A 56,415-nucleotide genomic window follows, 5' to 3' on the forward strand; every position below is an offset into this window, starting at 1 on the left:
GGTGGCCACCTTGCATGAAGATGCGCAGCGGCTTGCGGGGGGCGTGGGAGATGAGGTGGGGGTAGGGATTGCCGTCCGGCATCTGCGCGAAGCTGGACAGGTATCCGATGACGCGGCGGAACTTGTCCGGACGCAGCCACGCGGCGGTAAAGGCGCAGTTGCCGCCGCTGCTCCCCCCGCAGATGCCCCACTGTTCGGGCGACTGGGCGATGGCATAGCGCTCTGCGACCTGCGGGATGATCTCGGTGAGGAGGAAGGTGACGTATTGGTCGTCGAAGGCGTCGTACTCGTTGTTGCGGTTCTTGGGGTTCTCCGCATCGGGGAAGACCCCGGGATCGACGAACACGCCGATGGTGGCAGGGATGTCGCCGTGGTGAATGAGGTTGTCCAGGACGATCGCGCCGCGTACCTCCCCTGTGGGGTCCAGGTACCACCATCCGTCCTGGAACACCATCAAGGATGCCGGTTCCGCTGGGTCGTACTGTGCAGGGACGTGTACCCAGAACTTCCGGAAGGTTCCCGGGTAGACCTCGCTGTCCCTCCACTCGAACTCGAGTGTCTCGCCAGCGGGCACGCCCGGTTGGAGAGCGGAATCGGGTCCGTGGAGGTAGCGCACGTCGGACTGGTCGATCGGGAGTGGCTGGTAGGGCATCTCCATGGTCACGGGGAGCAACCGTAGGGCGATCAACCCCCTTGGCCGCAAGGCAATTTCGTCCAGACGCTCGACCTCGCAGCTTCAGCGCGAGGTTGGAAAAGACTCAGTAACAGGACCAGCACCCCCGAGTAATTCGAACGCATGATCTAGTTTTGGGAACCCCCTGCGCCGTAAGCGGTCGATGGTGAAAATATGCCCATGGACTGGGACGAGCCGACCTACTTCGATCGTCGCCCTGCCTCGTCAGGGCAAGTGTCATTTTCCGACCCTCTGACGCTTAGGGATAACCGTGCAGTCTGCATTAAGGCTTTGCCGTACTTCATACCTCACAACTCGTCCCCGTCAGAACTTGCCATAAAAATTGTTCGCGAGGATAAGCGGAGCGGCGAGGTCCGCGAAATTTCTCTCGAAGAGGAGGAGTTGCGCGCACTAAAGAGGCACATAGCCCAGTGCCTGTCCGTAACAGAACAAGACGATGACGGTCAGTACCTGGTTCTACGAACCGACAACTTGTCTGGGCAAGTAGACGTGAGCGACGATGCAGCGCGCGCACTGGGTAACGCCCTCGATAGCCGCACATTCTCCCGAAGGCTGGCTCAATACGTCGACCCCGAATCTCTTGCACGCGCATTTTCTGCGAGTGTCCGGATCGGGGAGTTGCGCTCCGCACTAACAGAGTTGAAGCAAAACTTGGACGAAGGCAAGACGAGGGAATCCATCTATCAAGACTGGTGCGAACGCCATTCGTGGGCATTCGGCAATACGTATGTCGCTCGCGACGACCAGCGTGTGATCGGCATCGGAGATCACGTTGACGTGATGATGAAATCGGCTGCAAATGGATTGAGGGACATCTTCGAACTGAAGAGACCCGACATGGACGTCTTGCTTTTCGATGATACTCACAAGAACTGGTACTGGTCTTCTGCCGCCGCCAAGGCGATAGGCCAGTGCCATAGATATCTCGACACCCTCCATCGCGTAGGCCCAAACGGCTTCCAGCCTGATCAGCCAGAGTTCGTGGCCTACCATCCGCGCGCCGTCGTCGTGATCGGCCGATCACACGGATGGGGCGATGCACAGTTGCGCGCACTGCACGGCCTCAACAGCAGGATGCACGGCATAAGCGTGATGACCTATGATCAACTGCTTGCACAGTGCGAGGCTCTGTTGAGCCAGATAAGCCTCACAGCGGAGCAGCAGAGTGGTCCTGAGAGTATTCCGGCCTGATGCCCCTTGTCCGGAATCACGGCAGTTGACTTGCAGGTGAATCCTAGCGAGTCTAAGGACATGGATCAGGGACTTTCCGCCGTACTCGGGGCACTCGTAGGCGCATCCAGCGCTCTCGGAGCAGCCTGGGTAACCGCACGCACTCAAATGAACTCCGCAAGAATTGCCGCGAAGGCAGAGCATCAGAGACAGCGCCGAGAGTCACGCCTTTCAGCGTACAAGGAGTTCATCAACGCCTACGACGAGTTTCAGCAGACCACTATCCCTGTGTTATTTATGAGCGGCCCGAGTCGTGAGTTCTTCAATAGAGCGCTCGAAAATTCGGTCGGAGAGTCCTTGCTCCGGATCAAAGCGGCCTGGCTGGACGTCGCTTTGGCGGGCCCAAAGGAGGTCTCGCGTAAGGCAGATGCTCTCTTGTCGGTAGCACGCGTAGCGCTAGCACGGGTCCATGAGATCTGCGCGATCTACAGTGAGGATCCCGATTACGACGAAGGCGCCCTGCAAGGCTTTTGGGAATCGCTGAGCGAGATTTACAACACAGGATCAATACGAGACTTCACCGTCGCTGCTCAAGCCGTCTTGGATGACGACGGCTCACAGCTACCCGGGCACCGATCCAGCTGAGCAGCAGAGCTTCGCCCTCTTGTGCATGAGGGGAGATCTGCGCAGGTCCGAAGCCTGCCTCGGGGGAGGGACTCAACCCTATCGGGAGGGCACAACGAGGGCACAACGGCTTCGCGCGGCCTCAACGTCAACCAACGCCAACCAACGCCGTTTCGCCTGGTCAGCGACGTAGCTTGACAGTCTCGGCAGATGATGCACCAAGGGGCGGCACCCCCGCACAGGGTGCCGCCCCTCTTCTTGCGTGCCGGGGCCGCCGTCCATCGGTCTTGAGGGTCGGGGACGGACGGCGGACCCGGGGTTCGCGGGAGGCCCGAGAGGGCCTCAGCGGTGGTCGCTGCCCGCCGACTGGGTTGCCGCGCGGCCCGCTTCGAGGCGGGCCACCGGGATGCGGAACGGGCTGCAGGAGACGTAGTCCAGGCCCACCTCGTGGAAGAAGTGGACGGACTCCGGGTCGCCGCCGTGCTCGCCGCAGACGCCGAGTTTCAGGTCGGGGCGGGTGGCGCGGCCGGCCTTCGCCGCGGCTGCGACCAGGGAGCCGACGCCGTCGCGGTCGATCGTCTCGAAGGGGGAGACGCCGAAGATGCCCTTCTCCAGGTAGGCGGTGAAGAAGGAGGCCTCGACGTCGTCGCGGCTGAAGCCCCAGACCGTCTGGGTCAGGTCGTTCGTGCCGAAGGAGAAGAACTCCGCGGCCTCCGCGATCTGCGCCGCCGTCAGGGCGGCCCGCGGGAGTTCGATCATCGTGCCGATGGACAGCTTCAGGTTCGTGCCCGTCGCCGCCTCCACCTCCGCGATGACCTGGTCGGCCTCCTCGCGGACGATCTCCAGCTCCTGGACCGTGCCGACGAGGGGGATCATGATCTCGGCGCGCGGGTCGCCCTTGGCGTTCTTGCGTTCGGCGGCCGCTTCGGCGATCGCCCGGACCTGCATCGTGAACAGGCCGGGGATGACCAGGCCGAGGCGTACGCCGCGCAGGCCGAGCATCGGGTTCTGCTCGTGCAGGCGGTGCACCGCCTGGAGGAGGCGGAGTTCGTTCTCGTGCGGCTCCTGGCGGGACTCGGCCAGGGCCACGCGGACCGAGAGCTCCGTGATGTCGGGGAGGAACTCGTGCAGCGGCGGGTCGAGGAGGCGGACCGTCACCGGGAGGCCGTCCATCGCCGAGAAGAGCTCGACGAAGTCCTTCTTCTGGAGGGGGAGGAGGGCGCTGAGGGCCTCCTCGCGGTCCTCTTCCGTGTCCGCCAGGATCAGGCGTTCCACCAGTTCGCGGCGGTCGCCGAGGAACATGTGCTCGGTGCGGCACAGGCCGATGCCCTGGGCGCCGAAGCGGCGGGCGCGCAGGGCGTCCTCGGCGTTGTCGGCATTCGCGCGCACCCGCAGCCGGCGCTTGCGGTCGGCGAAGGCCATGATGCGGTGGACGGCCTCGACGAGTTCGTCGGCATCCTGGGCGCCCGCGTGCATCCGGCCCTCGAAGTACTCGACGACCGGGGAGGGGACCACCGGGACCTCGCCCAGGTAGACCTTGCCGGAGGAGCCGTCGATGGAGATGACGTCGCCCTCCTCGACCACGTGGCCGCCGGGGACCGTCATGCGGCGGCGCTTGGTGTCGACCTCCAGCTCCTCCGCGCCGCAGACGCAGGTCTTGCCCATGCCGCGGGCGACGACGGCCGCGTGGGAGGTCTTGCCGCCCCGGGAGGTCAGGATGCCTTCGGCGGCGATCATGCCATCCAGGTCGTCGGGGTTGGTCTCGCGGCGGACCAGGATGACCTTCTCGCCCGAGCGGGACCACTTGACGGCGGTGTAGGAGTCGAAGACCGCCTTGCCCACCGCGGCGCCGGGCGAGGCGGCGATGCCGCGGCCGACCTGCTGGGTCTTCGCCTGCTCGTCGAAGCGCGGGAACATCAGCTGGGCGAGCTGGGCGCCGGTGACGCGCTGGAGGGCCTCGGTCTCGTCGATCAGGCCCTGGTCGACCAGCTGGGTCGCGATGCGGAAGGCGGCGCCCGCGGTGCGCTTGCCGACGCGGGTCTGGAGCATCCACAGCTGCCCGCGCTCGATCGTGAACTCGATGTCGCAGAGGTCCTTGTAGTGGTTCTCCAGCGTCTCCATGATCTGCATCAGCTGGTCGTACGACTTCTTGTCGATGTTCTCCAGCTCGGCCAGCGGGACCGTGTTGCGGATGCCCGCGACCACGTCCTCGCCCTGGGCGTTCTGCAGGTAGTCGCCGTAGACGCCCTGGTGGCCGGAGGCCGGGTCGCGGGTGAAGGCGACGCCGGTGCCGGAGTCCGGGCCGAGGTTGCCGAAGACCATCGAGCAGACGTTGACGGCCGTGCCGAGGTCGCCGGGGATGCGCTCCTGGCGGCGGTAGAGCTTGGCGCGGTCGGTGTTCCAGGAGTCGAAGACCGCGCGGATCGCGAGGTCCATCTGCTCGCGCGGGTCCTGCGGGAAGTCCCGGCCGGCCTCCGCCTTGACGATCTTCTTGAACCGGGTGACGAGCTTCTTGAGGTCGGCCGCCTCCAGCTCCGTGTCGACGGTGACCTGCTTGGCCTCCTTCGCCGCGTCCAGCGCCTCCTCGAAGAGTTCGCCGTCGACGCCGAGGACCGTCTTGCCGAACATCTGGATGAGGCGGCGGTAGGAGTCCCACGCGAAGCGCTCGTCGCCGGCCTGCTTGGCGAGGCCCTGCACGGACTTGTCGGAGAGGCCGATGTTCAGGACCGTGTCCATCATGCCGGGCATGGAGAACTTGGCGCCGGAGCGGACCGAGACCAGCAGCGGGTTGTCGGCCTGGCCGAGCTTCTTGCCCATCCGCTCTTCGAGGGCTCCGAGGTGCGCACTCACCTCGTCACGCAGTGCCGCCGGCTCCTCGCCGCTGTTCAGGTAGACCTTGCAGGCGTCCGTCGTGATGGTGAAACCGGGGGGAACGGGGAGCCCCAGGTTGGTCATCTCGGCGAGGTTCGCGCCCTTGCCACCCAGGAGGTCCTTGAGGTCCTTGTTTCCCTCGGTGAAGTCGTAAACGAACTTCACACCGTGGGGTTCTTTGTTTTCCGACACGGGTCTCGACTCCCTGGAAGACTCGGTGGCTGCCCTGACGGCCAGGAACATACCCAGATCGAAGGCGCCTGGGTACGTCTACTTGCGTGTCATGCGCCCGTAACCAGTCGTCCGCCACCGGATCGAAAGTCAAAGCTTGGCAAGCGGAGACCGACTCGTGTTTTCACTTCTTGAACACAAGACCGCTCAGCACCGCACCTTTCCGCTCACCTGAGCGACTATACCGCACATCTGATTTCGATCGATGAACGATCAGGGGGTGGCACCCAGTGCCACCCCTTGGAGAAGTGCAGTCGCCCATGATCCGCTCATCTGAGCGCAACCCTTATCAAGGGTGGCGAGAATCACGCTGCCACAGACCGCCGGAGTTCACCATGCGGACGCGGGTGCGGACACCAGAACCCGCAGGAAACGCGCCGGTCACACGGCCCGGCGGCCAGTACGCCGGTCACACGCCCAGCGCCAGCAACCGCTCCTCGACCCGCTCCGGCGCGTACAGGTGCTCCACGACCAGCGCCCCGGCCCCGACCAGCCCGGCCCGCTCGCCCAGCCGCGACGTCACGACGTCCAGATGAGCGGTGGAGCGGGGCAGCGCCCGCTGGTAGAGCAGCTCGCGGACGCCGGTGAGGAACGCAGTGCCCGCCAGGTCGCCCGCGATCATCAGGACGCCCGGGTTGAGCAGGGTGACGACGGTCGCCAGCACGTCCCCGACCAGGCGGCCGGCCTCCCGGGCCAGCGAGGCCGCCTCCGGGTGGCCCGAGGCGAGCAGGTCGCGCACGTCCGAGCCGGAGGCCGCCGGGACGCCCGCCTCCGCCAGCCGCCGGGCCACGGCACCACCGCTGGCGACCGCGGCGAGGCAGCCGTACGAACCGCACCGGCACTGCGCCTCCGCGCCCACCCGGATGTGGCCGATGTCCCCGGCGCCGCCGTCGACGCCCCGGTAGATCGAGCCGTCCACCACGACCCCGGCGCCGATACCCGTCGAGACCTTGACCAGGACGAACGCCGAGCAGTCCGGGTGTCCGGTGCGCTGCTCCCCGTACGCCATCAGGTTCGCGTCGTTGTCGACCAGGACCGGGACGGCCGACGCTCCCGTGTGCTCCGAGAACGCTCTGGCCAGGCGGCCTCTTATGTCGTAGCCGTCCCAGCCCGGCATGATCGGCGGCTGGACCACCCGGCCGGTGTCCGTGTCGACCGGGCCCGGTACCGCGAGGCCGATCCCGCACACCTCCGTCGCACGGTGGCCGGCCTTCTCCAGCAACTCGGCGAACCAGTGACCGAGTTCGCCGAGCACGGCCTCCGGGCCGTCCTGGATGACCAGGGTGCCGGAGTGCTCGGCGAGGAGTTCGCCGGTCAGCGTGAGGACGGCGGCGCGGGCGTGGCGGGTCTCCAGGTCGGCGGCGAGGACCACCGCGTGGGAGTCGTCGAACTCGAGGGTGATGGAGGGGCGTCCGCCCAGCGGGGAGTCGACCGGGCCACCGGCGCCCTCGCGCAGCCAGCCCGCACGGAACAGGCGGTCCAGGCGGTGGCCGACGGTCGCACGGGAGAGGCCGGTGGCCTGCTGGAGCGCGCCGCGCGTCACGGCCCGCCCGTTGCGCACCAGTTCGAGCAGGTCTCCGGCGCTCGCCTGTCCGCCGCCCTTGCCGGTCCTGCCGGGACGTCCGGTCATGCGCACCCCCTTGTGTTTCTCAAGCTTGCATTACATATTGAGTTTTGCGTGTTAAATAGACGTAACCCTACGGTAGCCACTGCCAAACCCGGCCGGCCGGACGTCTTCGGGGAGTCCCGAGTGGATCGCACTGCCCAGCTCACCACCCATGCGCTCGACCGCGGCATTGCATACGATCCGCCGCCCGCCCGCGCCGCCACCGGCACCGGCGCACGACGGTCGCTGCACGTCAGAGCCGCACAGGTGCTCGAAGAGAACTGGACCGGCGGTTCGACCGTGCCCTCCCGGAACCTGTATCCGCACCAGTGGTCGTGGGACTCGGCGTTCATCGCGATCGGCCTCAGGCACCTCTCGCCGCTGCGGGCACAGACGGAGCTGGAGACGCTGCTGGCCGCCCAGTGGGGCGACGGGCGGATCCCGCACATCGTGTTCAACCCCTCCGTGCCCCTCGACGCGTACTTCCCGAGCCCCGACTTCTGGCGCTCCTCGACCGCGGGGCGCGCTGCGGGCGCCCCGCGCACCGTACAGACCTCCGGGATCGTGCAGCCACCGGTGCACGCGCTGGCGGCCTGGCTGGTGCACCTCGCCGACCCGGGCCTGTCGCGGGCACGGGGCTTCCTGGCCGGCGTCTACCCGCGGCTCGCCGCCTGGCACCGCTATCTGCTGCACCGGCGCGACCTGGGCGGCGGCGGGCTGGCCTCCGTCGTGCACCCCTGGGAACAGGGTATGGACAACAGCCCCTGCTGGGACGCCCCGCTCGCCCGGGTCACCCCGGCCCCGGCGCGCTCCTTCCGGCGCGCCGACCTGGACCACGGCGCGGCCGAGGACCGGCCGACGGACCTGGACTACGGGCGGTACGTGCGGCTGGCAGCCGACTACCGCGACTCCGGATACACCGACCGGACCAGGGACTTCGCCGTCGAGGACCCCGCCTTCAACGCGCTGCTCATCGCATCCGAGCACGCCCTCGCCCGCATCGCGCGGGAGCTGGGCGCGCCCGGCACGGCCCGGCACGCGCGGGCGGAACGGCTGACGGCGGCGCTGGTGGACCGGCTGTGGGACCCGGAGAAGGAGATCTTCCTGTGCCGGGACCTGCGGGGCGGCACGGACCGGAGCGACGGCACGGACGGGAGGGACAGCGCGGACGGCACGGACGGCGCGCTGATCCCCGAGCGCGGGGTCTCCGGGCTGGTCCCACTGCTCCTGCCCGGCCTGCCCCGGGAGATCGCCGCCGCGCTGGTGCGCACCCTGGACGGGCCGCACTTCGGCACCGGGTCCGGCCTGGTGCCCAGCTACGACCTGCTCGGCGAGGCCTTCGACCCGCACCGCTACTGGCGCGGGCCCGCCTGGTTCAACACCGGCTGGCTGCTGGAGCGGGGGCTGCGCGAGCACGGCGAGCGGGAGCGGGCGGACGCGCTCGCCGAGGCGGCGGTACGGACGGCCGACGCGAGCGGGTTCGCCGAGTACGTCGACCCGTACACCGGCGAGGCGTGCGGCGCGACCGGGTTCAGCTGGACCGCGGCGCTCGCGCTGGACCTGCACCACCGGCGGCACGCGGCCCCGCACGACGTGCCGCGCGACGCGCCGCACGGCACGTCGCACGAAGAGCCACATAACGAACGTCAAAACCTGCACAAGAGCTGACAAAACGGGGTGTCCTCGGCGGACACCGCACGTTCGACCAGAGGGACCAAGGAGGGGACCGGGGATGACGGACCGGCATCATCTGCTCGTGCACGGCACGACGTTCGCGGCTGTGGACGACCGCGGTGACATCAGCGGCGTGCGGGGCGGCGGCTCCCCGGACGGGTTATTCGTACGGGACGCCCGGCACCTCAGCCGCTGGCAGCTGACGGTCGACGGGGCGCTGCCCGAGGTACTCACCCCGGTCGCCGACGGGGACGGCACGCGCTGTGTCCTGGTCCCGCGCGGCGGCCGCCAGGAACCGCCCGCGCACACGCTCTTCCGGGAACAGGCGGTCGGCGACGGCTCGTTCGTCGAGTCCCTGCGGGTCACCAGCAACCGTCCGGTGCCGACCACGATCCGGCTCGCGATCACCGCCGACGCCGACTTCACCGACCAGTTCGAACTCCGCGCCGACCACCGCACCTACACCAAGGCCGGCGCCGTCCGCTCCCGCCACGTCCTCGACGACGGGCTGGAGTTCGGCTACCGCCGGGGCGAGTGGCGGTCCTGTACGGCCATCACCGCCGAGCCGGCCCCGGACGGCGTGGAGGAGACCGGGACCGGCGCCCGTCGGATGGTGTGGACGCTGGAGCTGGCACCGCACGGCACCACCGAGCTGCTGGTCCGGGTGATGGCGCGCCCGCACGGCGACAAACGGGCGCTGCGGGTGCCCCGCGACCCGGCCGCGCTGAACGAACAACTCCTCGCGTTGGAAGGCGAGTTCGTGGAGGGCGTCGCCTTCCCGACCGGCTGGCCCGAGCTGGCGGCGGCCTGCGCCCGCGGCCTCTCCGACCTCGCCGCGCTCCAGGTGCCGGCCACCGGGCCGGACGGCGAGGAGCTCAGGGTCCCGGCGGCCGGGGCCCCCTGGTTCCTCACCCTGCTCGGCCGCGACGCCCTCCTCACCTCCCTCTTCGCCCTCCCCTACCGCCCCCGCCTGGCCGCCGCCACCCTGCCCGCCCTCGCCGCCACCCAGGCCACCGAGACCGGCGCGCACTCCGTGGCCCAGCCGGGGAAGATCGTCCACGAGGTGCGCCACGGCGAACTGGCCCACTTCGGACAGGTTCCGTACGGGCGCTACTACGGCTCGGTCGACGCGACACCGCTGTTCCTGATCCTGCTCGGCGCGTACGTCGAGCAGACCGGGGACGTCGGCATGGCCCGGCGGCTCGAACGGCACGCCCGCGCGGCCGTCGGGTGGATGCTCGACCACGGCGGGCTGACCTCGCGCGGCTACCTGGTCTACCGCGCGGACAAGGGCGGCCTCGCCAACCAGAACTGGAAGGACTCCCCCGGCGCGATCTGCTCCGCCGACGGCAGCCGGCCGATGGGGACCGTGATGGCGGCGGGGGCACAGGGATACGCGTACGACGCGCTGCGCCGGACGGCGTGGCTGGCGCGGACGGTGTGGGCCGACGAGACGTACGCGGCGCTCCTGGAGCAGGCCGCCGGCGATCTGCGGGACCGGTTCCAGCAGGACTTCTGGATGCGGGATGCCGCCTTCCCCGCGCTGGCCCTCGACGGGGAGGGCCGGCCGGTCGACGCGCTCGCCTCGGACGCCGGGCATCTGCTGTGGTCCGGGCTGCTGGACAAGGAGTACGGGGAGGTGGTCGGACGGCGGCTGCTGGAGCCGGACTTCTTCTCGGGGTGGGGGGTGCGGACGCTGGCCGCGGGGCAGGCGGCGTACCACCCGCTGTCCTACCACCGCGGGTCGGTGTGGCCGCACGACAACGCGCTGATCGCGCTGGGACTGGCCCGGTACGGGCTGCACGACGAGGCACGGGCCGTGGCGCACGGGCTGGTGGACGCGGCGACGGCGGGCGGGCACCGGTTGCCGGAGGTCCTGGCCGGGTACGGGAGGGACTCGCATCCGGAGCCGGTGCCGTATCCGCACGCGTGCGTGCGGGAGTCCCGGTCGGCGGCGGCTCCGCTGGCGCTGCTCACTGCCGTGGGCGGGGCGTAGGGGGTCGTCGGTCGGGTGCGGGGACGGGTGCGGGTGCGTGGGGGCTGGTCGCGCAGTGCCTGCCCCGGCCTTCGGGCGGGGGTGCCCCCGGTTCCCCTGACGGGGCGCTTCCCGCGGCCGTACTGCCGAAACGGCCTTGCCTCTGACGGGGTGCTGTGTTTGCCCGGTGTTTGCCGAATGGCCTGAACACGGGCCTAATGAGGGCCGTACGGACATGTGGCGGGTTCGGCCTCGGAGCGTCGGCCCCGCTTCCGTTCTCACGGGTCTCGCACGGAAGGACCTCCGGGTTGTCTCAGCACACGAGCATTCGCCAGCCATCGGACACGCCGTCCGGGCCGTCCGAACGCGAAACCCCACCGGAGGAACCCGAGGCCCCCGAGTCCGAGACGGCGGCGGCCCCCGAGGCGTCCGGCACCCCTGAGCCCACCGCCGAGCAGCCCCGGAAGGCCGATCCGGCGACCACGGACGAGTCCGAGCCCGCCGCCGAGCCGAACGACACCGCGCCCGAAGCGACCACCGAGGCCGACACCGGGGCCGAGACCGAGGCTGAAGCGACCACCGAGGCGGAGACCCAGGCCGAAGCGACCGCCGAGACCGCACCCGGCCCCGAGCCGGAAGTCGCCGACAGGACCGAACCCGAGCCCGCAGCCGCCGAGGCCGCCCAAGCCGCCGACGCCGACGCCGAAGCCGCCGTCGACACCGACGCCGACGCCGGTTCCGAGACCGTCCCCGCCCCGGAGGGCGGCGGCCTGCGCCCCCGTCGTCGCGGTTGGGCCGCCTGGAGCGGGTGGGTCCGGGAGCGGCGGCAGGCCTGGCGGGACGCGCATCCCACCGCTTCCTCCGCGCTGTCCATCGGCATCTCCGCGCTCTGCGCGGCGCTCGTGATCGCGGCGCTGGTGATGCCGAACTCCCTCGTCGGGTTCGGGCCGGCGAAGTTCCTGCGGATACCGTCCGAGGGGGTCATCGCCGCCGCCGTCGCGCTGGTGCTGCCCCGGCGGCCCCGGACCGTGCTGGCCGTGGTGTTCGGTGTCGTGCTCGGCGCACTGACCCTGATCAACTTCATGGACATGGGGTTCTACGAATACCTCGGCCGGAACTTCAACCCCGTCCTGGACTGGAGCCTGCTCAGCGACGCCGAGTCGTACCTGGAGGACACGCTGGGGCGGACCGCCACCGTCGCCGTCAGCGTCAGTGCCGTCGTCCTCCTGCTGCTGCTGTTCGTGCTGCTCGCCCTGGCGACGGTACGGCTGAGCAATCTGCTCGCCCGGCATCCGGGGCGGGCCACCCGGGGCACGCTGATCGCGGGCGTCGTCTGGATCACCTGCTCCTCCTTCGGCCTCCAGGGCTTCAACGGGGTGCCGCTGGCGTCCGACCGCACCGCCATCGCGCTGCAGGTCAGGTCGCAGCAGGTGCGGGACACCCTGCACGACGAGTCGGAGTTCCGGAAGGTCGCCAAGGTGGACGCCTTCGGGAACACCCCGCCCGACCAGCTGCTGACCAGCCTGCGCGGCAAGGACGTCGTCTTCACGTTCATCGAGAGCTACGGCCGCAGCGCCATCGAGGACCCGATCGAGGCACCCGGCGTCGACAGCACGCTCGCCGTCCGGACCCAGGCCCTCGCGAAGGCCGGCTACCACGCGAAGAGCGGCTGGCTGACGTCGGCGACCTACGGCGGCAGCAGCTGGCTCGGGCACTCCACCACCATGTCGGGCCTGTGGGTCAGCAACCAGCAGCGCTACCGGACCGTCATGGCCAGCGACCACCTGAGCATCACCAAGGCGTTCCAGAAGACCGGTGACTTCGACACGGTCGGCGTGATGCCCGGTATCCAGAAGGGCTGGCCGGAGCAGAGCTACTACGGCCTCGACAAGGTCTACAACGCCTTCCAGCTCGGCTACCAGGGACCGAAGTTCAGCTGGTCGACGATGCCCGACCAGTACGCGCTCCAGCAGTTCCAGGACCGGGTGCACAGCAAGAAGCCGGCCGACGGCAAGTCCCGGATGTCGTTCCTGATCCTGACCTCCAGCCACCAGCCGTGGGCGCCGATCCCGAAGATGGTGCCGTGGGACCAGCTGGGCGACGGCTCGATCTTCAACGCCATCCAGAAGGCCGGCAACAAGGCGTCCGACGTCATCGCCGACACCACCAAGTCCCGCCAGGAGTACGGCAAGTCGATCCAGTACTCGGTGACCGCGCTCACCGAGTGGCTGGAGCGCTACGGCAACGACAACACGGTGCTCGTCTTCCTCGGCGACCACCAGCCGATCGCCCGGGTCAGCGGCAACCACGCCAGCCGTGACGTGCCGATCTCGATCGTCGCCAAGGACCCGAAGGTGCTGGACGCGATCGACTCCTGGAACTGGACCGACGGCCTGCAGCCGGCGCACAACGCCCCGGTGTGGAAGATGAGCGCGTTCCGCGACAAGTTCCTGGCGGCGTACGGGTCGACTCCGCACCCGAAGACGAACTAGGGCTCCGCCGGAAGCGCCGCGATCAGCCCGGCTGAGCGCGCCCCCCGTCAGGGGCGCGCTCAGCCGCCGGACGTGTCCAGTTCCGCTTCCTCGGCGATGCCCGCGCAGTCGTAGGGGTCCTTCAGCCAGCCGTCCGGCAGGACCACGCGGTTGTTGCCGGACGTGCGGCCGCGGGGACCGTCGGCGCCGGTGGGCCAGGGCTGGTCGAGGTCCAGTTCGTCGAGGCCGGCGCGGAGGTCGGCCAGCGAGGACGTGACGGCGAGCTTCTTGCGCATCTCGCTGCCGACCGCGAAGCCCTTGAGGTACCAGGCGACGTGCTTGCGGAAGTCGACGACGCCCTTGGACTCGTCGCCGAGCCACTCGCCGAGCAGGGTCGCGTGCCGGACCATGACGTCGGCGACCTCGCGGAGGGACGGCTTGAGGACGTCCTCCGGGCGCCCCTCGAAGGCGGCGACGAGGTCCGCGAAGAGCCACGGCCGACCCAGGCAGCCGCGGCCGACCACGACTCCGTCGCAGCCCGTCTCGCGGACCATCCTGAGCGCGTCCTGCGCCGACCAGATGTCGCCGTTGCCGAGCACGGGGATCTCCGGGACGTGCTCCTTCAGGCGGGCGACGGCCTCCCAGTCGGCGGTGCCGCCGTAGTGCTGGGCGGCGGTGCGGCCGTGCAGGGCGATGGAGGTGACGCCCTCCTCGACGGCGATCCGGCCGGCGTCGAGGTAGGTGATGTGGTCGTCGTCGATGCCCTTGCGCATCTTCATGGTGACGGGCAGGTCTCCGGCGCCGGAGACGGCCTCGCGGAGGATGGCGCGGAGCAGGTTCCGCTTGTAGGGGAGGGCGGAGCCGCCGCCCTTCCTGGTGACCTTCGGGACCGGGCAGCCGAAGTTCAGGTCGATGTGGTCGGCCAGGCCCTCCTCCGCGATCATGCGGACGGCCTTGCCCACGGTGGCCGGGTCGACGCCGTACAGCTGGATGGACCGGGGCTTCTCGGTCTCGTCGAAGCGGATCAGCTGCATGGTCTTCTCGTTGCGCTCGACCAGCGCCCGGGTGGTGATCATCTCGCTGACGAACAGCCCCTTGCCGCCGCTGAACTCCCTGCACAGGGTGCGGAAGGGCGCGTTGGTGATCCCCGCCATGGGGGCGAGGACGACCGGCGGCCGAACGGTGTGCGGGCCGACCTGGAGGGGGGACGTGGGCTCGGGCATTCCCCCATTGTCCCGTACGCCGGACGGTGCTCGTCGGGCCCTGTGGACAACCGCCTCGCCCGCACCCCCGGCCACGATCATGTAGCACTCATTAGTTAGACGCACTATCGAAATGGGCGTACGATGGCAACCATGCCCGAGCTCAGCCCCCGCCGCCGCATGCTCGTCCTCGCGATCTGCTGTATGAGCCTGCTGATCGTCAGTCTCGACACCACCGCGCTCAACGTCGGCCTGCCGTCCATGCAGCGCGAGCTGCACGCCTCGACGGCCGGCCTGCAGTGGACGATCGACGCGTACACCCTGGTCCTCGCCTCGCTGCTGATGCTCGCCGGTTCCACGGGCGACCGGGTCGGCCGCAAGAAGGTCTTCATGACCGGCCTGGTCGTCTTCTCGATCGGCTCCCTGCTCTGCTCCCTCGCGCCGAACCTCGACTCGCTGATCGCGTTCCGCATGATCCAGGCGGTGGGCGGCTCGATGCTCAACCCGGTCGCGATGTCGATCATCACCAACACCTTCACCGACCCGCGCGAGCGGGCCCGCGCGATCGGCGTGTGGGGTGCGGTGGTCGGCATATCCATGGCCGCCGGACCACTGGTCGGCGGCCTGCTCGTGGAGTCGGTCGGCTGGCGGGCGATCTTCTGGGTCAACCTCCCGGTGGGCCTGGCGGCCGTCCTGCTGACGCTGCGTTTCGTGCCCGCGTCCCGGGCCCCGAAGGCCCGCCGCCCCGACCCGGTCGGCCAGGTGCTGGTCATCGCCCTGTTCGGCTCGCTGACGTACGCGATCATCGAGGCGCCGACGGCGGGCACGGCCACGGTCCTGCCCTTCGCCGCGGTGGCCCTCGCCGCCCTGCTGGGTCTCCTCTGGTACGAGCCGCGCCGCGACGAGCCCCTGATCGACCTGCGGTTCTTCCGCTCGGCACCGTTCAGCGGCGCGACCGTGATCGCGATCAGCGCGTTCGCGTCCCTGGGCGGCTTCCTGTTCCTGTCCACGCTGTACCTGCAGAACGTGCGCGGCCTGGACGCCCTGCACGCGGGCCTGTGGATGCTGCCGATGGCGGTCCCGATGTTCCTGTGCGCCCCGCTCGCCGGCCGTCTCGTCGGCAGCCGGGGCCCGCGGCTGCCGCTGGTGATCGCCGGTGTCGCGATGACCGCGAGCGGGGTCCTGTTCGCCGCGTTCGAGGCGGAGACCTCGGACACCACCCTCTTCGTCGGCTACGTCCTGTTCGGCATCGGCTTCGGCTTCGTGAACGCCCCGATCACCAACACCGCGGTCTCCGGCATGCCGAGGTCCCAGGCGGGCGTCGCGGCCGCGGTCGCCTCCACCAGCCGGCAGCTGGGCCAGACCCTGGGCGTCGCGGTGATCGGCGCGGTGCTGGCCTCCGGGATCGGTTCGTCGTCGTACGCCGACAGGTTCGTGGGCGCCGCCCGCCCCGGCTGGTGGATCCTGGCCGGCTGCGGCCTCGCGGTCCTGCTCCTGGGCGCCGTGACGAACGGCGGCTGGGCCCGCGCCACGGCGGAGCGGGCCGCGGAGCGGCTGGCGGCCCCGGAGATCCGCGCCGCCGTGGGGAGCGCGGAGCGCGTCTAGACGTCGTCCGGACGGAGACCGTCGCCCGGGAGAGCTCGTGCGCTACGACGCACTCGGTTCCGCCGTCGGGCCGAAGCCGCGCAGTTGCCGGATCGTGCCGCCGAGCCGGTCGCGGAACCCGTCCAGCAGCTGCGGCTGGGCGCTGACGATCCACCGGGTGCCGACCAGGTACTCGCCGCCGTACCCGGAGGCGGAGTCCAGCCAGGTCTCCTTGAGTTCGTCGGTGGGGAAGGTGGTGATGAGGTAGTCGGCCTTCTCCGTGTGGCACAGGCCCTGGCGCAGTTCCGTGGCGTTGATGCGGATCCTGGGCCTGCAGCCGGTCAGACCGGCGATCACCTCGACCTTGGCCGGAGCCACCACCCCCTTCACGGGGGCGTCCGACACGGAGACCCTCGCCCGCCTGCGCTCCGTGTCGGCGGCGTCGTCACCGCCGCCGCAGGCCGCGGTCAGAGGAGCGATCGCCAGGGTCGCGGCCAGGGTCGCGCCGCGCATCAGGCGGCCGGGGTGCTGGGCTCGTGGCTGCTGCGGCACGTTGCCTCTCCGTCTCCGGGTGGTCCTGTCCGCGGCCGGCGGCCAGGCGTACGACAGGGGGTACGGACGAACATCGGCGGCTGTTCACCCCGTACCCGGCGTCCCGTCGGACGTCCGCGTCACGAACAGCTGATCTCCGAGCGCCGGTGCCGGGCCAGGACGGCCTGTCGCAGGGCGCCCAGGGCCAGGGACTGCAGCAGCGCGGAGACGACGACGGTGCCGACGAAGAACCAGTTCGGGGTGTCCGTGCGCCAGGCCGTCCTGCCGAGCGCCGCGAGCAGCGGGAAGACCGGGAACGTGACCAGGGGCGGCCAGAGCCAGGCGTAGTCGGAGCCGTGCTCGTCCGCGTGGGCGGAGTCGACGACGGCCTTGGCGATGACGACGGCGACCAGGACCAGGTAGGCCACCGACAGGCGGTTGGTGAGCATCAGCCGGACAACGGTGCGGGCCGGGCCGGATTCCATCGTCTTCTCCCCCGTGGCCGGTCGTCGGTACGTCGTTTCGCCGTCTCGCCGTTTCGCTGTCTCGCCGTTCCCCGTTCTCTCTCCCCTCCTGCATGGTCGGGGGCGGACGGCGCCCCGGTCCTGAGTACGCGTACTCAGTTGTGCGAACGAATTCCCGCACTCCGGTCAGGAGTTCGACTTCGCCGTCCCCGCCCGCGCCAGGTCGTGCAGCCGCTCCAGGCGCTCCCGGGTGTCCGCGTCGGCCGGGACGTAGGTGACCATCCGCGCCCCGGAGCCCGGGTTCAGGAACAGGTCCGTGTGTTCCAGGGTGAGGTGGCCGACGTACGGGTTGAGGAAGTGCTTGGTCCTGGAGCGCAGGTCCACCACCTCGTAGCGCTCCCAGTTCTCGCGGAACTCCGCGGACTCCGCGGCCAGCCGCTTGACCAGCATCTTCCAGGCCGGCTCGGCGAGATGGCCGGCCATCGACGCGCGGAGTTTCGCGGCCATCAGGCGGCGGGTCTCCTCCAGGTGCACGATCGAGCGGCACCACTCGGGGTTGGTGTGGACGAGGATCATGCAGTTGCGGTCCTCGGGCGGGACCGCGTCGAGGTCGCACAGCAGGCGGGCGTAGGTGCGGTTGTAGGCGAGGATGTCGTAGCGGCTGTTCTGCACGGAGGCCGGCAGGGGTTCCAGGGCCCGGAGCATCTCCTGCAGGGCCGGGGTGACGCCCGTGCAGCTCGCGGCCGGGGTCGGGTCGACGGCCTCGGCCAGCTGGAAGAGGTGGGCGCGCTCGGTGGCGTCGAGCCGCAGGGTGCGGGCGAGGGCGTCCAGGACCTGGACGGAGACCTGGATGTCGCGGGCCTGTTCGAGCCAGGTGTACCAGGTGACACCGACCGCGGAGAGCTGGGCGACCTCCTCGCGGCGCAGGCCGGGCGTGCGGCGGCGGGTGCCACGCGGCAGGCCCACCTCCTCCGGGGTGATCCGCTCCCGCCGGTTGCGCAGGAACGCGGCCAGTTCGTGCCGCCGGATGTCCGCACCCCGGCCCTGGGCGGCGGCCGCCGTCTGCCGCGGGGCCGTCTTCTCCTGTGCCGTCGTCGTCATGCCTCCAGCCTGCCCCGCCGCCGATCCTGTTGCCAGGTACTTCTACTACCAGGACAAGGAGACTCTGGTACCAGTCTGGAACCGGCCGCAGGCTCGGGTGCATGACCGAAACCGTCACCACCGCGCCCGTACGGTCCCCGTCCGCGCCACCGGCCCTCGGTGGCCCGGGGCTGTTCACCGTCCTGCTGGCCGCCGCGCTTCCGCTCATCGACTTCTTCATCGTCAACGTCGCCCTGCCCACCATCGGAGCCGACCTGCACGCGGGCGAGGCGGTCCTGGAACTCGTCGTCGCCGGGTACGGCGTCGCCTACGCCGTACTGCTGGTGCTCGGCGGGCGGCTCGGCGACCTGTTCGGGCGCCGCCGGCTCTTCCTCGGCGGCATGGCCGCGTTCGGCCTGACCTCGCTGGCCTGCGGACTCGCGCCCGGCGCCTGGACGCTGGTGGCCGCCCGGGTCGCCCAGGGCGCCGCGTCCGCCGCGATGCTCCCGCAGGTCCTCGCCACCATCCAGGCCGCCACCCGCGGCGGCCGCCGGGCCCGTGCCATGAGCCTGTACGGCGCCACCGCCGGCCTCTCCATGGTGGCCGGGCAGATCCTCGGCGGGGTGCTGGTCGCCGCCGACATCGCGGGGACGGGATGGCGGTCGGTGTTCCTGGTCAACGTGCCGGTCGTGGTCGTCGGGCTGGTGCTCGGCGCCCGGTTCGTGCCGGAGACCCGGTCGCAGAAGCCCGAGCCGGTCGACGGGCCCGGGACCGTGCTGCTCGCCGTCTCCCTGCTCACCCTCCTCGCCCCGCTCACCGAGGGCCGCGCGGCGGGCTGGCCGCTGTGGACGTGGCTGTCGCTGGCCGCGTTCCCGGGCGTGGCCGTCGCCTTCTACGCCGTGGAGCGCCGCGCCGACCGGGCGGGCCGTACGCCGCTGGTCCCGCCGAGCCTGTTCGAACTCGCCTCGCTGCGCCGGGGGCTGGTGCTGATGCTGCCGTTCTCGATCGGGTTCAGCGGCTTCATGTTCGTGATCGCCGTGGCCCTGCAGAGCGGGGAGCACCTGGGTCCGGTCGCGGCCGGGATGGCGCTCGCCCCGATGGCCGTCGCCTTCCTGTTCGTCTCGCTCGCCGGGCCGCGGCTGATCGCCCGGTACGGCAGCCGGGTGGTGACCGCCGGGTCGGTGATCCAGATGGCCGGCATCGTCCTCATCGTGCTCGCCGCCCGGCGGGACTGGCCGCACCTGGACTTCACCGGGCTGCTGCCCGGGGTCGCGGTGGCCGGTGCCGGTCAGGCCCTGCAACTGCCCAACGTGCTGCGGCTCGTGATGTCGGAGGTGCCGCCGGCGCGGGCCGGGGTGGGCAGCGGCGTGATGGTCACCACCCAGCAGTCCGCGCTCGCCCTCGGCGTGGCCACCCTGGGCACCCTGTTCCTCTCCCTGGCCCCGCACCAGGGCATGCGGGACGCCCTGGTCACCACGCTGCTGGTCCAGCTGGGCCTGGCGCTGGTGACCGGCCTGCTCAGCCTGCGGTTGCCTCGAACGGTGGGCTGACCGGCGCTCCCTGCCAGCGCCCTGTAACCAGCGCCCCGAGGGGGCGCTGGGGGTACCCCCGGCCGAAGGCTGGGGGAGGAACTGCGCGACCAGCCACGACGGCGCCGCAGACGAACAACAACCCCCCGTCCCGGCGCTGCCGGCAACGCGCTCAGCCACCCAGCTCGAACCACACGATCTTGCCGGTGCCCAACCGCGTCGTCCCCCACCGCCGGGCCAGCCGGTGCACCAGGTACAGGCCCCGGCCGTGCTCGTCCGTCGCCTTGGCCTGCCGCAGCCTCGGCAGCTGCGGCACGTCGTCGCCGACCTCGCAGCGCAGCACGTCCGTACGCAGCAGCCGCAGGCTGATCGGCCGGGAGGCGTGCCGTACGGCGTTGGTGACGATCTCGCTGACCAGCAGCTCGGCGGTGTCGGTGAGGTCCTCCAGGCCCCAGCCGGCCAGGGCCTGCCGGGTGAGCCGGCGGGCCCGGCCGGGCGCGCCGACCTCCGGTTCCAGGGTCCAGTACGCCACGTCGCTGGGCGCGATGCCGTCGAAGCGGGCGGCGAGCAGCGCGATGTCGTCGTCCCGGTCGCCCGGACCGAGCATGTCGAGCACCTCGTCGCACAGGGCTTCGAGGGGCGGCGGCCGGTCGGGCCCGGTCAGCTGGGCGGTGGCGGCGAGCTTCTCGCGCAGCTGCTCGATCCCGGTCCACACGTCGCGCAGCCGGGACTCGACCAGACCGTCGGTGTAGAGGAGCAGGGTGGCCCCGGTGGGGGCGTCCAGCTCGACCGCCTCGAAGTCGATGCCGCCGACGCCGATCGGGGCGCCCGGCGGCACCGTGAGGACCTCCGCCTTGCCGCCCGGGTGCAGCAGGATCGGCGGCGGATGACCGGCGTTGGCGACGGTGATGCGGTGCGAGACGGGGTCGTACACGATGTACAGGCAGGTGGCCATGCGGTCGGTGCCGAGCCGCTGGGCCTGTTCGTCGAGGTGGTGCAGGACCTCCTGCGGGGGCAGGTCGAGGCCGGCCAGGGTCAGCGCGGTGGTGCGCAGCTGGCCCATGACCGCCGCCGAGGTCATGGAGTGGCCCATGACGTCGCCGACGACCAGCGCCACCCGGCTGCCGGGCAGCGGGATCGCGTCGTACCAGTCGCCGCCGACCCGCGCGGTCTCGGCGGCCGGCAGGTAGCGGGAGGCGAGCCGGACGCCGGTGGGCCGGGGCAGCGTCTGCGGGAGCATGGCGCGCTGCAGCCGGTCGGCGATGAACGCCTCCCTGCTGTACAGGACGGCCTTGTCGACGCCGAGCGCGGTGTGGGTGGCGAGCTGGGCGGCGACCAGCAGGTCGGCGGGCTCGAACGCCGGGCGCTCGGGCCGGCGCAGGAAGACGACGGCGCCGGTGACCCGGCGGCGGCCGCGCAGCGGGGCGAGGATCGCGTGCGAGCCGACCCAGTCGTTCAGCGCGCTGTCCGCGCCGACGAGTTCGCCGAGCGCGTCGCGGGTCGGCGGGGTGTCGGCGAACACCGGCCGGACCCCGCGCAGCACCTCGGCGAGGGCGCCGCCGGGCACCACCTCGCTCCAGTCGGAGGCGTCCAGGTCGTCCTGCCCGTCGTCCACCGTCTCCGCGGGCCAGACCAGCTCGGCACCGGGGCCCTTGAGCCGGTCGGTACGGCGCAGCCGCAGCACGGCGGGCCCGTTGGGGCGTTCGTCGCCGACCGGCAGCGGGTCGCGCAGGTAGACGAGGGCCGCGTCGGAGTAGGTCGGCACGGCGGCCCGGCACAGGCCGAGCACGATCTCGTCGGTGTCGAAGCCGCGGGCGATCCGGCGGGTGGCGGCGCCGACGTAGCGCAGGCGGTCCTCGTCCGGGGCCTTCGGCGCGGCGGGCGGGGCGGCGGCGAGGGAGTCCTCGCGCACGGCGAGCGCGGTCTGCGCCGACAGCGCGTCGGCCAGGGCGATGTCGTCGTCCACGAAGTCCTCCCGGTCCGGGCGCCGCAGGAACACCGCGACGCCCACCACGGCGTCGGGCGCGCGCAGCGGGGCGAGCAGGACCCGGTTGCCCTGCGGGAGCCGGGGTTCCGTGCCCAGGAGTTCACGGAGGGCGTCGTCCACGTCGTCCTGCCCGCGGCCGCGTGCCCTGCCGCAGCGCAACAGGGCGGCGAGCGCGCCGTCGGGCGCCACCGGTCTCGACCGAGGAGGCGATCCGCCCATGGCGCCGCCGAGTTCGGCGGGCACCCCGTCCAACTCCAGGCGCTCCGGCTCCGGCCCGTCCGGCGGGCGGTCGCCGAGGTAGACGAACATCCCGTCCGCCAGGTCCGGGACCATCACCCGGTACAGCTCACGGACGGCCTGGGCCGCGCCCTCGGCACGCGCGATCCGGCGGCCGGCAACGGCCAGGAAACGTTGAGGATCCGGCAGCATCGCCTCTCCGTGCCGGTGGCCGCTTCACAAGGTCGCTTTCATCTTGAGCCTTGGTCAATTCCCTGTCCAGGGTTTCCGCCGGTACACCAAGTCCGGCTCTTGATCCGGAGGTTGGGACGGGGACGTCCGCGAGGGCACCTCCCGGACCGCGCTGACCTCCTGCTCGTCCCGCCCGGCCGGTCCTGCGGCGCCGTGTGAACTCCGGGGACATCCTCGACAAAACCCGGTGAAGAAATCCCCGTTGATGTTGGTCTTGCTGCACACTCCTTGCCGTCGACGGCCGTCGACACGTACCGGACAGCAGACCGGGCACGGACTCCGGAGGCGTCAATGTCGCAGATCGACGAGAGCAAGGTCAGCCGCTGGGACCAGCACGGCCGGGAGCACGTGGTCCGGGTGCAGCGCACGGGGGTGCAGCGCACGATCAAATGCGACACCTGCGGCTGGCAGAAGGGCGCCCAGTTCCTGCCCTGGCTGAAGGCTGAGGAGCATCTGGCCGAGGCCCACCAGGCCACCGTGGACCCCGCGGGCACCCAGCCCTCGCGATGACTTTCCGCGGGCGCGGGAGTCGTACCGTCCGACACCGCGCCCACCGGAAGGACGACCGATGACCGTCTCCCCGCTGCACGCCACCCTGCGCCGCCACGTCGAGGCAGGCACCGTCCCCGGAGCCGTGGGGCTCGTGGCCCGCGGCGACGACGTCGAGGTGGTGGCCGTCGGGCACGCCGACGTCGAGGGGTCCGCCCCGATGGCCCGGGACTCGGTGTTCCGCATCGCGTCGGTCACCAAGCCGATCACCGCCGCCGCGGTGCTGATGCTGGTGGACGAGGGCCGGATCGGGCTCGGCGACCCGGTGGCCGACTGGCTCCCGGAGCTGGCGAAGCCGATGGTGGTCCGTACGCCCGCGAGCCCCGTCGACGACGTGGTGCCGGCGGTCCGCCAGGTCACCGTCGAGGACCTGCTGAGCTTCCGCACCGGCTGGGGTCTGCCCGACGACTTCTCGCTGCCCGCCGCGCAGGCCCTGTTCGCGGTGCAGGACCACGGCATCCCGTTCCGGGACTGGCCGGACCCGGACACCTGGCTGGGCCTGCTCGCCCAGGTGCCGATGCTGCACCAGCCGGGCGAGTCCTGGCTGTACGGCACCTCGTCCGCCCTCCAGGGCATCCTGGTCGCCCGGGTGTCGGGCCGCACCCTGCCCGATTTCCTGGCGGAGCGGATCTTCGAGCCGCTGGGCATGCGGGACACGGCGTTCGAGGTGCCCGCGTCGAAACGGCACCGCTTCACCTCGTCCTACGCGCCCGCCGCGGACGGCACCCTGCGCCTGACGGACACCCCGGACGGCGCGTACAGCAGCCTGCCGCGCTTCCCGTCGGGCGGCGGCGGCCTCGTCTCCACGGCCGACGACTGGCTGGCCTTCGCCCGGCTGCTGCTGAACGCCGGCGCCGCCCCGGACGGCCGCCGTCTGCTGACCGCCACCTCGGTGAGCCGGATGACCACCAACCACCTGACGGCCGCCCAGCGCGAGCGCGCCGCCCTCTTCCTGGAGGGCCAGGGCTGGGGGTACGGCGGCGCGGTGGACGTCGCCCCGGCCGACCCCTGGTCGGTGCCGGGCCGCTACGGCTGGGTCGGCGGCACCGGTACCGCCGCGCACCTCGTCCCGGCCACCGGCACGGTCACGGTCCTGTTGACACAGACGGCGATGACGGGTCCGACGACGACCTCCCTCATGCGGGACTTCTGGCAGGCCACCGCCTAGCTCGCGCGTTACGCCGTTCGGGTGAGCTCCCGGGCAGGAATCACGAGGTCAGGACACCCGTTGCCACCTGCGGTCTTTACCGAATCCGAGGGCGGTGCGCACCGCTTCCGGGACCGCCCGGGTCGCCGCCCGGCGCGACCCGGCCAAGCCTTGAGAGGTCCCCCCGTCCCTCGACAGGAGTACATCCATGCACACCACCCAGCGCCAGATCTCCCGGGCCCTCGCCGCCGGTGCGCTCTCCGTGGCCCTGCTGTCGGCCGGTTCCGCCGGTGCGTTCGCCACCGGGGCCAGGCCGACCCCGTCGCCCACCATGAGCGCCAAGCCGAAGCCGAAGCCGACCCCCTCGCCCACCATGAGCGGCCGGCCGAAGCCGAAGCCGAGCCCGACCACCATGGCCTCGATCTCGGCCAGGGCGAACACCACCTCGGTCAGGCCCGGTGACTCGGTGACGGTGACCGGCCGCACCTCCGGCCTGAAGGTCGGCTGGCCGCTGGTGCTGGAGCACCAGAAGGGCGGCAAGTGGATCCCGCTCAAGGCGACCGCGAAGGTGAAGAACGGCAGCTCCTACTCGCTTACCGCGAAGCTCGGCAACCCGGGCACCGAGCACCTGCGGGTCTCGGCGGTCGGCAAGAAGGTCCACTCCCCGACCGTGACGGTCAAGGTGAGCTGAGGCCCCGCACCAGCAGCTCCACCAGCGACCCGAAGTCGTGCTCGGCCTCCGGCCGCACCCACTCCCGCGCGTAGCCCGGGTCGTGGAAGCGGCCGGTGGCCTGGAAGACGGTCCGGGCCGCGGCGGCGGGGTCGGGCACGGTGAAGACACCGCTCCCGGCCCCGTCCGCGATGATCGCGGTCAGCTGGCCGGTCAGGTCGGCGATGTGCTCGGTGACCGCCGGGCCGTTCTCGTCGGCGAGCACCATGTAGGTGGCGAACAGCTCCGGGTCGGCGCCCGCCTTGCGGCGCTTCGCGTCGAACAGGGCCCGCAGCCAGTCGCGCAGCCGGACCTCCGGGTCGCGGTCGCCGGCCGCGATGCCGGACAGCTGCTCCGAGGTCCGGTCCAGCCACCGCTTCGTCACCGCTTCGCGCAGCGCCGCCTTGGTCCGGAAGTGCCGGTAGACACTGCCGTGGCTGACGCCGAGCGCGCGGGCCACGTCCACCACGGTGGCCTTGGCCGGGCCGTGTCGGCGCAGCACCTCCTCGGTCGCTTCGAGGATGCGTTCGGCGGTCAGGGCCGGGGTCGGGGTCGGGGACGTCGCTGCCATGGCCTAGACGGTACCTGGCGCCGCGGTCAGTGCTCGGTGCCGAGATGGCTCATCTGCGCGGCCGGGTAGCGGGTGCCCGCCGCCGCGTCCGCCGGTACGGCCTCCTCGATCGCCGCCAGGTCGGCCGCGTCCAGGGTGACGTCCAGCGCGCCCAGCGACTCGGTGAGCCGCTCGCGGGTGCGGGCGCCGACGAGCGGCACGATGTCCTCGCCGCGGGACAGCACCCAGGCGATGGCGATCTGCGCGACGGTCACGCCCTTCTCGTCGGCGATCTTGCGCAGCGCCTCGACGAGGTCGAGGTTGTGCTGGAGGTTGTCGCCCTGGAAGCGCGGCGAGAAGGCCCGGAAGTCGCCCGCGCCGAACTGCCGGTCCCGGGTGAAGTGGCCGGAGATCAGGCCCCGGGAGAGCACGCCGTACGCGGTGATGCCGATGCCCAGCTCACGGGTGGTCGGCAGGATCTCCCGCTCGATGTCGCGGGTGATGATCGCGTACTCGATCTGGAGGTCCGAGATGGGCGCGGTGGCGGCGGCCCGCCGGATGTTCGCCGCGCTCGCCTCGCTGAGGCCGATGTGCCGGACGTGCCCCTTCTCGACCAGTTCGGCGATGGCGCCGACCGTCTCCTCGATCGGCACGTCCGGGTCGACGCGGGCGATCCGGTAGACGTCGATGTGGTCGACGCCGAGGCGCTGCAGGGAGTAGGCGGCGAAGTTCTTCACGGCGGCCGGGCGGCCGTCGTAGGCGTTCCAGCCGCCGTCCGGGTCGCGCAGGGCGCCGAACTTGACGCTGGTCAGCGCCTTTTCCCGGAGTCCGGCGGGGGCGGTGCGCAGGGCCTCGCCGATCAGCATCTCGTTGTGGCCCATGGCGTAGAAGTCGCCGGTGTCGAGCAGGGTCACGCCGGCGTCGAGGGCGGCGTGGACGGTGGCGATCGACTCGGCGCGGTCGGCCTCGCCGTACAGCGCGGACATGCCCATGCAGCCGAGGCCGAGGGCGGAGACCCGGGGGCCGGTGGATCCGAGGGAACGGGTGTGCTTCGTCATGGCTCCACTCTGGCATGACAGCTGACAGATTTCAATATCTGTCATCTGTCATTCCGTAGTCGCCACCCTTTCCCGCAGAATGGTCCAGACCTATTGACGGAAGGTCTGGACCACGAGCACTGTCATGGCTACGACACTCGCGCCGCGCCCCGACCCCACCGGGAGGCCCCGCATGATCCGACGCACCCTTGCCCTGCTCGCCGCCGCGCTCGCGACCGCTGCGCTCACCCAGCTCCCCGCCGCCGCCCCCGCGTCGGCCGCCGACACCTGTGCGGTCAAGTCCCGTCCCGCGGGCAAGGTGCTGCAGGGTTACTGGGAGAACTGGGACGGCTCCGCCAACGGCGTCCACCCGCCGTTCGGCTGGACCCCGATCACCAACTCCGCGATCGCGGCCCACGGCTACAACGTGATCAACGCGGCCTTCCCGGTGATCCGTTCCGACGGGACGGCCCTCTGGGAGGACGGCATGGACGCCGGCGTGAAGGTGGCCACGCCCGCGGAGATGTGCGCGGCGAAGGCCTCCGGCCAGACGGTCCTGCTGTCGATCGGGGGCGCGGCGGCGGGCATCGACCTCAGCTCGGCCGCCGTGGCCGACAGGTTCGTCTCGACGATCGTCCCGATCCTGAAGAAGTACAACTTCGACGGCATCGACATCGACATCGAGACGGGCCTGGTGGGCAGCGGCTCGATCACCCAGCTGTCCACGTCCCAGGCCAACCTGGTCCGCATCATCGACGGCGTCCTCGCCCAGATGCCGTCCAACTTCGGCCTCACGATGGCCCCGGAGACGGCGTACGTCACCGGAGGCAGCATCACCTACGGCTCGATCTGGGGCGCGTACCTTCCGATCGTCAAGAAGTACGCCGACAACGGCCGCCTGTGGTGGCTCAACATGCAGTACTACAACGGCAGCATGTACGGCTGCTCGGGCGACTCGTACTCGGCCGGCACGGTGGCCGGCTTCACCGCCCAGACCGACTGCCTCAACAAGGGGCTGGTCGTGCAGGGTACGACGGTCAGGGTGCCGTACGACAAGCAGGTCCCGGGCCTGCCCGCGCAGTCCGGCGCGGGCGGCGGCTACATGTCCCCGTCCCTGGTCTCCCAGGCCTGGAACCACTACGGCACGTCCCTCAAGGGCCTGATGACCTGGTCGATCAACTGGGACGGCTCGAAGAACTGGACGTTCGGCAACAACGTGAAGTCCCTCCAGGGGCGTTGAGCCGCCCGCCGGGCATTCCGACGAGGCCCCGGTCGCACCTGGCGTCCGGGGCCGAGCCGGGCCAACGGGCCGTCCGGCGGCCGTCCTCCGTTCGACAGGTCCCTATCCGGCCCGGAGAATGGAACTGCCGGCGCGCAGTGTCCCAGGCGGCGCCTGCCGTCGGCCGGTCGGTGCAGTCGCGCCGCCGAGGAGGCCCTCGATGAGCATCCGTATCGCCACCTTCAACATGGAGAACCTCTTCCGCCGGCCCACGGCGTTCCAGCTCTCCAACCCGGCCGAGCGCGAGAAAGTCCTCGACGACTTCGCCCAGTTGGTCACCCTGCTCGACCTGCCGGAGTACCGGGAGGACGACAAGAAGAAGATCGCCGCGCTCATCAAGGCGTACAAGGCCTACGACAGCAATCCGAAGGACCCGCCGGCGATCTTCATCAACGAGCTGCGCCCGGGCAAGGACTTCGAGCACAAGCCGGGCGGACTGTTCGAGAAGTCCGGCCCGGACAGCAACCCGCGCATCGAGATCGTCGCCGACGGCCGCGGTTCCTGGACCGGCTGGGCCGAACTCGGCTACGACGACCTCGACATGAGCGTGGTGCACAACACCGGCCGGGTGGTGGCGGAGGTCGACGCCGACGTTCTGCTCACGGTGGAGGTCGAGGACCGGCTCACCCTGGAACGCTTCAACACACAGGTCCTGGGCGAGGCGCTCGGCAGGCGGCCGTACCCCTACGACATGCTGATCGACGGCAACGATCCCCGGGGCATAGACATCGGGATCCTCAGCCGCCATCCGATCAGCTCCGTGCGGTCCCACATCTTCGACACCGACCCGGAGCAGCCCGACAAGAACCTGTTCAGCCGGGACTGTCCCGAGTTCGAGATCCAGCTCGACGGCACCCCCCTGGTGGTTCTCGGCAACCACCTCAAGAGCAAGTTCCACGACGATCCCGAACTGCGGCTGGCCCAGGCGAAGCGGGTCTCGGAGATCTACCGGGACGCGCTGGAGCGCACCGACCACGTCATGGTCGCGGGGGATCTCAACGACGAACCGGAGAGCGAAGCGGCCGAGGTGCTGCGGGACACCGGTCTGCGGGACGCGATGAGCCACCGCACCTACCACGGAAAGCCCGGCACCCACGGGGAGTGCCACAGCGAGCACGACAAGATCGACTACCTGCTCCTCCCGCCGGTGCTGTGGGACCGGGTGCAGTCCGTCGGCCTGGAGACACGCGGGATCTACGCGAAGGGGATCAAGCACTTCGACACGGTGAAGTCGAAGACGACGGAAGCCTCCGACCACGCGGCGCTCTACGCGGACCTGGACCTGTAGCGAACCAGAACGCCCACCCTCCGACCGAGCCGGACGGAGGGTGGGCGAGAAGGCCGAAGGGACGCGGACCTAGCAGCCCAGCAGGCGGCCCGCGAGGTAGCTCTCGATCTGGTCCAGAGAGACCCGCTCCTGCTTCATCGTGTCGCGCTCGCGGACGGTGACGGCGTTGTCCTCGAGCGTGTCGAAGTCGACGGTCACGCAGTACGGCGTACCGATCTCGTCCTGGCGGCGGTAGCGCCGCCCGATCGCACCGGCGTCGTCGAACTCGATGTTCCAGTGCCCGCGCAGCGCCTGGGCGAGCCCCTTGGCCTTCGGGGACAGCTCGGCGTTGCGGGAGAGGGGCAGGACCGCGACCTTGACGGGAGCGAGGCGGTGGTCCAGGCGCAGCACCGTGCGCTTCTCCAGCTTGCCCTTGGCGTTCGGCGCCTCGTCCTCGACGTACGCGTCCAGCAGGAAGGCCAGCATGGCGCGGCCGACACCCGCCGCCGGCTCGATGACGTACGGCGTCCAGCGCTCCTGGGCCTCCTGGTCGAAGTAGGAGAGGTCCTGGCCGGAGGCCTTGGAGTGGGCGTTCAGGTCGTAGTCGGTGCGGTTGGCGACGCCCTCCAGCTCGCCCCACTCGTTGCCGCCGAACTGGAAGCGGTACTCGATGTCAGCGGTGCGCTTGGAGTAGTGGGAGAGCTTCTCCTTCGGGTGCTCGTACCACCGCATGTTCTCCTCGCGCAGGCCCAGGCCGGTGTACCAGTTCCAGCGCTGCTCCATCCAGTACTCCTGCCACTTCTCGTCCTCGCCCGGCTTGACGAAGAACTCCATCTCCATCTGCTCGAACTCGCGGGTGCGGAAGATGAAGTTGCCGGGCGTGATCTCGTTGCGGAAGGACTTGCCCATCTGCGCGATACCGAACGGCGGCTTCTTGCGCGAGGCGACGTGCACCTGGGCGAAGTTGGTGAAGATGCCCTGCGCGGTCTCGGGGCGCAGGTAGGCGACGGAGCCGCTGTCCTGGGTCGGGCCGAGGTGGGTGGAGAGCAGGCCCGAGAACTGCTTGGGCTCGGTGAACTGGCCCTTGTTGCCGCAGTTCGGGCAGTTCACGTCCGCCAGGCCGTTCTCCGGGAGGCGGCCGTGCTTGGCCTCGTAGTGCTCCTCCAGGTGGTCCGCGCGGAACCGCTTGTGGCACGAGGTGCACTCGGTCAGCGGGTCCGTGAAGGTGGCGACGTGACCGGAGGCCACCCAGACCTCGGGGGCCAGGATGACGGACGAGTCGATACCGACCACGTCCTCGCGCGACGTCACCATGTAGCGCCACCACTGGCGCTTCAGGTTCTCCTTGAGCTCGACACCCAGCGGTCCGTAGTCCCAGGCGGCCTTCTGGCCGCCGTAGATCTCACTGCACGGGAATACGAAGCCACGGCGCTTGCTCAGGCTGACGATGGTGTCGATCTTGTCGGCGGCCACGGTGCTCTCTTCATTACGACGACGGGCGACGAAGCAAAGACGCTTCAGAGCGAATGCTTCAGGGTACCGGCGGGGCCTCCCCCTCAACCAAATCGGTTCCCCTCACCAGGCTTGTTGACAACGGTTTCCATATTTGTTGAAAATGACTCTCATGAACGTACGACGACGCCTCATACCCGCGGCCGCCGCGACCACCGTCACCGCACTCGGCATAGCGACCCTCACTGCCTGCGGCGGCGACGCCACGGCGGCCCAGACCGGGAAGTTCGACGTCGTCGCGTCGTTCTATCCGATGGCCTACCTCGCCGATCAGATCGGCGGCAGCCACGTCCATGTCACCAGCCTCACCCAGCCCGGCCAGGAGCCGCACGACCTGGAGATCAGCCCCAGGCAGATCATCGGGATCGAGAAGTCCGACGCGGTCCTCTACCTGAAGAACCTCCAGCCCTCCGTCGACGACGCGGTCGCCCAGTCGTCGGTGAAGACGAAGATCGACGCGGCCTCCCTGACCACGCTGGAGAAGCACGGCAACGAGGTCGGCGGCCACGCGGCCTCCCACGACACCTCCGAGAACGAGGAGCTGTCCGGCCTCGACCCGCACATCTGGCTCGACCCGGTGCGCTACGCCCAGGTCGCCGAGGGCGTCGGCAAGGCCTTCGAGAAGGCCGACCCGGACCACGCGGCCGACTACGAGAAGAACACCGCGGCCCTGGTGAAGAAGCTGAACGCGCTCGACACCCGGTTCAAGGACGGCCTCGCGGACACGAAGTCCAAGGTCTTCATCACCACCCACGCCGCCTTCGGCTACCTCGCCGAGCGCTACGGCCTGACCGAGGAGGCCATCAACGGCCTCGACCCCGAGTCCGAACCGAGCGCGGCCCGCGTCAGGGACCTGGAGACCATGGCCAAGGCCGACGGCGTCACCACCGTGTTCTACGAGACGCTCGTCAGCGACAAGACCGCCAGGACCATCGCCGCCGACGCCGGGCTGAAGACGGACGTCCTCGACCCGATCGAGGGCATCACCGCCAAGTCCCGCGGCCGGGACTACTTCGCGGTCCAGGAGGCCAACCTCAAGGCGCTCCAGCAGGCACTGGGCACCAAGTGACACGCCACGGGACAGGAGACGACGACATGAGCGGCGAGCCCGTCATATCCCTGCGCGGCGTCACCGCCGAGCTGGGCTCGCGCCCCGTCCTGCGCGGCATCGACCTCACCGTGCACCGCGGTGAGGTCGTCGCGCTGCTCGGCGCGAACGGCTCCGGCAAGTCGACCGCGATCCGCACGATCGTCGGCCAGGTGCCGGTGAGCGGTGGCGAGGCCGAGCTGTTCGGCACCCCCCGCCGTACCTTCCGGGACTGGTCGCGGGTCGGCTACGTCCCGCAGCGCACCACCGCGGCCGGCGGCGTGCCCGCCACCGTCACCGAGGTCGTCTCCGCCGGCCGCCTCTCCCGCACCCGCTTCGGCCTGTTCCGCAAGGCCGACCACGCGGCCGTACGGCACGCGCTCGGCCTGGTCGGCATGGCGGACCGGGCCAGGGACAACGTGGAGGCGCTCTCCGGCGGCCAGCACCAGCGGGTACTGATCGCCCGCGCGCTGGTCGCCGAACCCGAACTGCTGATCATGGACGAGCCGATGGCGGGCGTCGACCTGGCCAGCCAGGAGATCCTCGCCGAGACCCTGCGCGACCAGGTCGCACAGGGCACCACGGTCCTCCTCGTCCTGCACGAGCTGGGTCCGCTGGAGCCCCTGATCGACCGGGCGGTCGTCCTGCGCGACGGCTGCGTGCTGCACGACGGCCCGCCGCCGCGCGCCGTCGGCCAGCACGCCCTCCCCGGCCACGACCACGTCCACCCCCACGACGAGCACACACCACTGCGCACGGGACTGCTGAGCTGATGGACTTCCTGAACTACGCCTTCATGCAGCGGGCCCTGCTCGCCGCCGTCCTGGTCGGCATCACCGCCCCCGCCGTCGGCATCTACCTGGTCCAGCGCCGCCAGGCCCTGATGGGCGACGGCATCGGCCACGTCGCGATGACCGGCGTCGGCCTCGGCTTCCTGCTCTCGACGTCCCCCGTCTGGATGGCGACGGCGGTCTCCGTCCTGGGCGCGATCGTGATGGAGCTGATCCGCTGGTACGGCCGCACCCGCGGCGACATCGCCCTCGCGATGCTCTTCTACGGCGGCATGGCCGGCGGCGTGATGCTGATCAACCTCGCACCGGGCGGCTCCAACGCCAACCTGATGTCGTACCTCTTCGGCTCGCTGTCGACGGTGTCCGAGTCGGACGTGACCGCGATCTGCCTGCTGGCGGCCTTCGTCCTGCTGGTCACGCTCGGCCTGCGCCGGCAGCTGTTCGCGGTCAGCCAGGACGAGGAGTTCGCCCGGGTGACCGGCCTGCCGGTCCGGGCGCTGAACCTGCTGACGGCGATCACCGCGGCGGTCACCGTGACGGTCGCGATGCGCGTGGTGGGCCTGCTGCTGGTCTCCGCGCTCATGGTCGTCCCGGTGGCCGCCGCCCAGCAGCTGAGCCGCAGCTTCGCGGCCACGTTCGCGATCGCCGTCGCGATCGGTGTGACGGTGACGATCGGGGGCACGATCACGTCGTACTACCAGTACGTCCCGCCGGGCGCGACGATCGTCCTGCTGACCATTGCCGCGTTCGTCGTGCTGAGCCTGCTGGCCACCCCGCTGGCCCGCCGACGCGCCCGCGCGGCGGCCGCACGACGGCCCGCCGGGGATCCGGCGGAGTGCGCGATTCCGGCCACCCGGGGGGCCGCCGACGAGGTCGGCGTCTGAACGCCCTCGGCCGGGACTGGCACAATGGCCCGGCAGAGGCAGTGACGTGAGGAGGCAACCGGTGACGACCGCTGGACCGCCCGTGAAGGGCCGCTCGACCCGTCAGCGGGCAGCCGTGGCGGCGGCCCTGGACGAGGTCGAGGAGTTCCGCAGCGCGCAGGAACTGCACGACATGCTCAAGCACAAGGGCGACTCGGTGGGCCTGACCACGGTCTACCGCACCCTCCAGAACCTCGCCGACGCCGGCGAGGTCGACGTCCTGCGCACGTCCGACGGCGAGTCGGTGTACCGCCGCTGCTCCACCGGCGAACACCACCACCACCTGGTCTGCCGCGTGTGCGGCAAGGCGGTCGAGGTGGAGGGCCCGGCGGTGGAGAAGTGGGCCGAGGCCATCGCCGCCGAGCACGGGTACGTCAACGTCGCCCACACCGTCGAGATCTTCGGGACGTGCGCGGACTGCGCGGGGGCCGCGGGGAGCTGCTGAGCTACACGCGGGTGAGGTGCCGGTCGAGGATCGCCCGCAGCCGGTCGGCGTCGGCGGGGTCCGCCAGGCCGCGCTTGGGCAGCACGGTGAAGCAGGAGACGTTCTTGTCGTCGCTGTAGGTGAAGAAGGCGTCCTTGGTCTCCCGATAGCGGGGCTGCGCCGACCAGTTGAGCGACGTCGTGGTGTTGTCGTTGACCAGCGTCAGTCCGGCGTCCGTCACGGTCGCACGAAACGTGCCGTTGCGGGCGCCGAGCTTCTGGAACGCTCGGGCCTGGAGCCGGGGCGTGAAGAACACCAGGGTCGCGGCCAAGGGCATCAGGATCAGCAGGAACCAGTTGGGCTTGTCGCGCCCCGCCAGGGACAGCGAGGCGTTCAGCACGAAGCCGAACGCCACGGCGACGAAGGCCCAGCGCCGCGGCCGCACCCACCGCCGCCGCAGCCGCTCGCGTTCCCGCAGCGCCCCCATGAAGTCCTCCGTCGCCGGCCGGTAGGCCAGCTCCACCACGCCCTGACCGGCGTCCCGCCCCATGTCCATGACCATGGGGCGGATCGTACCGGCGCAGGTCAGCTGCGGTCGAAGCACTTCTCCAGTTCGTTCAGGTCGTAGAACGCGCTGTGCTTCGAGACCGGCCTGCAGCCCGCCTTGAAGGCGATCTCCTTCTCGTTGTAGAGCATCCGCACCAGGTAGTCGTCGCCCTTCCGGAAGACGTCCCACTGGATGTTGGAGGCCAGGGAGGCCACCTCGGCGCCGCGCCACGGGTTGTCGGCGTACGTGTACGTGCTGCCCGGCGTCGCCGCCTGCTCGCTGCCCGGCAGCTGCATCAGCGCGGCCAGCGGGATGATCTCCTCGGCGTGCGTGAAGCGGAGTTCGGCGCCCAGCGTGCTGGTGCCGTCCCGCTTCGCCTCGACCTGCTTGAAGAAGTCGTCGAGGAGGACGTCCGCCATCTTGTAGGTGATGTCGCTGTCCGAGAAGCTCGGGCCCTTCTCGTAGAAGTCCTCGGCGTCGCTGAGGTAGCCGAACCAGGCCGCGTCGCGCGGGGCGATGTAGCGGTCGAAGTCCCAGCCCTTGCCGTCCGGGCTCTCCTCGCTCATGGCGGGCGCGATGGCGTAGAGGTTGTAGACGGCGGTGGCGGCGGTGATGTCGTCGGCGGTGGCGGCGAACTCGCCGTCCACGATGCGCTGCACGAACGCCGGCTTGAAGATCCTGCCGAGCACCCGGGCGGCCGCCTTGTGCGAGGCCGGCTGGTCGGTGACCGACTTCAGGGTGGTGGCGAGCCGCTCGTCGGTCGCGAGCCACTTCTGGTAGTCGGCGCCGCCGGACGACTTGTGGAAGTAGAGGAGGTTCTTGTCGACGCGGGCGGTGCCGAGCGAGGACTTCAGCGCCGGGTCGGCGTCGGTGAGGGCGGTGGCGAAGACCGTACCGCTGTCGACCGCGCGGCCCTGGCCGGAGCTGACGACGTCGATCTTCTCGCCGTTCGCGGCGATCGAGGAGAAGAGCGACGGCAGGCGCTTGTCCAGGCGGACGGCGGTGGCGCGGAGTTCGTCCTTGCCGCGGCCGCTGAGGTTGCCGTACCCGATCGCGCTCATGGCCGCTTCGAGCGCCTGCACGTCCGGGCCGAACTTCTTGCCGCGCGCGGTGAGCTGGCCGTCGGCCTTCGCCTGGTTCCAGAGCGTGAGGACCGTGTCGCCGTCCTCGCCGTCGGTGGCGGAGCGGGAGCCGTGCCGGGAGACGTTCTCGGTGAAGACGGCGGTGTAACCGGCCGGCGGCTGCTGGTAGGTGCGCGGGTTCTGGCCGGGGGCGTAGACGGCCTTGGTGCCGTAGCTGTCGCGGTGGGTGAGCCCGGTGTCCGTGGCGTGCGCGGGGAGCGCGGTGAGGAGCAGGGCACCGAGCGAGAGGACGGGGATGACGCGCTTCATGAGGACCGTTCCAGAGGCGGGGGACCGGGGGGTGGCCGACGATGGATCTTCCGCATCCTCGACGGCCCTCATGAACGGCGGATGGCGGTCAGTTGCCCTCGTGGTTGCCCTCCATGGCGAGCAGCTCCTCGTTGGGGATCGCCCCGCCGAACCGCCGGTCGCGGGAGGCGTATTCGATGCACGCCCGCCACAGGTCACGGCGGTCGAAGTCGGGCCACAGCACGTCCTGGAAGACCAGCTCGGCGTAAGCGCTCTGCCAGAGCAGGTAGTTGGAGGTGCGCTGCTCGCCGCTGGGCCGCAGGAACATGTCCACGTCCGGCATGTCCCCGTAGTACATGTGCTTCTGGATGGTCTTCTCGGAGATCTTCGACGGGTCGAGGCGGCCCGCCTTCACCTCCTCGGCGATCGCCTGCACCGCGTCGGCGATCTCGGCCCGGCCGCCGTAGTTCATGCAGAAGTACAGGGTGAGCAGGTCGTTGTCCTTGGTCTGCTCCTGGGCGACCAGCAGCTCCTTGGCCACCGACTTCCACATCCTGGGCATCCGGCCCGCCCAGCGCACCCGGATGCCGAGTTCGTCGAGCTGGTCGCGGGTCTTGCGGATGAAGTCGCGGTTGAAGTTCATCAGGAAGCGGACCTCGTCGGGCGAGCGCTTCCAGTTCTCGGTGGAGAAGGCGTAGAGCGAGATGTTCCGCACGCCGATCTCGATGGAGCCCTGGAGGACGTCGAGGACGCGCTCGGCGCCGACCTTGTGGCCCTCGGTGCGCGGCAGCCCGCGGTCCTTCGCCCAGCGGCCGTTCCCGTCCATGACGATCGCCACGTGGTTCGGGACCAGCTCGCCCGGGAGCTTCGGCGGACGAGCGCCGGACGGGTGCGGCTCCGGCGCCTTGTACTCGCGGCGCTGACGCCCCAGGATCCCGCGTACCACCATGTGCTTCGTCTCCCTCTGGCTTTCCCGCTAGCTCTTCCCGCTAGCTTTTCTCCACGTACCTGAGCGAGCGCAGCCCGCGCTCCAGATGCCAGTGCAGATAGGCCGACACCAGCCCGCTGCCCTCCCGGACGTGCCGGGCCTCGGCCGCGTCCGCGGTCTCCCAGTCTCCCGTAAGCAGCGCGCCGAGCAGAACCAGGGTCTGCGGCGAGGGTACGACGCTGCCGGCCACCCGGCAGTCGACGCAGACGCTGCCGCCGGAGCCGACCGAGAAGAAGCGGTTCGGACCGGGCATGCCGCACTTGGCGCAGGCCTCGAAACTGGGCGCGTAGCCGTTGACGGCGAGGGAGCGCAGCAGGAAGGCGTCGAGGACGAGGTGCGGGGCGTGCTCGCCGCGGGCGAGGGTCCGCAGGCCCCCCACGAGCAGCAGGTACTGCTGCACGGCCGGCTCGCCCTCGTGGTCGGTGAACCGCTCGGCGGTCTCCAGCATGGCCGTCCCGGCGGTGTACCGCGCGTAGTCGGTGACGATCCCGCCCCCGTACGGCGCGATGGTCTCGCTCTGCGTGCACAGCGGCAGCCCGCGCCCGATCAGTTCACTGCCCCGCGCGAAGAACTGCACGTCGACGTGGGAGAACGGCTCAAGGCGGGCCCCGAACTTCGACTTCGTCCGCCGCACCCCCCGGGCCACCGCCCGCACCCGGCCGTGCCCGCGGGTGAGCAGGGTGATGATCCGGTCCGCCTCACCCAGCTTCTGGGTGCGCAGCACGATGCCGTCGTCGCGGAACAGGCTCATGGGCCCATTCTGCCCTGCCGCCGGAAGGGGGTGCGGGGTGAGGCGGACCTCAGGAGGCCTCGCCGCGGCTGCGGGCGTTGGCGTGGGCGGTGGCCGCGCCGAGCCGTTCGGCCTGGGTGGCGACGCGTACGACGTCCGGGGGCGCGTCCCACTCCCGGCCTCCCCCGTACGGCCGCAACTGCACGTAGGGGCCCTCGTGGCCCATGACGATGCCCAGCCGTCCGGTACGGGTGTCGACGGCACAGGAGCCGATGGGGAGGTTCATCGCGTTCACCTCACCTGGCTCCCCCGCCCCTGGGAATTTCACGCTTCGCATCACCGGTGTGGCGCTGCGTGCCTAGACTCGGCCGGAGTCTGTCCCGGGCGCCGGGACGGCGTTCACATCAGGCCGGCGCCCGCCAGGTACTTCGCCACGCACTCGGTCTCCTCCTGGGACAGCGGCACCTGGGGCTCTGCGGTGGCGGGGCAGTCGATCACCCCGCGCAGGTGCAGCGCCGTCTTGAACGCCCCCAGCCCCGCCGAGCTGCCGCCCATCCGGGCCGGGTCCCCGGCGCCGGTCATCCGGTAGAGGCCGCACAGCCGCTCCTGCTCGGCCCGCGCCCGCTCCCAGTCGCCCGCCCGGCAGAGCCGGTCCAGGCGGACGTACCCGTCCGGGTCGACGTTGGCGAGCCCCGGGACCGCGCCGTCGGCGCCCAGCGCGAGGGCCGAGTCGACGGTCAGCTCGGACCCCGTCAGCGCGCTGAACCCGGTCAGGCCCCTGCTGCCGGTGACGACCTCGCGGAAGCCCGCCAGGTCACCGCTGGAGTCCTTCAGCCCGGCCAGCACCCCGTCGGCGGCCAGTTCGAGCACCAGGTCGGCGGGGAGCTTGCTGTGGACGGCGACCGGGATGTCGTAGGCGATGACCGGGACCGGCGACCGCTCGGCGACCAGGCGGTAGTGGCGGGCGATCTCGGCGGGGTGGGTGCGGGTGTAGAAGGGCGCGGTGACGACGACGGCGTCCGCGCCGGCCGCGGTGACGGACGCGACGTGGTCGAGGACCCGGGGGGTCGTCATGTCGATCACGCCCGCCAGGACCGGGAGCCGGCCTGCCACGTGGGCGGCCACCGTCTCGGTGACCAGCCTGCGCTGCCGGTCCGTCAGGTACGCCGCCTCCGACGTCGAGCCCAGCACGAACAGGCCGTCCACCCCGGCCGCCGTCAGATGGTCGACGAGCCTGCGCAGGGAGACGACGTCCACCTCGCGGTCCGGTGTCAGGGGCGTGCAGACGGGCGGTACGACACCGGTCAGCGGGGTGGGCAGCGTCATCAGGGCTCCCTGGGCAGGCTGTGGCTCGGCTGGTCCTCCTCCCCAGCATCCACGGGGTGGTGGCAGCGATAGCGGTGACCGGGCCGTGACGCGGCCGTGAAGTCAGGCATGCGGACGGCACACGCGTCGTCCGCCCGCCAGCACCGGGTGCGGAACGGGCACCCGGACGGCGGCCGGGTCGCCGACGGCACCGGCCCCGTGAGCGGGATCGGGTCGATGGGGTTCAGCAGCCCCGGGGTGGCCGAGAAGAGGGCCCGGGTGTACGGGTGCCGGGCGTGGCCGGTGACGTCGGCGGCCGGGGTGTCCTCGACGATCCGGCCCAGGTACATCGTGATCACCCGGTCGCTCATCCGCCGTACCGTCTGGATGTCGTGGGAGACGAAGACCATGGCGAGGCCGAGGCGTTCGCGCAGGTCCAGGAGGAGGTTGAGGATCTGGGCGCGGACCGAGACGTCCAGGGCGCTGGTCGGTTCGTCCGCCACCACCAGGTCGGGGTCCAGGGCGAGCGCGCGGGCGATCGCGACGCGCTGCCGCTGGCCGCCGGAGAGCTGGCCCGGCAGCGCCTCGGCGAGCGCCCGGGGCAGGCCGACCAGGCTCATCAACTCCCGCACCCTGTCCTCTCGTTCGGCCTTCGTGCCGCGCTCGTGGACGTCCAGCGGGTCGCGCACGATGCGGCGGACGGGCAGGCGGCGGTTGAGGGCCGTCGACGGGTCCTGGAAGACCATGCCGGTGCTCGCGCCGACGGTGGTCCGGCGGTCGCCCGGCGGCATCGCCCACAGGTCCCGGCCGTGGAAGGTGACGGTGCCGGCCGTCGGCCGCTGGATGCCGACCAGCACCTTCGCCAGCGTCGACTTGCCGCACCCCGACTCGCCGACCACGCCGACGGTCTCGCCGGGCGCCACGGTGAGGTCGGCGCCGGTCAGCGCGTACACCCGGTCCCGGCCGAACAGGCCCCCGCCGCGGGCCCGGTGGACCACGTCGACGCCGGCCAGCTGCACCGCGCTCATGTCACCGCCTCCGTGCTCGCCGCCAGATCGACGGCCGGGTGGTGGCAGGCCGCGGTGTGGGTGGAGGTGCCGGTGAGACCGGGTGGTGTCGTACGGCAGACCTCGCTCGCGGCCGGACAGCGGTCGCTGAAGCGGCACCCCGCGGGGAAGTCGGCGGGGGACGGGACCACGCCCCTGATCTGGGTGAGCCGCTCGGCCCCGGACTCCAGCGACAGCACGCTGCCGAGCAGACCGCGCGTGTAGTGGTGGGTGGGGACGCCGACCAGTTCGGCGGTGACGCCGGTCTCGACGATCTGGCCGCCGTACATCACCACCACCCGGTCGGTGACGTCGGCGACCAGGGCGAGGTCGTGGGAGACGAGGATCAGCGCGAAGCCGAGTTCCTCGCGGAGGCGGAGCAGGAGTTCCATCACCTGGGCCTGGACGGTGACGTCGAGGGCGGTGGTGGGTTCGTCGGCGATGATCAGGCGGGGGTCGCGGGAGAGGGCCATCGCGATGAGGACGCGTTGGCGCTGGCCGCCGGAGAGTTCGTGGGGGTAGCTCCGCAGTGTGCGGGTGGGGTCCAGGCCGACGAGGGTGAGGAGGTCGGCCGGGGTGCGGTGGCCGCCGCGTCTTGTCAGCTGCTTGAGCTGGGCGTTGATGGTCATGGAGGGGTTGAGGGAGGAGAGGGCGTCCTGGTAGACCATCGCGATCTCGTGGCCGAGGAGGCGGTGGTGGGGGGTGGTGAGGTCCGTGGGCGGGTGCGGGGGTGTGGGGGCTGGTCGCGCCCCCGCGGCGGCAGCCGCATAGTCAGTACAGCCCCGCGCCCCTGGCGGGGCGCTCCAGGCGACGGTGTTGAAAAGGATCCGGCCCGTCACCCTGGCCGCCTTCGGTTGCAGGCCCATGATGGTCAGGGCCGTCAGGGACTTTCCGCAGCCCGACTCGCCCACCAGGCCCAGGACTTCGCCCGGGTGGATGTCGAAGCTGATGCCGTTCACGATGTTCGTGCCCCGGTGGCGGTCCGGGAAGGCGATGGTGAGGTTCTCCACGGAGAGGACCGGTGGGCCCTGCCGGGAGGGGAGCGGACGGGCGCGGGCCCGGAGCCGTTCTGCCGCCTCGGTCAGGGACGGCAGCTCCGGGGCCTCCCCCGGCTCGACCACCTCCGCGGGCTCCGTCGGATCCGTCTCCCGTGCCGCCGGTGCCGCCCAGGCGTCCGAGACGCCCTCGGAGAGCATGTTGAGGGAGAGGACCGTGAGGAGGATGAGCAGGCCGGGGAAGAGGGTGGCCCACCAGCCGCCGGTCAGGACCATGTTCTTGCCGTCGGCGATGACGCTGCCCCAGGAGGGGTCGGGGGGCCGGACGCCCGCGCCGATGAAGGACAGGGACGCCTCGAAGACGATGGCCTCGGCGACCTGGACGGTGCAGAAGACGAGGACGGGGGCGAGGCAGTTGACCGCCACGTGGCGGATCACGATGTGCGGGGTGCGGGCGCCGATGACGCGTTCGGCGGTGACGTAGTCCTCGCCGTACTGGTCGAGGACGTTGGCGCGGACGACCCTCGCCACCGGCGGGGTGAAGAGGAAGGCGATCGCGCAGATCAGGACCGTGATGCCGCCGCCGAAGACGGCGACGAGGACGGCGGCGAGGGCGATGCCGGGGAACGCCATGACCACGTCCAGGCAGCGCATCAGGGTCTCGTCGACGGCCTTGCGGGAGGTGGCCGCGAGGGCCCCGAGCAGGGCGCCGGCGACCAGGGCGAGACCGGTGGCGCCGAGGCCGATGGCGAGGGACCAGCGGGCCCCGTACATCAGCCGGCTGAGGATGTCCCGGCCGAGGCTGTCCTGGCCCATCCAGTGGCCGGCGGAGGGGTGGCCGGTGCCGTCGACGGGGGCCTGCTGGGCCAGGGGGTCGTCGGGGGCGAGGAGGGGGGCGAAGACCGCCACCAGGACGATCACGGTGAGGAAGGCGAGGGCCGCCTTCGACAGCGGTGACAGCCTGCGCAGCCGTACGCCGGGGCGGGCGAGGGCGGTGGTGAGGGCCGCGCGGGTGAACGTCGTCATGTGGCCTCCCTCAGGCGCGGGTTGACCAGCAGGTAGAGGACGTCGATGACGAGGTTGACGACGACGAAGCCGGTCGCGGTGGTGAGGACGACGCCCTGGACGACGGCGGGGTCACCGTTCTGGACGGCGTCGATCATCAGCTTGCCCATGCCGGGCAGGGCGAAGATGGTCTCGATGACGACGGCGCCGCCGAGCAGGTAGCCGACCCGCAGGCCGAGCACGGTCAGGGGGTTGACCAGGGCGTTGCGCAGGACGTTGCGGCCGACGACGACGTGGGGTGGCAGGCCGCTGCCGATCGCGGTGCGGACGTAGTCCTTGTCGAGTTCCTCGACGACCGAGGTGCGGACGATCCGGGTGAGCTGGGCGGCCACCGGGAGGGAGAGCGCGAGGGCGGGCAGGGCCATGGTCCTCAGCCAGCCGGTGACGGAGTCCTCGGGGTTGATGTAGCCGCCGGCCGGGAACCAGCCGAGGTCGACGGCGAGGTACTGGATCATCAGCAGGGCCAGCCAGAAGGCGGGGGCGGCGACGCCGACCAGGGAGAGGACGCGGATGGCCTGGTCGGGCCAGCGGTCGCGGTGGATGGCCGCGGTAACGCCTCCGGCGAGGGCCAGGACGACGGCGATGCCGAGGCCGAGGAAGGTCAGCTGGAGGGTGAGCGGCAGGGCGGTGAGGACCTGGTCGAGGACCGGGGTGCGGGTGAGGGCGCTGGTGCCGAGGTCGCCGTGGAGGAGGCCGCCGACGAAGTGGACGTAGCGCAGCGGGAGAGGGTCGAGGAGGCCGTTGCGGGCGCGGAAGTCGTGGAGTTGCTGCGGGGTGGGGTTGGCGCCCTGGAAGAACGCGGACGCCGGGTCGACGTCGGAGAACCGCATCACCAGGAACACGAACAGGGCGATGCCGAGCAGCAGGGGCACCAGCAGGGCGGTGCGGCGCAGCAGGATGCGCAGGACGGCGGCCATGCGGTCAGGCCCACTTGGCGGTGAGGACGTTGATGCCCGGGTAGGGCTGGGCCCTTATGCCGGTGAGTCTGCGCGGGTCCCAGGCGGTGATCAGCTCGTTGTGGACGACCGGGTAGAGGACGGCCTGTTCGGCGACGACGTCGAGGTACTCCTGGATCATCGTCTTCTTCTTGTCCGGGTCGGGTTCGCGGGTGGCCGCGTCCATGTCCTTGAAGAGCTGCCTGGCGACGGCGTTGTCGGCCCAGCGGGCGTAGCCCATCCACAGGTTCCGGGGGCCGTAGTTGTAGTGCATGATCAGGTCGGCGTCGAGGCCGAACTGGTTGGGGTTCGAGACGGCGGCGACGACCTGGTAGTCCTGTTTCTGGTCCATCTTGGTGAACACGGCCGTGGTCTCCTGCGGGGACAGGGTGGTGGCGACGCCGATCGCGTCCCAGGACGACTTGATGGTGGGCAGGCAGTCGACGAGCCAGCTCACGTTGGACGCGAGGATGTTCACGCGCAGGCCGCTGACTCCGGCGGCCCTCAGGAGCGCCTTCGCCCGGTCGGGGTCGTGGTCGTAGACCGTCTTCGCGCGGCGGTAGGCGGGGTTGGTCTCGTTCAGGAACGAACTCGCGGGTTTTCCGTGGCTCTTGAGGGCGACCTCGACGATCTTCGCCTTGTCGATGGCGTAGTGCAGGGCCTGGCGGACCCGGACGTCGTCGAAGGGCTTGTGCTGCGTGTTGAACATCAGGAACGCGTTGTTCATCCCTGCGCCGCCGCCGACCGACAGGCCGCCCTGTTCGAGGCGGGGGATGTTGGCGTAGGGGATGTTGTCGGAGATCTGGGCGCCGGCGCCGGCCCCGGAGATCCGGGCCACGCGGGAGGCGGCGTCGACGATCGTCAGCCAGTTCATCTTCCGGAAGGCGGGCCGGCGGGGGCCGTTGTAGCGGTCGTACGCGGCGAAGGTGGTGTTCGACTTCGGGTGGTGCCCGGTCTGCCGGTACGGTCCGGAGCCGACCGCCAGTCCCCTGATCGCGTCGTCCCAGGCGCCGGGCCGGGAGAACACGTGCTTCGGCATGATCTTGGCGAGGGTGAGGCGGGCGACGCCGTCCGGGAAGGGGAACCTCAGCACCAGGTCGACGGTCCGGGCGTCGACCTTGCGGGCCTCCTTCAGCCAGCTCGCGAAGAAGCCCTGGGCGAGGGTCTGGGTGCCGGGGTCGAGGATCCGGTCGAAGACGAAGACCACGTCGTCGGCGGTGACCGGCTTGCCGTCGTGGAAGGTGGCGCCGGAGCGCAGGGTGAACCGCCAGGTGGTGGCGTTCGCGTCGGCGGGCAGCCGGGTCGCCAGCGCCGGGTAGGGGGCGCGGGTGATCGGGTCGGTGTCGGCGAGGCCCTCGTAGAGGTGGTTGTTGGCGGCCATCGCGAACGCGGACGCGGTCTGGGTGGGGTCCCAGCTGCCGTCGTTGCCGTAGCCGATCACCGCGGTGAGGGTGCGGCCGGAGCCGCTGCCGCCCAGGTCGATCGTGGACTTGGGGCCGCAGGCCGTCAGTGTCGTCAGCGAGGCGGCCGCGCCCAGGGCCCCGGCGTGCTTCAGGAACGTCCTGCGGCCGTGGGTCGCCTCGTCGCGCACGGTGCCTCCAGCGTGGGGGAAAGGAGACGTCGGACGTCCGGTGTTAGCGCGACCATAAGAAAGGGTTCGGGGACGGTCAAGGCAAGGCGCGCGAATGGCGTAAACCGCCAGAGGTGGGACCAATGGCGCCGCACGGGTGGGGTTCACGGGGCTGCGGACGCACGGGAGTTGGCGCCGGCCGCACGGGCGGCGGCCGACGCCGGGGCACTACGCGGGAGCCGTCAGCTGGGCGGCCACCGCGGCGCCGTCCAGCCACACGTTCTCCCGGGAGATCAGGCCGTCGCGGAACTCGAAGACGTGCAGGATCCGGAAGGTGATCCGGCGGCCGCCGCCCGGGATCCCGAGGAAGGAGCCCGGGACGGTGCCCGTCATCACGTTCTCCATGGTGACGGCGTCGTCGGAGTAGTAGGTGCGGGTCCGCTCCTCGCTCTCGGCACGGAAGTCCTTGCACAGCCGGCGGTAGAAGTCGAGCGCCGCCGGGACGCCGCGCTTCGGGCCGTTCGGGTCGCCGACGACGTCGTGCTCGATGTCGTCGGTGTAGACGGCGACCGAACCCTCCGGGTCACCGCGTTCCTCGGCGCTCATGTGCGCCTCGATCAGCGCTTCCATTTCGGCGGGTGTCATGGAGCCCATGGTCGGGAGCCCCCTCTCTCGTCACGCCGCACGCTCCTCGCGGAGCCTGCGGCCCCCGTAATGAGACAGTGATACCGTAATGAGAGAAGTTTCTCACCACAAGAGGGGATTCTCATCATGGAGGGGAGTGAAGGGAGCGCGAAGGGCGCGCAGGACGGCCGGCGCAACCAGAAGCTGCGCACCCGGCGGGCGCTCGTCGACGCGGCCGCCGAGCTGCTGCGCGAGGGGCACCCCGTCACCATCGCGGACGTGGCGGAGGCCGCCCGGGTCTCGCCCGCCACCGCCTACCGCTACTTCTCCGGCCCCCAGGAGCTGATCCGGGAGACCCGCACCCTGCTGCGCAGCCCGGACGTCACCGCGGACCTGCCCGCCGACGCCGCCGGGCGGGTGGACACGCTGGTCTCCCGGGTCGCCGACATGCAGCTGGCGAACGAGCCGGCGTGGCGGGCCATGCTGAGCGCGAGCCTGGAGCGGTACTTCAGACGGACCGGCGACGAGCCGCCGGTGGGCTCCGACGACGGCCCGGCGGAGGAGTTCCCGGTCCGCAGCCGCACCCGCCTCGACCTCTCCCGCACCGCCCTGGACCCCCTCGCCGCGACCCTCCCGCCCGCCGCCCTGCGCCGGCTGACCATGGCGCTCACCCTGGTCTACGGCGTGGAGGCACTGGTCTCGACCCGTGACGTCTGCGAACTGGACCGCGAGGAGGCGAAGGACGTCATGCGCTGGGCGGCCCGAGCCCTGCTGGACACGGCACTGCGCGAGGAGGCCGGGGGCTAGGCGCTCCGCCGGAACGGCCGCGACACGCCGCCGGCCGACCCCGGCGCCGTCGCGGCCGGTCGCGCGGTTCCCCGCGCCCCTTACAGGGGCGCTCCGCCGGCCGCCGCACCGGCGTCCCGTCCGCATGGGCAGATTGTGGACGCGCCGTCCATATGTCACAGTGAGTGGTCGACAGACAGGGTCAGGAGAACGGTCGGGAGGCGGCACGTGGAGCAGAGCACGGAAGGAACACCGGTGCGGCGCGGGCGCGGGCGGCGGCCCGCGGAGGAGGTGCGGGCCGATGTGCTCGCCGCCGCCGGGGCACTGCTCCTGCGCGACGGCATGGCCGCTTTCACCTTCGAGCGGGTCGCCCAGGAGGCCGGGGTCAGCAAGACGACCCTGCACAAGTGGTGGCCCTCGCGCGGCACACTCGCGCTCGACGGCTACTTCCACGCCGTCGAGCCGACCCTCGCCTTCCCCGACACCGGCGACATCGGCGCCGACCTGACGGCCCAGCTCCGCGCGTTCGTGCGGCTGCTCACCGGGACCCCCGCCGGGCGGGTGATAGGCGGGCTCATCGGCCAGGCGCAGACCGACCCCGAACTGTCCGCCGCGCTGCTCCAGCGCTACACGGGGCCGCGCCGCGAACTGGCCGTCGCGGCGATGCGGCGCGCCCAGGACCGCGGCCAGCTGCACCCCGACGCCGACCCCCAGATCCTGGTCGACCAGCTCTGGGGGGCCTGCTACCACCGCCTGCTGCTGCCCGACGAACCCCTCACCGAGGAGTTCGCGGAGCGGCTGGTCGCCAACCTGCTGCACGGGGTCGGCACCGGCTGAGCCGCCGCTACGGCAGCGTCTTCTCGTACGACGCGTCGTGGTCGGAGTCGTAGACGAGCTTGCCCGCCGCGTCGTAGCCCTTCAGGTGCGGGGCCACGGTGACCTGCTTGTCCAGCGTGCCGGTGGCGACGAACCAGCCGTGGTCGAGGACCACCTCGCCCGCGCCGCCGCCGTAGGAGACCGTCATCGTGGCCACCGAGGCGCGGTAGCCGCCGATGATCCCCCACCGGAACGGCAGCTTCCAGTTGCCCTTGTCGATGGCCGACTGCTGGTAGAGCTTGCCGCTGTTGATGTCCGGGGCCACGGGTGTCCGCACGCCGCCGAAGGGGTCCCCGATGCTGGTGTTCAGGCCGTCGGCCGCGCCGTCCTTGACGGTGCAGATGAGCCGGGTCGGCTTCGGCTTCTCCCGCACCGCGACCACGAAGTAGCCGTCGCCGGGGGCGTTGGAGTCCCCGGTGCTGCGCATCGCCAGGATGATCCGGTAGTCGGCCGGCCTGCCGAGGTCGGTGTAGGTCGGGTCCTTGGGGAGGCGGTGCGCCTTGTTGTAGTCGAGGCACTTGCCGAGTCCGGCGGCGGCCTGGTCGAAGGTGATCCCGTCGAGCAGCTGGTCCGCCGCGGACGCCGGGCGGGCCGGGGCCGACGGGTCGCCCGACGGGGTCGACGCCGACGAGGACGCCGACGCCGACGCCGAGGACGTAGGGGCGGCCGGGCCCGACGGGGTCCCGGACGGTGGCGGGGCCGACGCGGTGGCCGGGCCGGTCGGTGCCGGGCTGGCGCTGGCCAGCACCGTGGGACCGGGCCCGGCCGGGCTCGCCGTGGTGCCGCCGCCCAGCGCGTACGCCCCGACCGGCACCACCGCAAGCGCCGCCAGCGCCGCCCCGCCCACGGCCAGGCGCCGCCGCCGCTCCAGCACGCCCCGGCGCCGGATCTCCGGGTACGGCACCGGTGACGGCCGGACCAGGGACGCGTCCCCGGCCAGCAGCGCCCGCACCCGGGCCTCGAACTCCGGCTCGGGCGCCCCGCCCTGCCTCTGACCGCTCACCTGCTGCCTCCCTGCACGGGCGCCGCGTGGCTCATGGCCTGCGCGAGCCCCGGAACCGTACGCAACTTCGCCAGGCCCTTGGACGCCTGGCTCTTGACCGTGCCCGGGGAGCAGCCGAGCACCTCGGCGACCTCCCCCTCGGACAGGTCCTCCCAGTACCGCAGCACCACCACCGCGCGCTGCCTCGGCGGCAGCCCGGCCAGGGCCGCGAGCAGCGTGCCGCGCTCGTCGGCCCGGGACACGGCGTCGTCGTACCCCGCGCGCTCCGGCGGTGCGTCGGTCAGCGACTCGGCGACCCGGCGCTTGCGGAACCGGTCGCTGTTGCAGCTGACCAGCATGCGGCGGACGTACGCCTCCGGATGGTCGGTCCGGGAGACGCGCCGCCAGGACCGGTAGGCCTTCGCCAGCGCGGTCTGCGTCAGGTCCTCCGCGTGGTGCGGGTCACCGGTGAGCAGATAGGCGGTCCGGACGAGCTGCGACCACCGTGCTCTGACGAATTCCTGGAACTGGGCCTCTAGTTCGGCCTGCATCAGCCACCCCCTCGCCCTCCAGACCGCCGGATCCGTGGATTCGGTTGCCCGGCGGCCGAAGACCGTTCCGGTCAGGGGGCCGCGACCCGCCGGAACTCGATCGTGTCGTACGCCGTCCTGGTGCCCGTCTCGTACAGCACCCCCACCGTGCGCCTGTCCACCTCGACCAGGTCCGAGTAGGCGGCCTTCAGGTCGGACAGGGTGAGGTACTTCTCGAAGGTGATGCCCTGGTCCGTGCTGGTCCACAGGGCCATGGTCCGGCGGGCCGTCGGGACCGACGGGGCGGAGAAGAGCAGCGGGCCCTCGCCGCCCGGGAGCTGGAGGACGGAGCCCTCGACCACCGGGACCCGGGACAGGGTCGGCTGGACGCTGTAGGGGGCGTCCAGGGTCTCGCCGCCGTCGCTCGACCAGGCCTCCAGGCGGTTGCCCGGACTGGAGCCGTTCTGGTCGCGGGCGTTGAAGTAGAGCCGTCCGTCGGGGAGTTGGGCGGCGGTGGTCTCGTTGGCGTTGTCGTGGCCGGTGTAGGAGTCGTCGACGAAGCCGAGGTGCCAGCCGAGGCCGCCGTCGTCGCTGTAGATCGCGTGGCCGCCGTAGTACCTGGCCTCCCGGCCGGTGTCGGCCGAGCCGGCGCGCGGGGCGGCGGAGTGGTCGGCGGCGACGACCAGGCGGCCGCGGTGCGGTCCCCGGGTGAGCGCGACGGCGTGCCCGGGGCCGGTGGCGTACCAGCGCCAGCCGGAAGGTTTCACCTGGGCGGTGATCTCGCGCGGGCGGCTGAAGTGGCGTCCGTCGTCGTCGCTGCGCTGCACGTACACCCGGCGGCTCTGCGCCCCGGTGACCTGGCCGCGCATGATCTGGTCCTCGTTCACCGAGCCGTCGTTGTACGAGGTCACCAGGACGATCCGGCCGGTCCGCGGGTCCACCACCGGCGCCGGGTTGCCGCGGGTGTCCCCGTCGCCGGCGGCCACCACCCGGAGCGGGTCCCAGGTGCAGCCGCCGTCGGCGGAGCGCCTCAGCACGACGTCGATGTCACCGCTGTCCCCGGTGGTGGAGTGCCGGCCCTCGGCGAACGCGAGCAGGGTGCCGCGCCCGCTGCGGACGACGGCCGGAATGCGGAACTGGGCGTAGCCGCCCTCGCCGGAGACGTACGGCACGGACGACACGCAGCCGGCCGCCGCCCAGGCCCTGGGCCCGGCCGTGAACGCCCCGAGCAGCAGGGCGGCGGCGAGCGAGAACCTGCTCGCACGGGTCACTGGAGACACATGACTCACGCTTCCATGGTCCTCCCGCTCGGCATCCTCGCACCCCTATAACGCCCAAACGGGTCAAAAGGTTTGGCATGCCGTCAGCTGTGACAGACCCGGCACCGGCCACGGAGGGCGGCGCGCAGCCGCCGTGCAGGCGTTCGCCAGGCCCTCCAGCGCCTCGCGGTCTCCTCGTGATCGGGGCCGTACCGGCTCCGCGCGGCCCGACGACCGCCCAGCGCCGCAGCGGGGCGCCGGGGGGCGTCCGCCACCGCGGTGGGATCGTCGAGGCCCGCCTCCCGGGCATCCCCGTCCGGCGGTTCGCGCAGGACACCTCCCGGCCGAACCCCGGGTCTCTCCCACGGATGCCCGACTCCCCCGCCAGGCACCGGAATTCCCCGGCCGCCCGCCGCAGGCACCCCGTGCGTACCGGAAATACCCCCGCCTGCAGGAGAGCAGAGGGGGTTTTACGGCCGGGTGTCACCGAGGACGGGCGGCGCCGGGTGTCCGCGGCTCACGACGGTAGGCGGGCCGGACGCCCCGGGCTCACGACGGCATGCGGGCCGCCGCCAGGAGCCGGCTCACGTCGTCGGCGCAGATGGTCAGGGCCGCGCCGACGGTGCCGAGGACCTCGCGTTCGGCGTTGGTGTAGGGGCCGTCGGCGAGCGCGATCCGGGCGCCCTGCAGGAGCAGTGCCTCGCGTCCGGCGGGGGCGAGGTGCGGGGCGAGCGGGTCGAGGGCCTCGTGCAGCTCTATCGCGAGGCTCGCCCGGTACGGCTGCTCGAAGACCCGCCCGGTGTCCGCGACGAGGGCCTCGACCAGCGCGCTCAGCTGGTCCTCCGTGGCCTCCTCGAAACCGGCCGCGCGGACCGCGCCCGCCGCCGCCTCCAGGGCCGTACGAGCACAGGTGCCGCCGGCCGCGAGGACGGCCAGGGCGACGGTGTGCACGGCGTCGCGGAGCATCGCCGAGAAGCGGGAGGTGGTGGGGTGGTCGAGGACGTCGGTGCCGTAGTGGTGGCGGCAGGCGGCGCACTCCACGACCGGTCCGGTGGTGCCGCGCGGCAGCACGGGCACGCCGAGCAGGGTGAAGCGGCGCCGGCCGGTGAGCCGCTGGTAGTTGCGGTCGCCGCCGCAGCCGGGGCAGAAGAACTCCCCGTCGCCGACGGGTGTCCAGGCGGTGCGGGTGCCCACAATGCGGGCAGGCCTGGCGGTTCGGCAGTCTCGTCCCCGTACTGGCAGCACGTCGCACCTCCGTAACGCCGTGGCAACATCGCCACCGCTGGCGTGATGTTAGCCACATGGAGGAGCCTGAGTCAGTACCCCGTACGAGACCAGTCCGTGACCTGCACATCGAGATGGCCGGGAAACGACGGGGCCCTGATCGCCACGAGAGCTGATCAGGGCCCCGAAACCGCCGTTCAGAGGGGTTATCGCGTGGCGCGGTTGACGGCGGAGACGACCGCCTTCAGCGACGCACGCGTCGTGTTCGCGTCGATGCCGATACCCCACAGGATCTTGCCGTCGATCGCACATTCGATGTAGGAGGCGGCCTGCGCGGAGGCACCCTCGCTCATCGTGTGCTCCTGGTAGTCCAGGAGACGTACGTCGATGCCCAGGCCCTGCAGCGCGTCGAAGAACGCGGAGATCGGGCCGTTGCCGGAGCCGGTCAGCACCGTGTCCTGGCCGTCGACGGTGGCCTCGACGGTGAGGGTGTCCACGCCGTCGGTGTCGGTGGTCGACTGGCCCGTGCGCACCTGGACGCGGCCCCAGGCGTTCTCCGGGTTCGGCAGGTACTCGTCCTGGAAGACCGCCCAGATGTCGGCGCCGGTGACCTCGCCGCCCTCGGCGTCCGTCTTGGCCTGGATGAGCTTGGAGAACTCGATCTGCATCCGGCGCGGCAGGTCCAGCTTGTGGTCGTTCTTCAGGACGTAGGCGATACCGCCCTTGCCGGACTGCGAGTTGACCCGGATGACCGCCTCGTAGGAGCGGCCGACGTCCTTCGGGTCGATCGGCAGGTACGGCACGGCCCACTCGATGTCGTCGACGGTGACGCCCTTCGCGGCCGCGTCGGCCTCCATGGCGTCGAAGCCCTTCTTGATGGCGTCCTGGTGGGAGCCGGAGAAGGACGTGTAGACCAGGTCGCCCACGTACGGGTGGCGCGGGTGGACCTCCATCTGGTTGCAGTACTCCCACGTACGACGGATCTCGTCGATGTCGGAGAAGTCGATCTGCGGGTCGACGCCCTGCGAGAACAGGTTCATGCCCAGGGTGACCAGGTCGACGTTGCCGGTGCGCTCGCCCTGCCCGAACAGGCAGCCCTCGACGCGGTCGGCGCCGGCCATCAGCGCCAGTTCGGCGGCGGCGACGGCGGTGCCGCGGTCGTTGTGCGGGTGGATCGACAGCACGACGTGCTCGCGGCGGGACAGGTTGCGGTGCATCCACTCGAAGCGGTCCGCGTGCGTGGACGGCGTCGAACGCTCCACCGTGGCGGGCAGGTTGAGGATGATCTCGCGGCCCGGACCCGGCTGGTAGACGTCCATCACCGCCTCGCAGACCTCCAGCGCGAAGTCCAGCTCGGTGTCGGTGAAGATCTCCGGCGAGTACTGGTAGCCGAACTCCGTCTCCGGGCCCAGCAGTTTCTCGGCGTACTCCATGACCAGGCGGGTGCCGTCGACGGCGATCTGCTTGATGTCGTCCTTGGAGCCGCGGAAGACGACCCGGCGGAAGACGGGGGCGGTCGCGTTGTACAGGTGGACGGTGGCCCGCCGGGCGCCCTTCAGCGACTCGACGGTCCGCTCGATCAGGTCCTCGCGGGCCTGGGTCAGCACGGAGATCGTCACGTCGTCCGGGATCGCGCCCTCTTCCTCGATGATCGAGCGCACGAAGTCGAAGTCGGTCTGGCCGGAGGCGGGGAAGCCGACCTCGATCTCCTTGTAGCCCATCTTGACCAGCTGGTCGAACATCCGGCGCTTGCGCTCGGGCGACATCGGGTCGATCAGGGCCTGGTTGCCGTCGCGCAGGTCGGTGGAGAGCCAGCGGGGGGCTTCGGTGATCCGCTTCCCGGGCCAGGTGCGGTCGGGGATGTCGACCTGCTCGTACGTGCCGTACTTGTGGACCGGCATGGAACTGGGCTGCTGACGGTTGACCATGATTGCGGGGCTCCTGGTGGGTGTCCGGAAGGACGGCCGACGACGCAACGCGAAGCTCCGCGGGGAGGGAGTCGACCTGGACTACAGGCCCTCGCCGCGGCAGCTAAGAAGAAGCAGCCCGAAACGCATGATGCTCCGCATGCTAGCCGAGCCCCTTCGGCGGCGGGGCGCCGTATCAGTATGCGGGACCACGGGGAGAAAAAGGACAAAACGTGCGCCATACCACTCCCACTCACGGAGAGTGGTCAATTGTCACGGTATTTCACCAATCACGGTTGCAGGTAGTGACAGCCGAGTGACGCAGTGCGAAGGTGCGGTGCATGACGACCAACGGGGGCTCTGAGCCCGTCATCCGCCGCACGCCCGTCTTCTGCACGATCGTGCCGCCGCACATCCTCGACCACCTCGCCACCCACGAGGACCGGGCACTCGCCGACTCCGCGCTGCGCACCCTGCAGCACGACTCGGCCCAGCGCACCCGCCGCCGCGTGACCGCGGTCCGCACCGCGGCCGCCGTGACCGCCCCGGCGCCCGCGACCGCGCAGCCCCGCCGCACGATCTACGACGCCGGGCACCGCACCGACCTGCCCGGCACCGAGGTCCGCCAGGAAGGCTCCGAGCCCGGCCAGGACGCCACCGTCAACCGCGCCTACGCCGGCCTCGGCGCCACCTTCGACCTGTACCTGAAGGCGTACGAGCGCGACTCCATCGACGGCAACGGGCTGGCGCTGAACGCGAGCGTCCACTACGACGTCAACTACGACAACGCCTTCTGGAACGGCGACCAGATGGTGTTCGGGGACGGCGACGGCGAGATCTTCGTCGACTTCACCACCTCCGTCGACGTCATCGGCCACGAGCTCACGCACGGCGTCACCCAGTACACCGCCAACCTGGAGTACTACGGCCAGTCCGGCGCCCTGAACGAGTCGGTCTCCGACGTCTTCGGCTCGCTCATCAAGCAGTACTCCCTCGGCCAGAGCGCCGAGCACGCCGACTGGCTGATCGGCGAGGGCCTGCTCGCCCCGGGCGTCCACGGGGTCGCCCTGCGCTCGATGAAGGCGCCGGGCACGGCGTACGACGACCCGCGCCTCGGCAAGGACCCGCAGCCGGCGACCATGCAGCACTACGTGAAGACCAGCCGGGACAACGGCGGCGTGCACATCAACTCCGGCATCCCCAACCACGCCTTCTACCTGCTCGCCACCACCCTCGGCGGCAACGCCTGGGAGCGCGCCGGGCAGATCTGGTACGACGTCCTCACCGGCGGCGAACTGCGGTCGGACGCCACGTTCACGGACTTCGCGAAGCTCACGGTGGCCGCGGCCAAGGCCCGCTACCAGGCGGGCGAGGAGAGCGAGGCCGCCCTCAAGGCCTGGGCCCAGGTGGGCGTGCAGGCCTCCTGACCGCGCGGGGGCGGGGATGCGCACCGCCCGGTTCCGTACTACACAGGGACCCATGCGTATTCAGGTGAGGCGCACGGGCGGGTTCGCGGGCATCGAGCGCCGGGCCGAGGTGGACACCTCGGGCCGGCCCGACGCCCCCGAGTGGCAGGCCCTGGCCGAGCGCGCGCTCGCGGCCGGCCGGGGCGCCCCGCCGCCCGGCGTGCCGGACGGGTTCGCGTACGAGATCACGGTGGACGGACGGACGGTGTACGCGGCCGACCCGCGGCTGTCCGAGGAGCAACGCGAACTGATCTCACGGGTGTTGAAGGAAGGGGCGTGACCGGGCCCCGTAACGGGTAGTTCACGCCCGGGCGTTGACTTATGTTACCGGGGGTAAGGATGATCCCGGCCATGGCGACAGACGCGGTCCATCCGATCACCCCCTTTCCCCGGTTCCCCGACGGCTTCCTCTGGGGCGTCTCGACCTCGGCGCATCAGATCGAGGGCGCGGCCGACCTGCGGGAGCCGTCCGTGTGGGACGTGTTCGAGGCGGAACCGGGCCGGATCAAGGACGGCTCGACGGCGGCGGTGGCCTGCGACCACTACCACCGCCACGGCGAGGACGTGGCGCTCCTGGCCGGCCTCGGCGTGGACGCGTACCGCTTCTCGATCTCCTGGCCGCGGGTCCGCTCGGCGGACGGCCTGGACTTCTACGACCGGCTGGTGGACGAGCTGTGCGCGGCCGGCGTCCGCCCGGTCCCGGCCCTCTTCCACTGGGACCTGCCGACGGCTCTCCAAGAGAGGGGCGGCTGGCTGGACCGGGACACGGCGGCGCACTTCGCCGACTACGTCTCCACCGTCGCGGACCGGCTCGGCGACCGGGTCAAGAAGTGGATCACCCTCAACGAGCCCGCCGAACAGACCCTGTTCGGCTACGCCCTGGGCGCCCACGCCCCCGGCAAGCAGCTGATGTTCGACGCCCTCCCGGTCGCCCACCACCAGCTGCTCGCGCACGGCCTGGCGGTACGGGCGCTGCGCGCGGCCGGCGCCGCCGACATCGGCATCGCCAACTCGCACGGCCCGACCTGGCCGGCCTCCCAGGAGCAGCCGGACCTGGAGGCGGCCGCCTTCTACGACCTCCTCCTCAACCGCCTGTTCGCCGAGCCGGTCCTGCTCGGCGAGTACCCGGACGGCATGGGCGACCTGATGCCCGGCGACGTCGCCGCCGACCTGAAGGTGATCGCCGAACCGCTCGACTGGTACGGGATCAACTACTACGCCCCCACCAAGGTCGGCGCCCCGCAGGGCACCGAGATCGAGTTCGGCGGGCTCACCCTCCCCGCCGAACTCCCCTTCTCCGTCCAGGACATCGAGGACGTCCCGGTGACGGACTTCGGCTGGCCGGTCGTCCCCGAGGGCCTCACCGAACTCCTCACCGGCTTCCGCGACCGCTACGGCGACCGGCTCCCGCCGGTCGTCATCACCGAGAACGGCTGCTCCTACGAGGGCCTCGACGACCAGGAGCGCATCGCCTACCTGGACGGCCACGTCCGCGCGCTGCACAAGGCGGCCGAGGCCGGCGTGGACGTGCGCGGGTACTTCGTCTGGTCGCTCCTCGACAACTTCGAGTGGGCCGAGGGGTACGCGCGCCGCTTCGGCCTGGTCCACGTCGACTACGCGACGCAGGTGCGGACGCCGAAGTCGTCGTACGCCTGGTACCGGGACCTCCTGCGGGCGCAGAGATGACGACGCTCCGGGAACCCGCCGCCGCGCTGGCGGAGCCGGTCGAGCGGGTCGGCCGGGGCTGGACGTCGGCGCTCTCGCTGGCCAACGGGGCGATCTGGGTGGGCTGGTACGGCCCGCTGCAGATCCTGCTCGCCTCCCAGGCCAAGGACTTCGCGCCCGGCTCCGGAATGTCGAAGGAGACGATGCTGGCGTGGGTGACCGGCGTCGGCGCGGTGGTGTCGCTGGCCGCGAACCCGGTCTTCGGCGCGCTGTCGGACCGTACGACGTCCCGCAGGGGCCGGCGCACGCCGTGGATCGTCGCCGGTACGGCGGGCGGGGCGCTGTCCCTGCTGGTCCTCGCGGGCGCCGGCGGGATGTGGACGATGATGCTGGGCTGGGCCCTGGTCCAGCTCACCCTGAACGCGGCCTTCGCGGCGGTCACGGCGGCGGTGCCGGACCGGGTGCCGCGGCTCCAGCGGGGCTCGGTGGGCGGCTGGCTGGGGGCCGCGCAGATCCTCGGCGTGGTCGGCGGCACCGGGCTCGCGACGGCCGCCGGGGGCGTCGGGGCCGGCTATGTGGCGTGCGCGGTGTTCACGGCGCTGGGCGTCCTGCCGTACGTGCTGCGCCACCCGGACCTGCGGCTGGCGCCGGAGGACCGGCCGCCCTGGTCCTGGCGGGGCTTCCTGGCGGGCTTCTGGCTGAGCCCGCGCCGGTATCCGGACCTGGGCTGGGCGTGGCTGACCCGCTTCCTGATCAACCTCAGCAACGCACTGGTGCTGCTCTACCTGCTCTACTACCTCCGCGACCGCCTCCACTACTCCGACCCCGACCAGGGCGTGCTGATCCTGACCGCCGTCAACGGGCTGACGCTGATGGCGACGGTCGTGGTCGGCGGGGTCTGGTCGGACCGGCTGGGCCGCCGCAAACCCTTCGTGATCTGGTCCGGGATGCTGATGGCGGTGGCGACGGCGCTGCTGTCGGTGTGGCAGACCTGGCCCGGCGCAATCGTGGCCGCTGCGGTACTGGGCGTCGGCTTCGGGGTGTTCACCTCCGTGGACTTCGCGCTGATGACCGACGTCCTGCCGAAGGCCCTCGACCGCGGCAAGGAC

Annotated in this window: 49 protein-coding genes (2 of these 49 cut by a window edge); 22 read left to right on the forward strand and 27 right to left on the reverse strand. The window is 71.2% G+C overall.

The window, feature by feature from the left end; translation table 11 throughout:
* Window positions 1-658, reverse strand: partial view of an alpha/beta hydrolase gene (locus tag ACIQVL_RS05695; protein WP_403474795.1) — the 5' portion only. 185 nt of this gene lie to the left of the window's left edge; the window shows 658 of its 843 coding nt (coding positions 1-658); it begins with the start codon at window positions 656-658; the stop codon falls past the left edge of the window.
* A 195-nt stretch (window positions 659-853) separates the two neighbouring features.
* On the opposite strand from ACIQVL_RS05695, the gene ACIQVL_RS05700 reads away from it, so the two are divergent.
* Together ACIQVL_RS05700 and ACIQVL_RS05705 are read left to right on the forward strand one after the other, a co-directional pair.
* Window positions 854-1,885 (forward strand): Shedu anti-phage system protein SduA domain-containing protein, encoded by a 1,032-nt coding sequence (locus tag ACIQVL_RS05700; RefSeq protein WP_403474529.1) that lies wholly within the window; start codon window positions 854-856, stop codon window positions 1,883-1,885.
* Between the two features lie 60 nt (window positions 1,886-1,945).
* Window positions 1,946-2,509, forward strand: coding sequence for a hypothetical protein (locus ACIQVL_RS05705; RefSeq protein ID WP_403474530.1), 564 nt, complete (start codon window positions 1,946-1,948; stop codon window positions 2,507-2,509).
* A 321-nt stretch (window positions 2,510-2,830) separates the two neighbouring features.
* On the opposite strand, the gene ppdK is transcribed toward ACIQVL_RS05705, so the two are convergent.
* Both ppdK and ACIQVL_RS05715 read right to left on the reverse strand, forming a co-directional pair.
* Window positions 2,831-5,551, reverse strand: a complete 2,721-nt coding sequence (gene ppdK, locus ACIQVL_RS05710) for a pyruvate, phosphate dikinase (protein ID WP_403427876.1) — start codon at window positions 5,549-5,551, stop codon at window positions 2,831-2,833.
* A gap of 448 nt (window positions 5,552-5,999) precedes the next feature.
* Complete coding sequence (locus ACIQVL_RS05715; protein ID WP_403427874.1) at window positions 6,000-7,220, reverse strand: ROK family protein; 1,221 nt, start codon at window positions 7,218-7,220, stop codon at window positions 6,000-6,002.
* A 120-nt stretch (window positions 7,221-7,340) separates the two neighbouring features.
* On the opposite strand from ACIQVL_RS05715, the gene ACIQVL_RS05720 reads away from it, so the two are divergent.
* From ACIQVL_RS05720 to ACIQVL_RS05730, 3 genes are all read left to right on the forward strand, one after another.
* The gene (locus ACIQVL_RS05720) at window positions 7,341-8,864 is read left to right on the forward strand and encodes an MGH1-like glycoside hydrolase domain-containing protein (protein WP_403474531.1); all 1,524 of its coding nucleotides are present in this window, start codon (window positions 7,341-7,343) and stop codon (window positions 8,862-8,864) included.
* A 64-nt stretch (window positions 8,865-8,928) separates the two neighbouring features.
* Window positions 8,929-10,866: a glycogen debranching N-terminal domain-containing protein gene (locus tag ACIQVL_RS05725; RefSeq protein ID WP_403427871.1), complete on the forward strand. Its 1,938-nt coding sequence runs from the start codon at window positions 8,929-8,931 to the stop codon at window positions 10,864-10,866.
* 287 nt (window positions 10,867-11,153) lie between these two features.
* Window positions 11,154-13,337 carry a sulfatase-like hydrolase/transferase gene (locus tag ACIQVL_RS05730; RefSeq protein WP_403474532.1) on the forward strand — a complete coding sequence of 728 codons (2,184 nt, stop codon included), beginning with the start codon at window positions 11,154-11,156 and terminating at the stop codon, window positions 13,335-13,337.
* Between the two features lie 59 nt (window positions 13,338-13,396).
* On the opposite strand, the gene dusB is transcribed toward ACIQVL_RS05730, so the two are convergent.
* Window positions 13,397-14,539 carry a tRNA dihydrouridine synthase DusB gene (dusB, locus tag ACIQVL_RS05735; protein WP_403427867.1) on the reverse strand — a complete coding sequence of 381 codons (1,143 nt, stop codon included), beginning with the start codon at window positions 14,537-14,539 and terminating at the stop codon, window positions 13,397-13,399.
* Between the two features lie 132 nt (window positions 14,540-14,671).
* On the opposite strand from dusB, the gene ACIQVL_RS05740 reads away from it, so the two are divergent.
* Window positions 14,672-16,123, forward strand: coding sequence for an MFS transporter (locus ACIQVL_RS05740; RefSeq protein WP_403427866.1), 1,452 nt, complete (start codon window positions 14,672-14,674; stop codon window positions 16,121-16,123).
* A 42-nt stretch (window positions 16,124-16,165) separates the two neighbouring features.
* On the opposite strand, the gene ACIQVL_RS05745 is transcribed toward ACIQVL_RS05740, so the two are convergent.
* The 3 genes from ACIQVL_RS05745 to ACIQVL_RS05755 all read right to left on the reverse strand — a co-directional run bounded on the left by ACIQVL_RS05745 (window position 16,166) and on the right by ACIQVL_RS05755 (window position 18,198).
* Window positions 16,166-16,615: a hypothetical protein gene (locus tag ACIQVL_RS05745; protein ID WP_403474796.1), complete on the reverse strand. Its 450-nt coding sequence runs from the start codon at window positions 16,613-16,615 to the stop codon at window positions 16,166-16,168.
* 158 nt (window positions 16,616-16,773) lie between these two features.
* Window positions 16,774-17,118 carry an SCO4225 family membrane protein gene (locus ACIQVL_RS05750; protein WP_382723283.1) on the reverse strand — a complete coding sequence of 115 codons (345 nt, stop codon included), beginning with the start codon at window positions 17,116-17,118 and terminating at the stop codon, window positions 16,774-16,776.
* Between the two features lie 165 nt (window positions 17,119-17,283).
* Window positions 17,284-18,198: a helix-turn-helix transcriptional regulator gene (locus ACIQVL_RS05755; RefSeq protein WP_403427864.1), complete on the reverse strand. Its 915-nt coding sequence runs from the start codon at window positions 18,196-18,198 to the stop codon at window positions 17,284-17,286.
* A gap of 101 nt (window positions 18,199-18,299) precedes the next feature.
* Here ACIQVL_RS05755 and ACIQVL_RS05760 point away from each other — a divergent pair, with 101 nt between their 5' ends.
* The gene (locus ACIQVL_RS05760) at window positions 18,300-19,727 is read left to right on the forward strand and encodes an MFS transporter (protein ID WP_403427862.1); all 1,428 of its coding nucleotides are present in this window, start codon (window positions 18,300-18,302) and stop codon (window positions 19,725-19,727) included.
* A gap of 151 nt (window positions 19,728-19,878) precedes the next feature.
* Here ACIQVL_RS05760 and ACIQVL_RS05765 read toward each other — a convergent pair whose 3' ends face one another.
* Window positions 19,879-22,122, reverse strand: a complete 2,244-nt coding sequence (locus ACIQVL_RS05765; RefSeq protein WP_403427860.1) for a SpoIIE family protein phosphatase — start codon at window positions 22,120-22,122, stop codon at window positions 19,879-19,881.
* 330 nt (window positions 22,123-22,452) lie between these two features.
* Here ACIQVL_RS05765 and ACIQVL_RS05770 point away from each other — a divergent pair, with 330 nt between their 5' ends.
* The 3 genes from ACIQVL_RS05770 to ACIQVL_RS05780 all read left to right on the forward strand — a co-directional run bounded on the left by ACIQVL_RS05770 (window position 22,453) and on the right by ACIQVL_RS05780 (window position 24,548).
* Window positions 22,453-22,671, forward strand: coding sequence for a hypothetical protein (locus tag ACIQVL_RS05770; protein WP_351490475.1), 219 nt, complete (start codon window positions 22,453-22,455; stop codon window positions 22,669-22,671).
* A 58-nt stretch (window positions 22,672-22,729) separates the two neighbouring features.
* Window positions 22,730-23,878: a serine hydrolase domain-containing protein gene (locus ACIQVL_RS05775; RefSeq protein WP_403474533.1), complete on the forward strand. Its 1,149-nt coding sequence runs from the start codon at window positions 22,730-22,732 to the stop codon at window positions 23,876-23,878.
* A gap of 187 nt (window positions 23,879-24,065) precedes the next feature.
* Window positions 24,066-24,548, forward strand: coding sequence for a hypothetical protein (locus ACIQVL_RS05780; protein ID WP_403474534.1), 483 nt, complete (start codon window positions 24,066-24,068; stop codon window positions 24,546-24,548).
* On the opposite strand, the gene ACIQVL_RS05785 is transcribed toward ACIQVL_RS05780, so the two are convergent.
* Together ACIQVL_RS05785 and ACIQVL_RS05790 are read right to left on the reverse strand one after the other, a co-directional pair.
* A complete protein-coding gene (locus ACIQVL_RS05785) occupies window positions 24,535-25,137 on the reverse strand; it encodes a TetR family transcriptional regulator (protein ID WP_403474535.1) in 603 nt (200 codons plus the stop codon). The two genes, ACIQVL_RS05780 and ACIQVL_RS05785, sit on opposite strands and share 14 nt — an antisense overlap.
* 26 nt (window positions 25,138-25,163) lie before the next feature.
* The gene (locus ACIQVL_RS05790; RefSeq protein ID WP_403474536.1) at window positions 25,164-26,174 is read right to left on the reverse strand and encodes an aldo/keto reductase; all 1,011 of its coding nucleotides are present in this window, start codon (window positions 26,172-26,174) and stop codon (window positions 25,164-25,166) included.
* Between the two features lie 172 nt (window positions 26,175-26,346).
* Here ACIQVL_RS05790 and ACIQVL_RS05795 point away from each other — a divergent pair, with 172 nt between their 5' ends.
* Window positions 26,347-27,393: a chitinase gene (locus ACIQVL_RS05795; protein ID WP_403427849.1), complete on the forward strand. Its 1,047-nt coding sequence runs from the start codon at window positions 26,347-26,349 to the stop codon at window positions 27,391-27,393.
* 199 nt (window positions 27,394-27,592) lie between these two features.
* Window positions 27,593-28,720 carry an endonuclease/exonuclease/phosphatase family protein gene (locus tag ACIQVL_RS05800; protein ID WP_403427847.1) on the forward strand — a complete coding sequence of 376 codons (1,128 nt, stop codon included), beginning with the start codon at window positions 27,593-27,595 and terminating at the stop codon, window positions 28,718-28,720.
* A 69-nt stretch (window positions 28,721-28,789) separates the two neighbouring features.
* Here the strand turns inward: ACIQVL_RS05800 and ACIQVL_RS05805 are convergent, their stop codons facing one another.
* Window positions 28,790-30,172: a glycine--tRNA ligase gene (locus ACIQVL_RS05805; protein ID WP_403427845.1), complete on the reverse strand. Its 1,383-nt coding sequence runs from the start codon at window positions 30,170-30,172 to the stop codon at window positions 28,790-28,792.
* Window positions 30,173-30,323: 151 nt separating this feature from the next.
* On the opposite strand from ACIQVL_RS05805, the gene ACIQVL_RS05810 reads away from it, so the two are divergent.
* The 4 genes from ACIQVL_RS05810 (at window position 30,324) to ACIQVL_RS05825 (ending at window position 33,457) form a co-directional block, all read left to right on the forward strand.
* Window positions 30,324-31,280 (forward strand): metal ABC transporter substrate-binding protein, encoded by a 957-nt coding sequence (locus tag ACIQVL_RS05810; RefSeq protein WP_403427843.1) that lies wholly within the window; start codon window positions 30,324-30,326, stop codon window positions 31,278-31,280.
* A 26-nt stretch (window positions 31,281-31,306) separates the two neighbouring features.
* Entirely contained in the window at window positions 31,307-32,071 is a 765-nt protein-coding gene (locus ACIQVL_RS05815) for a metal ABC transporter ATP-binding protein (RefSeq protein WP_403427840.1), read from the forward strand.
* Complete coding sequence (locus ACIQVL_RS05820; protein WP_403427838.1) at window positions 32,071-32,973, forward strand: metal ABC transporter permease; 903 nt, start codon at window positions 32,071-32,073, stop codon at window positions 32,971-32,973. Before ACIQVL_RS05815 ends, ACIQVL_RS05820 begins: the two co-directional genes overlap by 1 nt.
* A gap of 61 nt (window positions 32,974-33,034) precedes the next feature.
* Window positions 33,035-33,457, forward strand: coding sequence for a Fur family transcriptional regulator (locus tag ACIQVL_RS05825; protein WP_403427836.1), 423 nt, complete (start codon window positions 33,035-33,037; stop codon window positions 33,455-33,457).
* A 1-nt stretch (window position 33,458) separates the two neighbouring features.
* Here the strand turns inward: ACIQVL_RS05825 and ACIQVL_RS05830 are convergent, their stop codons facing one another.
* The 11 genes from ACIQVL_RS05830 to ACIQVL_RS05880 form a co-directional block, all read right to left on the reverse strand.
* Window positions 33,459-33,998: a YcxB family protein gene (locus tag ACIQVL_RS05830; protein ID WP_403427834.1), complete on the reverse strand. Its 540-nt coding sequence runs from the start codon at window positions 33,996-33,998 to the stop codon at window positions 33,459-33,461.
* A 23-nt stretch (window positions 33,999-34,021) separates the two neighbouring features.
* Window positions 34,022-35,374 (reverse strand): histidine-type phosphatase, encoded by a 1,353-nt coding sequence (locus tag ACIQVL_RS05835; RefSeq protein WP_403474537.1) that lies wholly within the window; start codon window positions 35,372-35,374, stop codon window positions 34,022-34,024.
* Between the two features lie 88 nt (window positions 35,375-35,462).
* Entirely contained in the window at window positions 35,463-36,302 is an 840-nt protein-coding gene (locus tag ACIQVL_RS05840) for an isoprenyl transferase (RefSeq protein WP_403427831.1), read from the reverse strand.
* A 40-nt stretch (window positions 36,303-36,342) separates the two neighbouring features.
* Complete coding sequence (gene recO / locus ACIQVL_RS05845; protein ID WP_403474538.1) at window positions 36,343-37,092, reverse strand: DNA repair protein RecO; 750 nt, start codon at window positions 37,090-37,092, stop codon at window positions 36,343-36,345.
* 49 nt (window positions 37,093-37,141) lie between these two features.
* On the reverse strand, window positions 37,142-37,357 hold the full coding sequence (locus tag ACIQVL_RS05850; protein ID WP_403427826.1) for a hypothetical protein: 216 nt from the start codon (window positions 37,355-37,357) through the stop codon (window positions 37,142-37,144).
* Between the two features lie 113 nt (window positions 37,358-37,470).
* Window positions 37,471-38,397: a dihydrodipicolinate synthase family protein gene (locus tag ACIQVL_RS05855; protein ID WP_403474539.1), complete on the reverse strand. Its 927-nt coding sequence runs from the start codon at window positions 38,395-38,397 to the stop codon at window positions 37,471-37,473.
* Entirely contained in the window at window positions 38,397-39,404 is a 1,008-nt protein-coding gene (locus tag ACIQVL_RS05860; RefSeq protein WP_403427822.1) for an oligopeptide/dipeptide ABC transporter ATP-binding protein, read from the reverse strand. Before ACIQVL_RS05860 ends, ACIQVL_RS05855 begins: the two co-directional genes overlap by 1 nt.
* Window positions 39,401-41,443, reverse strand: coding sequence for a dipeptide/oligopeptide/nickel ABC transporter permease/ATP-binding protein (locus tag ACIQVL_RS05865; RefSeq protein ID WP_403474540.1), 2,043 nt, complete (start codon window positions 41,441-41,443; stop codon window positions 39,401-39,403). The genes ACIQVL_RS05860 and ACIQVL_RS05865 overlap by 4 nt, the downstream gene beginning before the upstream one ends.
* The gene (locus ACIQVL_RS05870) at window positions 41,440-42,399 is read right to left on the reverse strand and encodes an ABC transporter permease (protein WP_403474541.1); all 960 of its coding nucleotides are present in this window, start codon (window positions 42,397-42,399) and stop codon (window positions 41,440-41,442) included. Before ACIQVL_RS05870 ends, ACIQVL_RS05865 begins: the two co-directional genes overlap by 4 nt.
* A 4-nt stretch (window positions 42,400-42,403) precedes the next feature.
* Window positions 42,404-44,008 carry an ABC transporter substrate-binding protein gene (locus tag ACIQVL_RS05875; RefSeq protein WP_403474542.1) on the reverse strand — a complete coding sequence of 535 codons (1,605 nt, stop codon included), beginning with the start codon at window positions 44,006-44,008 and terminating at the stop codon, window positions 42,404-42,406.
* A gap of 207 nt (window positions 44,009-44,215) precedes the next feature.
* A complete protein-coding gene (locus tag ACIQVL_RS05880) occupies window positions 44,216-44,632 on the reverse strand; it encodes a nuclear transport factor 2 family protein (protein ID WP_403474543.1) in 417 nt (138 codons plus the stop codon).
* 126 nt (window positions 44,633-44,758) lie between these two features.
* Between ACIQVL_RS05880 and ACIQVL_RS05885 the strand changes: the two genes are divergently transcribed.
* Window positions 44,759-45,418 (forward strand): TetR/AcrR family transcriptional regulator, encoded by a 660-nt coding sequence (locus tag ACIQVL_RS05885; protein ID WP_403427812.1) that lies wholly within the window; start codon window positions 44,759-44,761, stop codon window positions 45,416-45,418.
* A 207-nt stretch (window positions 45,419-45,625) separates the two neighbouring features.
* Window positions 45,626-46,234 carry a TetR/AcrR family transcriptional regulator C-terminal ligand-binding domain-containing protein gene (locus ACIQVL_RS05890; protein ID WP_403427809.1) on the forward strand — a complete coding sequence of 203 codons (609 nt, stop codon included), beginning with the start codon at window positions 45,626-45,628 and terminating at the stop codon, window positions 46,232-46,234.
* A 7-nt stretch (window positions 46,235-46,241) separates the two neighbouring features.
* Here ACIQVL_RS05890 and ACIQVL_RS05895 read toward each other — a convergent pair whose 3' ends face one another.
* From ACIQVL_RS05895 to leuA, 5 genes are all read right to left on the reverse strand, one after another.
* The gene (locus ACIQVL_RS05895) at window positions 46,242-47,276 is read right to left on the reverse strand and encodes a hypothetical protein (protein WP_403474544.1); all 1,035 of its coding nucleotides are present in this window, start codon (window positions 47,274-47,276) and stop codon (window positions 46,242-46,244) included.
* The gene (locus ACIQVL_RS05900; protein WP_351954952.1) at window positions 47,273-47,806 is read right to left on the reverse strand and encodes a SigE family RNA polymerase sigma factor; all 534 of its coding nucleotides are present in this window, start codon (window positions 47,804-47,806) and stop codon (window positions 47,273-47,275) included. Before ACIQVL_RS05900 ends, ACIQVL_RS05895 begins: the two co-directional genes overlap by 4 nt.
* Window positions 47,807-47,877: 71 nt before the next feature.
* Window positions 47,878-49,056 carry an exo-alpha-sialidase gene (locus ACIQVL_RS05905; RefSeq protein WP_403427805.1) on the reverse strand — a complete coding sequence of 393 codons (1,179 nt, stop codon included), beginning with the start codon at window positions 49,054-49,056 and terminating at the stop codon, window positions 47,878-47,880.
* Window positions 49,057-49,593: 537 nt separating this feature from the next.
* Entirely contained in the window at window positions 49,594-50,289 is a 696-nt protein-coding gene (locus ACIQVL_RS05910; RefSeq protein WP_403427803.1) for a TerB family tellurite resistance protein, read from the reverse strand.
* 185 nt (window positions 50,290-50,474) lie between these two features.
* Window positions 50,475-52,196 carry a 2-isopropylmalate synthase gene (leuA, locus tag ACIQVL_RS05915; RefSeq protein WP_403427801.1) on the reverse strand — a complete coding sequence of 574 codons (1,722 nt, stop codon included), beginning with the start codon at window positions 52,194-52,196 and terminating at the stop codon, window positions 50,475-50,477.
* A gap of 320 nt (window positions 52,197-52,516) precedes the next feature.
* On the opposite strand from leuA, the gene ACIQVL_RS05920 reads away from it, so the two are divergent.
* The 4 genes in view from ACIQVL_RS05920 to ACIQVL_RS05935 are tightly spaced (at most 59 nt apart) and all read left to right on the forward strand, a layout consistent with a single transcriptional unit that may run on beyond the window.
* Entirely contained in the window at window positions 52,517-53,602 is a 1,086-nt protein-coding gene (locus ACIQVL_RS05920; protein ID WP_403474545.1) for a M4 family metallopeptidase, read from the forward strand.
* A gap of 52 nt (window positions 53,603-53,654) precedes the next feature.
* On the forward strand, window positions 53,655-53,921 hold the full coding sequence (locus tag ACIQVL_RS05925) for a protealysin inhibitor emfourin (protein ID WP_093503208.1): 267 nt from the start codon (window positions 53,655-53,657) through the stop codon (window positions 53,919-53,921).
* 59 nt (window positions 53,922-53,980) lie between these two features.
* Window positions 53,981-55,327: a GH1 family beta-glucosidase gene (locus ACIQVL_RS05930; protein WP_403474546.1), complete on the forward strand. Its 1,347-nt coding sequence runs from the start codon at window positions 53,981-53,983 to the stop codon at window positions 55,325-55,327.
* Window positions 55,324-56,415, forward strand: partial view of an MFS transporter gene (locus tag ACIQVL_RS05935; protein ID WP_403474547.1) — the 5' portion only. The gene runs 165 nt beyond the window's last position; 1,092 of the gene's 1,257 nt are visible here — the first part of the coding sequence; its start codon is at window positions 55,324-55,326; its stop codon lies off the right edge, out of view. The genes ACIQVL_RS05930 and ACIQVL_RS05935 overlap by 4 nt, the downstream gene beginning before the upstream one ends.

This window comes from Streptomyces sp. NPDC090499 (genome assembly GCF_044769305.1).
Classification (GTDB): Bacteria; Actinomycetota; Actinomycetes; order Streptomycetales; family Streptomycetaceae; genus Streptomyces.

Bases quoted from the DNA above. Each gene is read 5' to 3' on its own strand.
- ACIQVL_RS05700 (WP_403474529.1), top strand. From the start codon at position 854: ATGGACTGGGACGAGCCGACCTACTTCGATCGTCGCCCTGCCTCGTCA.
- ACIQVL_RS05705 (WP_403474530.1), top strand. From the start codon at position 1,946: ATGGATCAGGGACTTTCCGCCGTACTCGGGGCACTCGTAGGCGCATCC.
- ACIQVL_RS05715 (WP_403427874.1), bottom strand. From the start codon at position 7,220: ATGACCGGACGTCCCGGCAGGACCGGCAAGGGCGGCGGACAGGCGAGC.
- ACIQVL_RS05725 (WP_403427871.1), top strand. From the start codon at position 8,929: ATGACGGACCGGCATCATCTGCTCGTGCACGGCACGACGTTCGCGGCT.
- dusB (WP_403427867.1), bottom strand. From the start codon at position 14,539: ATGCCCGAGCCCACGTCCCCCCTCCAGGTCGGCCCGCACACCGTTCGG.
- ACIQVL_RS05740 (WP_403427866.1), top strand. From the start codon at position 14,672: ATGCCCGAGCTCAGCCCCCGCCGCCGCATGCTCGTCCTCGCGATCTGC.
- ACIQVL_RS05745 (WP_403474796.1), bottom strand. From the start codon at position 16,615: ATGCGCGGCGCGACCCTGGCCGCGACCCTGGCGATCGCTCCTCTGACC.
- ACIQVL_RS05750 (WP_382723283.1), bottom strand. From the start codon at position 17,118: ATGGAATCCGGCCCGGCCCGCACCGTTGTCCGGCTGATGCTCACCAAC.
- ACIQVL_RS05755 (WP_403427864.1), bottom strand. From the start codon at position 18,198: ATGACGACGACGGCACAGGAGAAGACGGCCCCGCGGCAGACGGCGGCC.
- ACIQVL_RS05760 (WP_403427862.1), top strand. From the start codon at position 18,300: ATGACCGAAACCGTCACCACCGCGCCCGTACGGTCCCCGTCCGCGCCA.
- ACIQVL_RS05765 (WP_403427860.1), bottom strand. From the start codon at position 22,122: ATGCTGCCGGATCCTCAACGTTTCCTGGCCGTTGCCGGCCGCCGGATC.
- ACIQVL_RS05770 (WP_351490475.1), top strand. From the start codon at position 22,453: ATGTCGCAGATCGACGAGAGCAAGGTCAGCCGCTGGGACCAGCACGGC.
- ACIQVL_RS05775 (WP_403474533.1), top strand. From the start codon at position 22,730: ATGACCGTCTCCCCGCTGCACGCCACCCTGCGCCGCCACGTCGAGGCA.
- ACIQVL_RS05780 (WP_403474534.1), top strand. From the start codon at position 24,066: ATGCACACCACCCAGCGCCAGATCTCCCGGGCCCTCGCCGCCGGTGCG.
- ACIQVL_RS05785 (WP_403474535.1), bottom strand. From the start codon at position 25,137: ATGGCAGCGACGTCCCCGACCCCGACCCCGGCCCTGACCGCCGAACGC.
- ACIQVL_RS05790 (WP_403474536.1), bottom strand. From the start codon at position 26,174: ATGACGAAGCACACCCGTTCCCTCGGATCCACCGGCCCCCGGGTCTCC.
- ACIQVL_RS05795 (WP_403427849.1), top strand. From the start codon at position 26,347: ATGATCCGACGCACCCTTGCCCTGCTCGCCGCCGCGCTCGCGACCGCT.
- ACIQVL_RS05800 (WP_403427847.1), top strand. From the start codon at position 27,593: ATGAGCATCCGTATCGCCACCTTCAACATGGAGAACCTCTTCCGCCGG.
- ACIQVL_RS05810 (WP_403427843.1), top strand. From the start codon at position 30,324: ATGAACGTACGACGACGCCTCATACCCGCGGCCGCCGCGACCACCGTC.
- ACIQVL_RS05815 (WP_403427840.1), top strand. From the start codon at position 31,307: ATGAGCGGCGAGCCCGTCATATCCCTGCGCGGCGTCACCGCCGAGCTG.
- ACIQVL_RS05820 (WP_403427838.1), top strand. From the start codon at position 32,071: ATGGACTTCCTGAACTACGCCTTCATGCAGCGGGCCCTGCTCGCCGCC.
- ACIQVL_RS05830 (WP_403427834.1), bottom strand. From the start codon at position 33,998: ATGGTCATGGACATGGGGCGGGACGCCGGTCAGGGCGTGGTGGAGCTG.
- ACIQVL_RS05835 (WP_403474537.1), bottom strand. From the start codon at position 35,374: ATGAAGCGCGTCATCCCCGTCCTCTCGCTCGGTGCCCTGCTCCTCACC.
- ACIQVL_RS05840 (WP_403427831.1), bottom strand. From the start codon at position 36,302: ATGGTGGTACGCGGGATCCTGGGGCGTCAGCGCCGCGAGTACAAGGCG.
- recO (WP_403474538.1), bottom strand. From the start codon at position 37,092: ATGAGCCTGTTCCGCGACGACGGCATCGTGCTGCGCACCCAGAAGCTG.
- ACIQVL_RS05850 (WP_403427826.1), bottom strand. From the start codon at position 37,357: ATGAACCTCCCCATCGGCTCCTGTGCCGTCGACACCCGTACCGGACGG.
- ACIQVL_RS05855 (WP_403474539.1), bottom strand. From the start codon at position 38,397: ATGACGCTGCCCACCCCGCTGACCGGTGTCGTACCGCCCGTCTGCACG.
- ACIQVL_RS05860 (WP_403427822.1), bottom strand. From the start codon at position 39,404: ATGAGCGCGGTGCAGCTGGCCGGCGTCGACGTGGTCCACCGGGCCCGC.
- ACIQVL_RS05865 (WP_403474540.1), bottom strand. From the start codon at position 41,443: ATGACGACGTTCACCCGCGCGGCCCTCACCACCGCCCTCGCCCGCCCC.
- ACIQVL_RS05870 (WP_403474541.1), bottom strand. From the start codon at position 42,399: ATGGCCGCCGTCCTGCGCATCCTGCTGCGCCGCACCGCCCTGCTGGTG.
- ACIQVL_RS05880 (WP_403474543.1), bottom strand. From the start codon at position 44,632: ATGACACCCGCCGAAATGGAAGCGCTGATCGAGGCGCACATGAGCGCC.
- ACIQVL_RS05885 (WP_403427812.1), top strand. From the start codon at position 44,759: ATGGAGGGGAGTGAAGGGAGCGCGAAGGGCGCGCAGGACGGCCGGCGC.
- ACIQVL_RS05900 (WP_351954952.1), bottom strand. From the start codon at position 47,806: ATGCAGGCCGAACTAGAGGCCCAGTTCCAGGAATTCGTCAGAGCACGG.
- leuA (WP_403427801.1), bottom strand. From the start codon at position 52,196: ATGGTCAACCGTCAGCAGCCCAGTTCCATGCCGGTCCACAAGTACGGC.
- ACIQVL_RS05920 (WP_403474545.1), top strand. From the start codon at position 52,517: ATGACGACCAACGGGGGCTCTGAGCCCGTCATCCGCCGCACGCCCGTC.
- ACIQVL_RS05925 (WP_093503208.1), top strand. From the start codon at position 53,655: ATGCGTATTCAGGTGAGGCGCACGGGCGGGTTCGCGGGCATCGAGCGC.
- ACIQVL_RS05930 (WP_403474546.1), top strand. From the start codon at position 53,981: ATGATCCCGGCCATGGCGACAGACGCGGTCCATCCGATCACCCCCTTT.